We start from the raw sequence: 57671 nt of genomic DNA, 5'->3' as shown, positions 1-57671 counted from the left end.
GGCCTGACCCTGAATCCGTGGAACGCCGCCCTGAACGTGGGCGGGTCCAGTGGCGGGGCGGCCGCGGCGGTGGCCACCGGCATGGTGCCGCTGGCCCACGGCAACGATCTGGCGGGATCGGCCCGCCTGCCGGCCAGCGCCTGCGGCGTCTACGGCCTGCGCCCCACCACGGGCCGCGTTCCCGCCTACAACCCCACGGGCAAGGCGGAGCGGTCACTATGCCTGCAGCTGGGATCGACCCAGGGCGTACTGGCCCGCTCGGTCCGCGATATCCGCCTGGGACTGGAGACCATGGCAGCCCGCGATCCGCGTGACCCGGCCTGGGTCCCGGCACCGCTGGATTTTCCTGACCACACGCGCCCGGTCAGGGTCGCCCTGTTCACCGGCACGGCGGACCATGCCGCCGACGCCCCCGTCCTGGCCGCCCTGCGCCGCGCCGCCGATGCGTTGGCCAGCGCCGGCTATGAAGTGGTGGAGACGGCACCGCCCCGCTTCGAGGAGGCGGCGGCGCTGTGGATGACCCTGCTGTCCAACGACTGCCGCAGCCCCGGCGCGCGCGCCGCCTTCGCCCTGGGCGACGAGACGTTCCTGCGCTCCCTGGACCTGACGGCGGCCTGCGTCCCCGCCCTGTCGGCGGAGGAGATGCTGGCGAGCCTGGCCAGCCGCACGACCTTCCAGCGCGCCTGGCAGATGTTCTTCGAGGACCTCCCGCTGCTGCTGATGCCCACCGCCTGGTCGGTGCCCTTCCCCGTCGGCTACGATGTGCGCGGCGTGGAGGAGGCCCGCCGGCTGCTGACCGCGCACAGCCCTTGCACGGCGACGGCCTTCCTGGGCGTGCCCGCCCTGTCGGTGCCGGTGCACCGGGGAACGGACGGCCCCCTGGGCGTCCAGCTGGTGGCCGGCCGCTTCCGCGACGGCCTGGTGCTGGCCGCTGCAGCGGCGCTGGAGGAACGGCTTGGGCCGATCATCCCGATTGATCCCCAGCCGTCATCAACCGCCGCCGTTGACCCCCGCTAACACCCCGATCAGCATGCCGTCCCGCCCAACCGCCCGCACAAAGGGCAAGCCGCCCGCGAGACCAGAGGAAACGCCCGTGTCCAAGCCCCCCAAAACCAAAGGCGAGGAGAAGCGCGAGGAAAAGCGGGAAGCCATCATGGCCGCCGCCGTCACCGTCATCGCCCGCGAAGGCGTGCACGGGACCACCACGCGCAAGATCGCGGGCGAGGCCAACGTGAACCTGGGCACCCTGCACTATTATTTCGACGGCAAGGACGCCGTGCTGATGAACGTGCTGACCCACCTGGTGGCGAAGTCACGTGAGAGCCTGGCCGCCTATTTCTCCGCGCCCGAACGGCTGCACGACCGCATCGACCACCTGCTGACCTTCATCCGGGGAGAGGTGGAGCGCAGCCCCAACGAGCAGTTGGCCCTGTTCAACCTGACGCTTTACGCCGTGAGCACGCCGGGGTCCGAATGGCTGGCCAAGCGCAAGTATGAGGAATATCTGGACCTGTACCGGTCCGTCCTGGCCGACGCCAGCGATGTCCGCGACGGCAGCATCAAGTCGGACATCGACGGCCTGGCCAATTTCATCTTCACCGGCTTCGTCGGCATCCTTCTGCAATGGCTGGCGACCGCCAACAGCTTCCGCTCGCGCCAAGCGGTGCAGTCCCTGATCATCGCCGCGCAGCGCGCCTACCTCTAAGAACCGGAGAGCGTCATGGGCCAGCCCATCGAGTCCGCCTGCCGCCCCGAGTCCGCCTGCGCGGAACCGGTCGATGTCGCCATCATCGGGGCCGGTTTCGCCGGCCTGACCGCCGCCCGCGCCCTGGTCAGCGCCGGCCTGCGCGTCACGGTGCTGGAGGCGCGCGACCGCGTCGGCGGCCGCATCCATACCCGCCATGCCCAAGACGGCACCCCCATTGACGTTGGCGGACAATGGGTGGGGCCCGGCCAGGACAAGGTGCTGGCCCTGGCCGAGGAGCTGGGGGTGGAAACCTTCCCCTCCTTCGAGGAGGGGGAGAACCTCTGTCTGCACAACGGGCGCCTGATGCGCTTCACCGGTCTGCTGCCGCCCCATGAGCCGGCGGCCCTGGCGGAAGTGGAGGCGACGTTCCAGGCGCTGGACGCCCTGGCGCAAACGGTGGACGCCGAAACCCCGTGGACCAGCCCCAACGCCGCCGCCCTGGATAGCGAGAGCTTCGACGCCTGGATCATCCGCACGGCCACCAGCGACGAGGCCCGGTTCTGGATGCGCTTCCTGGCCCGGTCCGTCCTGGCGTCGGAGGCGCGGGAGCTGTCGCTGCTGCACGTCCTCTTCTATATCAAGGCCGCCGGCGGGCTGGCCGCCCTGATCAGCATGGGCGGCGGCGCGCAGGAACGGCGCTTCAGCCTGGGGGCGCAGCATCTGGCGGAACGGCTGGCGGACACGGTACGGCCGCACCTGCGTCTCGATACCCCGGTGGCCGCCCTGGCCCAGGACGGTGACGGCGTGACCATCACCACCGCCACGGGCGACACGGTCCGCGCCCGCCACGCCATCGTGACCCTGCCGCCGGCGCTGGCCGCCCGCCTGCGCTACAGCCCGCCGCTGCCCGGGACGCGGGACCATCTGGCCCAGCGCATGCCCATGGGCGCCTGCATCAAGGTGCAATGCCTCTATCCCACCCCCTTCTGGCGAGAGGAGGGTCTGTCGGGGATGGCGATCAGCGAGGACGGCCCGGTGAGCCTGATCTACGACAATTCCCCCGCCGCCGGCACGCCCGGCATTCTGGTCGCCTTCATCGAGGGGGATGAGGCCAAGGAATGGACCGCCCGCACGCCGGCCGAGCGCCAGTCCGCCATCACCCAGTCGCTGGTGCGCCTGTTCGGGCCCCGGGCGGCCGACATGCGGGAATATATCGAACTGTCCTGGCTGGAGGAGGAATACGCCCGGGGCGGCTATGCCGGCGTCATGGTGCCGGGGGCCTGGACCAGCCTGGGCGCGACCTTGCGCCAGCCCACCGGACGCATCCATTGGGCCGGTACGGAAACGGCCAGCCGCTGGCTCGGCTATATGGATGGCGCCATCCGGTCCGGCGAGCGGGCCGCCGCCGAAATCCTGGCGGCTCGCTGAGACGGGAGGACGACGGTGGATCAGACCAAGCTGGACCGCCTGCGGCAGCGCTACGGCGCCGCCTCGCCAGCCGACTTCTTCGACCCGCATTTCCGTGACGTGGCGGAGGCTGTGTTCCGGGGCGCTGAGGCGCCGCGTCAGCCCTTCGCCGACGCCGGCACCCTGCTGGACGCGCCCCTGCGTCCCGATCTGGCGGCACTGGACGATTTCGGCGGCCTGGACATCGCCTTGGTCGGCGTGCCCATGGATCTGGGCGTCACCAACCGGGCGGGGTCGCGCTTCGGCCCCCGCGCCGTCCGGGGCATGGACCGCATCGGGCCGTATGAGCATGTGCTGCGCCTGGTTCCCTCCGCCCAGGCCAGTATCGCCGACATCGGCGACGTGCCCTTCAGCAACTATCTGAGCCTGGTGGCCTGCCACCACGACATCCAGACCTTTTACGGCCGGCTGGCGGCGGCGGGGGTGGTGCCGCTGAGCGTGGGCGGCGACCATTCCGTCAGCTATTCCATCCTGAAGGCGCTGGGCCGGGATCGCCCCGTGGGCATGATCCATTTCGACGCCCATTGCGACACCAGCGGCAGCGATGACAGCGCCCGCTTCCACCACAGCGGCCCCTTCCGTTTGGCCGTCCTGGACGGGGTGCTGGACCCGGATCGCACCATCCAGATCGGCATCCGCGGCAGCGCGGAATTCTTCTGGGAATTCTCCTACGACGCCGGCATGACCGTGCTGCATGCCGAGGATGTGGCCGAGATGGGCGTCAAGGCGGTGATCGCCAAGGCGCGGGAGGTGGTCGGCGATGGGCCGGTCTACATCTCCTTCGACGTCGATTGCCTGGACCCGGTCTACGCCCCTGGCACCGGCACGCCCGAGGTGGGCGGCCTGACTTCGCGCGAGGCGCTGGCCATCCTGCGCGGCCTGGCCGGCCTGGACGTGGTCGGCGCCGACGTGGTGGAAATCGCCCCGCAATACGACCCCACCAGCAACACCGCCCAGATCGGCGCCCAAATCCTGTTCGAGCAGCTGTGCCTGGCCACCCTGGCCCTGGACCGGCGACGACAACGCGGCTGACGCCGCGACACCGTATTCGGCCTGACCTTTCCCATCGACCCGCCGGTCCACCCCGCCCATTCGCCGGCGGGATCGCCGCCCCCTACCCTCGCCGCGGAGGACACCCCATCATGTCCCGTAACGCCGACCTTCTCGCCCGCCGCACCAAAGCCGTGCCGCGCGGCGTGGCCCATGCCACCGCCATTTATGCAGACCGCGCCGACAATTCCCTGCTGTGGGATGTCGACGGCCGGCGCTATATCGACTTCGCGGGCGGCATCGCCGTGCTGAACACCGGCCACCGGCATCCCCGGGTCATGGCCGCCGCCGCCGCGCAGATGGAGCGGTTCACCCACAGCGCCTTCCAGGTGGCGGCCTACGAGCCTTACGTCGCCTTGGCGGAGCGCCTGAACGCGCTGGCCCCGTTCAGCGGCCCGGCCAAGACCGTGTTCTTCACCACGGGCGCCGAGGCGGTGGAGAACGCCGTCAAGATCGCCCGCGTCGCCACCGGGCGCAGCGGCGTCATCGCCTTCACCGGCGCCTTCCACGGCCGCACGCTCATGACCTCCGCCCTGACCGGCAAGGTCAATCCCTACAAGAAGGACGCAGGGCCGATGCCGCCGGAGGTGTGGCACCTGCCTTTCCCGATACCGCACCACGGCATCACCGTCGCCGACACCCTGAAGGCGCTGGATTTCCTGTTCCGGGCCGATGTGGAGCCGGAGCGCGTGGCCGCCTTCATCCTGGAACCGGTGCAAGGCGAAGGCGGCTTCAATCCGGCACCGCCGGAACTGCTGCGCGACCTGCGCCGCCTGTGCGACGCCCATGGCATCCTGCTGATCGCCGATGAGGTGCAGGCGGGCTTCGGTCGCACCGGGCGCATGTTCGGCATCGAGCATGCCGGCGTGGAGCCGGACCTAGTCACCATCGCCAAGTCGCTGGCCGGCGGCTTCCCCTTGTCCGGCGTCATCGGCCGGGCCGCCATTATGGACAAGGTGGCGCCCGGCGGCCTGGGCGGCACCTATGGCGGCAATCCCGTGGCCTGCTCCGCCGCCCTGGCCGTGCTGGACGTCATTGAGGAGGAAGGGCTGCTGGCGCGCGCCGATGCCATCGGTGGGCGTATCAAGGCCCGGCTGGAATCGGTGCGGGAGCGCAACGACATCCTGCCTATCGGCGCCATTCGGGGCCCCGGCGCCATGGTGGCCTTCGAGATTTTCAAGGAGCGCGGCGGCGTGGACCCGGACGCCGACGCCACCCGCCAGGTCACGGCGCGGGCGCTGGACCTGGGCCTGATCCTGCTGTCCTGCGGGGTTCACGGCAACGTGATCCGCATTCTGGCGCCCCTGACCATTCCCGATGCCGAGCTGGACGCCGGCCTGGACATCCTGGCCCGGGCCCTGGCGGTGACGCCATGAACGCCGACGCCGAAAAGCGGCGCCTGGCGCTGAAACGCCCCGACCTGTTGCGCGACGGGGCCTATATCGGCGGCCGTTGGCTGGCGCCGGAGGGCGACTTGGTGGCGGTCTCCAACCCCGCCACCGGCCGAACCCTGGGCCACGTGCGCCGATCGGGCCGGGAGGACGCCCGGGCGGCTGTCGACGCCGCGGCCGGGGCGTTTCCCGCCTGGCGCAAGCGCACGGCCAAGGAGCGGGCCGCCATCCTGCGCCGGTGGTTCGACCTGATGACGGCGCATGCCAATGACCTGGCCCGCCTGCTGACGGCAGAGCAAGGCAAGCCCCTGGCTGAGGCGAAGGGGGAAATCGCCTATGCCGCCAGCTTCCTGGAATGGTTCGGGGAAGAGGCCAAGCGCATCTATGGCGAGACCATTCCCGCCCACCGTGCCGACGCCCGCATCCTGGTGACCCGCCAGCCGGTGGGGGTGGTGGCTGCCATCACCCCGTGGAACTTCCCCACCGCCATGATCACCCGCAAGGTGGGCGCGGCGCTGGCGGCCGGCTGCACCGTGGTGCTGAAGCCATCTGAGCTGACGCCGCTGAGCGCGCTGGCCCTGGCCGTCCTGGCGGAGGAGGCCGGCGTGCCGGCGGGTGTCCTGAACATCCTGTGCGGCGACGCGCCGGCCATCGGCGACACCTGGCTGGCGGACGGCCGGGTACGCAAGCTGACCTTCACCGGCTCCACCGCCGTGGGCAAGCGGCTGACGGCGGCAGCGGCTGGCACCATGAAGCGCGTCTCCATGGAACTCGGGGGCAACGCGCCCTTCATCGTCTTCGATGATGCCGACCTGGACGCGGCCGTGGAAGGCGCCCTGTTGGCAAAATTCCGCAACACCGGCCAGACCTGCGTCTGCGCCAACCGCCTGCTGGTGCAGGACGGCATCCATGACGCCTTCGCGGAGCGGCTGGCGACCCGGACAGCGGCCTTGGTCGTGGGTGATGGCCTGGCCGGCCCCAGCGATCAAGGCCCCCTGATCAACGGTGGCGCCCTGGCCAAAGTCGAAAGCCATGTGGAAGACGCCTTGGCCCAGGGCGCCATTCTGATGACCGGCGGCCGGCGGGTGGACAGGACCGGCAACTTCTTTGCCCCCACGGTGCTGACGGGCCTAACCCCGGCCATGAAGATCGCGACGGAGGAAACCTTCGGCCCCGTCGCGGCCTTGCAGCGCTTCACCCATGAGGACGAGGCCATGGTCCTGGCCAACCAAACCGCCGCCGGCTTGGCCGCCTACGCCTATACCCGCGACCTCGCCCGCTTCTGGCGGGTATCCGAAGCGCTCGAATACGGTATGGTCGGCATCAACACGGGCAGCATCTCCACGGAGGTGGCCCCTTTCGGCGGCTTCAAGGAGTCCGGCCTGGGCCGTGAAGGGTCGCACCACGGCATCGAGGAGTATCTGGATCTCAAATACGTCTGTGTCGGCGCCATTTAGAATGTGCATCAGCACCGAAGTGGGCCCCCCGGTGTAAATCGGCGAGGCCCAGCGATCCTACGGACTTCAATAGAATCAAATGGATACCATGCCGATCGGCATCCAAGCTACACGCCGTTCAACAGGTATGTGGGCCACAACCCGGCGGGCGGCGCCATGATCGTGGCGCTTCTGGCCAGCCTGCTCCTGACCGTGGCCACCGGCATCGTTCTGGATACGGGTGGCGGCGTTCTGGGAGAGGACGCGATGGAGGACATCCACGGCGCGGCGGCCACGGTGACCCTCATCCTGGTGGCCCTGCACATCGGCGGCGTGGTCCTGTCCAGCAGACTGCACCGGGAAAACCTGGTCCGCGCCATGGTCACCGGGCGCAAGCGGGCCTGAGGCGCCACGGCCTGCGTGAAGCCCCTGCCTTAGGTGAACCAGATGGGGTTTGGGGGCCGATCAGCACATCAACTGCCTGATTATTCTAAAATCCGCAGGGCCATGTGATCACGCCGATTTTATACTTCAAGAGGCAGGCTCGGCGCCGCTGCGTCGTATAGGGAATGGTTTATATGTGATTGGGCGCAAGCGCGCGATCCGGCGCGGGCCGGCGGCCTCCATCACGTGCGCGGCAGGGCGGCCGTCGACCCCCGGGCGACGCAACGGCCGGACAGCACCACTTTGCGCGTCGGAGCGTCCGGGGTCCTCAGGCGCTGGAACAACAGGGTCATGGCCTCACGGCCTATGGTTTCGACCGGCTGCTCGATGACGGTCAGGCCCGGTTCAACCAACTCCGTCCAGGGTTCATTGTCAAATCCCGCGACGGCGATGTCCTGGGGGATGCGCAACCCCAAGGTGCGGGCCGCCTTCACCACGCCGGTGAGGAACAGCCCATTGCTGACCAGCAGGGCCTGAGGCCGGTCGGGTTGGCGCAGCCAGGCGGCGGCGGCGTTTTCGGCGGCCTCCGCCGACGGCGGTACGAAGCGCGCCTCCCCCGCCAAGCCCCGGGCCGCCATGGCTGCCAGATAGCCGTCGCGCCGTTCGACGCCGGTGGTGCTGGTGGCACCGAACAGGCCGCCGATGCGGGTGTACCCCCGGGACACCAGATGATCGACCAGGGTGGCGCTGGCCTCGCGATTGTCCAGCAACACGGTGTCAAATTGCCCGCCCGGACCGGCGCGGTCGATCAGCACCATGGGAAAATCCAGGGCATCGGCCTGTAACCGATCAAGGGTGGCGCGGGTCGGGGCGAAAATCAGCCCCGTCACCCGTTCTTCCTGCATCAGGGTCAGGTAAAGCGCCTCGCGCGCGGGGTCCTCATCGGTGTTGCACAGGATAACCCGCATGCCGGCGCGGTAGGCCGCGTCCTCCACCGCCCGGCCGACGGCGGTGAAGAAGGGGTTGCGGATGTCGGCGACGATCAAGCCGATGGTCTGGGTGCGTTGCGAGCGCAGCCGCCGCGCCGACAGGTTGGGCTTGTAACCGGTCGCGCGTACCGCCGCCTGCACCTGTTCCCGCACCTCAGCGCTGACCGGTCCCTCCCCCAAGGCGCGGGACACGGTGGAAACCGATACACCGGCAACCCGGGCGACGTCCTTGATGTTGACCGTCATGTTCGCAATCGTTTCCAGTTATTTTGCGCCAGTCTAAAGCCTTCCAGCGCGCGTTCAAAGGGAATACGGCGCATACGCCCAGACGCTCCCTGGGGATTCCCTTTGACAATTTTTGTGGAAACGTTACCACTAAGCGCAAGAATGAATTCGGGAGGTTCCGAGAATGCCCTTCGCCGTTGAGAGCGACCTGCTGCCCCGCGAGTTGATCCGCCTCGGCGCGCGTCCGGCTGGAAAGCGTGACGCCATTGGCGAGGCGGCACAGCTGCTGGTCGCCGCCGGGTGCGTCGATCCCGCCTATGAACAAAGCATGGTCCGGCGGGAAGAGGTGGCCAACACCTTCCTGGGCCAGGGCGTCGCCATTCCCCACGGCCTGGGGGAGGATCGCCACCTGGTCCGCCGCAACGGCCTGGCCATCCTGCAGGTCCCTGACGGCGTGGAGTGGAACGCCGGGCAACGCGCGCGCCTCGTGGTCGCCATTGCCGCCCAGTCCGACGCGCACATCACCATCCTGCGCCGCCTGACCCGCCTGATCCAGGACAGCGACCGGTTGGAGCGTCTGTTGGTGACGACCGATGCCGGCGAGATCGCGGCCGCCCTGGGCCGCGACACGGCCCTGGTCGGGCGCACGGACGAAAACGCGGCCGATGCGCCGGTGGGTGATCTCGCGCCCGGTTTCGACTGGACGGTGGATTATCCCAGCGGCCTGCACGCCCGGCCAGCCGCCCACTGGGTGGACACCGCCCGCCGCTTCGCTGCCCAGATCCGGGTCCGCCATGGCGACCAAGCGGCGGATGCCAAGAACCTGATCGCCCTCCTGCAACTGGGCCTGCGCGCCGATGACACGGTGGTGGTGTCCGCCGCCGGCGGTGATGCCGCAGGGGCGCTGGCGGCCATGCGGCAAGCCATCACCGGCCTGAGCGCCCAGGAAAAGATGGATGCGGCCCTGGCGGCCAGCCGCGCCCGCCAGACGCCCCGCACCGGCTGGACGCCCCCGGCGCCGCTGACCGCCATTGGCGGCGTGCCGGCGGCGCCAGGACTGGCCATCGGCCCGCTGCATGTGCTGAAGGCGGCGGACCCGGTGGTGCCGGACAATCCCGCCGCCCTGGCGGAGGGGGGCAGCCTATTGCAAGAGGCGTTGAGCCGCACGCGCCAACAACTCAAAGCGCTGGCCGATGACACCGCCCGCCGGCTGGGTGCGGCCGACGCCGGCATTTTCAAAGCCCAGGCGGAGTTGTTGAACGACACCGACCTGATCACCCTGGCCTGCCAGTTGATGGTGGACGGTCATGGCGTGGCCTGGGCCTGGAATCAGACGGTGGATCGCATGGCCAGCCGGTTGGCCGCGCTGGGCAATCCGGTCCTGGCCGCCCGCGCCGCCGATCTGCGCGACGTGGGGCGCCGTGTCCTGGGGCATATCGACCCCTCCTTGCGCGCCAACTCGCTGCTCGACCTGCCCGACACACCCTGCATCCTGGTGGCGCCGGACCTGTCCCCCTCGGACACCGCTGGCCTGGACCCGGCCCGTGTGGTGGGCTTGGCCACGGCTTCGGGCGGCCCCACCTCACACACCGCCATCCTGGCCCGCACACTGGGCCTACCGGCCCTGGTTGGGGGTGGTGCTGCCCTGCTGGAACTGGCGGATGGCACCAGCGCCATCCTGGATGGCCAGTCGGGACGACTGTACTTGGAGCCGAGCGACGCCGACCTGGCATCCGCCCGGCAATGGCTGGCGGTCAAGGCGGAGGCCCGTGCCCGTGAAGCGGAGGCCCGCGCCCTGCCCGCGCGCACCCGCGACGGCCACACCGTGTCCATCGGGGCGAACATCAACCTGCCCGACCAGGCGGCCTTCGCCCTGTCGCAGGGTGCGGAGGGCGTCGGCTTGATGCGCACTGAGTTCCTGTTTCTGGAAAGGGGCGAAAGCCCCAGCGAGGACGAACAGTTCGACATCTATCGCGCCATGGCGGTGGCCCTGGGCAACCGGCCGCTGATCGTCCGCGCCCTGGATATCGGCGGCGACAAGCAGGTGGCCCATCTGAACCTGCCGCATGAGGAAAACCCCTTCCTGGGGGTGCGCGGGGCCCGGCTGCTGCTGCGCCGCCCCGATCTGCTGGAGCCGCAGTTGCGCGCCCTGTACCGCGCGGCGCGCGCGGGCGCCAGCCTGTCCATCATGTTCCCCATGATCACCACGGCGGCCGAGATCGTCGCCCTGCGCACAGTCAGCGAGCGCATCCGGGCCGAGGTCGAGGCGCCGGCGGTGCCGCTGGGCATCATGATCGAGGTCCCCGCCGCGGCCCTTCAGGCCGAAAGCCTGGCCCGCCACGCCGACTTCTTCTCCATCGGCACCAACGATCTGACCCAGTACACCCTGGCCATCGATCGCCAGAACCCACAGTTGGCCGCGCAGGCGGATAGCCTGCATCCCGCCGTGCTGCGGCTGATTCAGGCCACCGTGGCGGGGGCGGCCAAGCATGACCGCTGGGTTGGCGTCTGCGGCGGCATCGCCGGAGACCCCTTCGGCGCCGCCCTGCTGACCGGCCTGGGCGTGCAGGAACTGTCGATGACCCCGCGGGAGGTGCCGGCCGTGAAGGCGCGCCTGCGCGACAGCGAGTTGACGGCGTTGCACGCGCTGGCGGCCCAGGCCTTGGCTTGCGAGGCCGCCGAGGACGTGCGGGCGCTGGAAGGAGGCATGGCATGAGCATTGATCTGCACACCGTCACCCTGAACCCGGCGATCGACGAGACCGTCACCCTCGACGACTTGCGGCCAGGCCATGTGCATCGAGCCGTGGCCGTACGCCACAATGCCGGTGGCAAGGGCGTGAACGTGGCCTCCTGCCTGGCCGACTGGGGCCTGCATGTGGCCGCCACCGGGCTGCTGGGCATCGACAACACCGCCCCGTTCGAGGCGCTGTTCGCCGCCAAGGGCATCCTCGACCGCTTCTTGCGCGTGCCCGGCGAGACCCGCACCAACATCAAGCTGCTGGATCGCCACGACGGTCGCACCACGGATATCAACCTGCCAGGCTTGGTGGCAACCCCGGAAACGGTGGAGCGGATCCAGGCCTATCTCGAGGAATCCGTCGGCCCCGGCACTTTGGTGGTGCTGGCCGGCAGCCTGCCCGATGGATTGCCCCCCGACACCTATGCCCGCATGGTGGCCGGCCTCGCCCATGCCGGCGCCCGCGTTGTCCTGGACAGCAGCGGGGAGCCGCTGGCACGGGCCCTGGCCGCCGACGTCCTGCCCCACTGCGTGAAGCCCAACCGACATGAGTTGGAAGGCTGGGCCGGCCGGCCCTTGGCTCCGCCCGACTTGCTGGCGGCGGCGCGGCACCTGCAAGGGCATGGCATCCCCCTGGTGGTCGTGTCCTTGGGCGCCGGCGGCGCCCTGCTCGTGGACGCCGGCACCGCCCTGCACGCCCAAGCCCCTGAGGTGCGGGGCAGCAGCACCGTGGGCGCCGGTGACGCCATGGTGGCCGGGCTGGCGGCCGGGCTGCATGCCGGCTTGGGATTGGAGGCAGTCGCCCGCCTGGCGACGGGGTTCGCCGTGGCCAAGTTGGGCCGCGCCGGCCCCAACCTACCAGGGGTGGAAATCGTCCGGGCCCTGGCCGACCACGTCACGATGACACCCGCCGATGATTGGGCATCAACCACCGCGACGCATGCGCCGCACTGAAGGATGAAGGGCGGGCGGGCCGAAGACCCGCCCCCGGGGAGGAACCATGTCCGCACTGTTGGCTGTAATCGGCGCCGGCGAAATGACCATCCACGCCCTGCTGGCGGCGGAGGCCCTGCGCAGGGCCGCCACCAACGGGGGCCATGCCATCGCCGTGGAGGTGCGCACCGGGCAGGGCGTCCTGAGCGCGTTGGAACCGGCGCAGATTCAGGACGCGCACGCCGTTCTCCTGGTGGGATCGGGCATCCTGGACGCAGACCGCTTCGGAGCGCTGCCCTACCACAGCACCAGCATCGAGGCCGTCCTGGCCGACCCCGCCGCTGCCTTGGGCCTGCTGGTCCTGGCTGAACCGGAATCGGCCAAGCCGCATCGGGTCAAGCGGGACCAGGCCGCCGCACCGTCGAAAGCCGAGGGTCCACGACACATCGTGGCCATCACCTCCTGCCCGACGGGCATCGCCCACACCTTCATGGCGGCCGAGGGCCTGCAGCAGGGTGCCAAGACACTGGGGCATATCATCCGCGTGGAGACGCAAGGATCGGTCGGGGCCCGCGACGGCCTGACGGATGACGAGATCGCCGCCGCCGACATCGTCATCATCGCTGCGGACCGCCAAGTGGATCTGGGCCGCTTCGCCGGCAAGCGGGTGTTCCAGTCAGCCACCAAACCCGCGATCTCCGATGGCGCCGGCCTTATCCAGCGGGCCCTGGCGGAAGCGACACCCCTGGCCGAGGCGGAGGACGGCGCGCCGGACGAGGGGCGCGCCGGAGGCCCTTCGCCGCAAGCCGTCGCCGGGGCGAAGGCCGGACGCGGCGGGCGCACGGGCCCCTATAAGCATCTCATGACCGGTGTTTCCTTCATGCTGCCGTTCGTGGTGGCGGGGGGCCTGTTGATCGCGCTGGCCTTCGCGTTGGGCGGCATCTACGCCTATGACGACGCCCACAAGGGCACGCTGGCCTACGCCCTGTTCCAGGTTGGGGCCAAAGGGGCGTTCGTGCTGATCGTGCCCGTGCTGGCGGGCTACATCGCCCATTCCATCGCCGACCGGCCGGGCATCGCGCCCGGCATGATCGGCGGCATGGTGGCGGCCAATCTTCAGGCGGGCTTTCTGGGGGGCATCCTGGCCGGGTTCATCGCCGGCTACGGCACCGCCTTCCTGAACCGCCATATCCGCTTGCCCCGGACCCTGGAGGGCCTGAAACCGGTGCTGATCCTGCCCTTGCTGGGCACCTTGCTGACGGGCCTGCTGATGATCTATGTCGTGGGCGGGCCGACGGCCGGCGCGCTGGCCGCCCTGACCACCTGGCTGAAGGGCATGCAGGGCAGCAGCGCCATCCTGCTGGGCGTCCTGATCGGCGGCATGATGGCCTTCGACATGGGCGGCCCCATCAATAAGGCGGCCTACGCCTTTTCCACGGGCCTGATCGCCAGCCAGGTCTACACCCCGATGGCGGCGGCCATGGTCGCCGGCATGACCCCGCCCTTGGGCCTGGCCTTGGCCGCCCAAGTGTTCGCCAACCGCTTCACGGCGGAGGAGCGGGAGACACGCGGCGCCGCGGCGGTGCTGGGTCTGGCCTTTGTGACCGAGGGGGCCATCCCCTTCGCCGCCCGCGATCCGCTGCGGGTCATCCCCGCCCTGGTGGCGGGATCCGCCGTGGCGGGCGCCATTTCCATGGCCATCGGCGCGGAACTGCGGGTGCCCCACGGTGGCGTGTTCGTGCTGCCCATCCCCAACGCCGTCAGTCATGTCGGCGGCTATATCGCGGCGCTGGCCATCGGTGCCGGGGTCACGGCCGTCGCCCTGCGCATCCTGAAGCATCCGGTCTGAAGACCCGAGCCACCAAACAACATGGCCGCCACAAGGCCGTACCCAGAAGAACCCAGGGAGGGATGATCATGCGTCACATCGCACCTTCGGTGCCCAATCCATTTTTGCGCCCCGTTGTGGAAACGTTTCCAGTAGCCGTCCTGGCCATGATGCTGTCCGGTGCCGCCCTGGCCGCCGAACCAGGCACGGGCGAGACCATCGACTGGCTGGCCAGCTACACGGGCGAGGCAGCGGCCAATCCCAGTGGCGGCATGCGCCAGGGAGCGGCCTACGCTGGCCAAATTCTGCTGGGCGCGGACGTGAACCTGACCAATGCCCTGGACTGGAGTGGGAGCACCTTGCATGTCGCCGCGGTGAACCGCCACGGCAGCAACCTGGCGGCCCAGTATCTGGGCAGCACCACCTCGCTGCAGGAGATTTATGGCGCGCAGAACACGCGCCTGGCCCGCTTCACGGTGGAACAGTCCCTGCTGGACGGCCGCCTGGTGGTGGAGGGTGGGCGCACGGTGGCTAACATCAGTTTCCTCGGGTCAGCGCTCTGCGCCAATTTCCAGATCAACTCCGCCTGCGGCAACCCCACCTTCGTCTTCAAAACCAGCAGCTTCACCTGGTGGCCGGTATCCAGCTGGGGTGCCCACGCCACCGCCTGGCTGACACCGACGGTCTATCTGCATGTCGGTGCCTACGAAGTGAACCCCAGCCACCAGTCCAGCACCGAGCATGGCTTTGATTGGGGCACGGCCACCGCCACAGGCGCCATCGCGCCGATGGCGCTGGGGTATCAGACGACGTTTGACAACGACCGCCTGCCCCGCAAATACGAAGTCGGCGGCTGGTACGATGGCGCCGATTATACCGACCCGCTCCGCGACGCGAGCGGACGTGCCGCCGTGGTCAGCGGCCAGCCCAACGCCACCCTGAACGGCCGATCGGGCGTGTTCTTCCGTTTCGAACAGATGGTGCTGCGCCCCGACGACACGTCGCAGCGGGGCTTGACCTTGTTCGGCGTGGCGATGACGGGCACGAGTGGCCGGCTGATCGAAGACCATTTCCTGGAATTGGGCTTGGTCCAACGCGGCACCTTCGCGGGGCGCGACGACGATACCATCGGCTTCGTCGTGAACCAGCAGAAGTACAGCCACGACGCCCTGGAGGCCCTGCGCCTGGCCCGCGCGGCGGCTGGCGGCAGCGGCACACCGGCGGACGACCAGATCATGATGGAGCTGAGCTACGGCGTGCAACTGGCCCGCGCCGTTCGCATCCAGCCCAACCTGCAATATGTCATCCATCCAGACCAGTTCAGCGACCCCGCCCGCCTGCGCGACGCCCCGGACGCTTTCGTCATCGGCTTGCGGTTCGACTTGGACCTCGCGGCGCTCCTGCGGGGACGCTAGCGCCCCGATAGAGCCCCTTGTCTGCGACAGCAGCGACTGGCCTGTGAACCGGCATCGAAGTGGGCCTCTTGGAAAAAGCGAGGCAACGCGCTGAAATAGCTTAAGAAAGTGATAAAGAGCAAGGTCCTGTCCGGCGCTGGTTGGGGCCCCGCCTTAAACACAATTTCTGCTGATTTGTGAGGCTGTTCAGTGCGAACAAGCTCGGGGGCTCCCTTTCGGCGCCGGTTCACACTATGGGGCCACTGCACCATCAGCCCCTGGGCCCGAACACCGAGGTCGCGCCGGATATACACCTGGGGCGACTTGGCGCTTTTCCGCCGGCAGTAAACGTGTGCGACCAAACTCGTGCCCCTGGGGCTCCATTCCCTTAAAGATAAGCACATCCAGCGTCCAGGACCGCTCGGCACGAAGACGATCATCCGACAATGGAGTGATCACGCATATTTTCGAAATAACGAACAGCTCCCAGCATCTTTAAACAATATTTTTAACGAAACGAAATTGTGTATTTTATCCACCGGGTATTATCCATGCTGATATATCCGCCTACCCTCTCAGCGAGACGCCCAGAGAGCGCCACTGGAGGAATTTCCCATGAACTATCCAAACCTGTTCTCGTCCTTCTCCATTCGGAACCTCCAGCTGAAAAACCGGCTGATGATGGCGCCGATGGAAAGCCATCTCGGTAACGCCGACGGTTCCGTGTCGCCGGAGCTGATTGCTTACTACCGGGAACGGGCACTGGGCGGGGTGGGCATGGTGGTGGTGGAATTCACCTGCGTAGATGGCCACGACGGCTTCAGCTCTCTGGCCCCTCAGTTGAGGCTGGATACGCCCTTCTTTCGCACGGGGCATGGCAAGCTGGCCGCTGCCATCCAGTCGGCGGGTGCGCGTGCCTGCGTTCAGCTCAGCCACGCCGGCCGGCAGTCGAGAGAGTCGGTAATCGGCCGCCAGCCCGTCGCGCCGTCGGCCGTGCCGCTCAAGTCCCCGTATCTCAACGCCACGCCCCGGGCCCTCGAGGCTCATGAGATGGAGCGCCTGATCCAGCGTTATGCCGCTGCGGCCGCCATGGCGGTTCAGGCCGGATACGACGCGGTCATGCTGCACGGCGCCCACGGTTATCTGCTGCAGCAGTTTCTGTCCCCGCTGGTGAACCAGCGGAACGACGAATGGGGCGGTGACTTCGAGCGCCGGCTGCGCTTCCCCCTTGAGGTCATCCGCGCCGTGCGGGCCGCCATCGGCGACAGGCCGTTGCTCTATCGCCTGTCGGTATCGGACTTCATCGAGGGCGGGCTCACCATCGAGGATGGCGAGCGCATCGCGCCCAGGCTCTGCGAGGCCGGCGTCGATGCCATCGACATCTCATGCGGGTCCCTGGACCGGGTTGATGTCATCGTCGAGCCCATGTCCGTGCCCGAGGGCTGGCGCTTGCCCATGGCGCGCCGCATCCGGGAGGCGACGGGCAAGCCGGTCATCTGCGCCGGCGTGATCCGCCGTCCGGAAGCGGCGGAGGCCGCCATCGCCCAAGGCGACACAGACGTCATCTCTCTAGGCCGCGCCCTGCTGGCCGATCCGCTCTGGCCGAAGAAGGCCCAGGCGGGGAAGGCGGACGACATCCGGCCCTGCACCTCCTGCAACTGGTGCATCAAGGAAACCGGCGGCAATCGGGGTGTGGGCTGCGCCGAGAACCCGCGGTGCGGCCATGAGACGGACCCGCTCATCGACCGTTTCGGGCAGGGACACCGGGCCGCCGTCGTGGGCGCCGGGCCCGGCGGGATCACGGCGGCCCTGTTGCTGGACCAGGCAGGATTCCAGGTGACGCTCTATGAAAAACGGGCGGCGCTGGGCGGCAACCTGGTCTCTTCGGCGACGCCGCCGGGCAAGGAAAAGCTGTTCTGGTATCGGGACTTCTTGCTGCGCCGCCTGGCGGCCAGCAGCGTCACCGTCCGCACCAGCGCTGTCGTCACGGCAGAGCAGCTACGGAATGACCAGCCGGCCGTGATCGTCCTCGCCAACGGATCCCGGCAGGCGCCCCTGCCCCTGGAAGGCAGCAAAGGGCTTTCCACGGGCCCCGCGTTCGAGGTGCTGCTGGGTGAAGGACATCTGCCGCAATCCTCCGCCGATCGCCCCATCGTGATCTATGGCGGCGGTGAAACCGGCACCGAGACAGCCGAGCATCTGGCCAAGCTGGGCCAGCATGTCCTGCTGGTCTCACGATCCGGCGCCCAGTTCCTGGCCCGCAATGCCGAGCCCTTGTACCGCATGCATCTGCTGAAGCGGCTGCATGCCAATACCGCCATCCGCATTCTCGACCACACGCGACTGACGGCCGTCGAGGACGACCATGTCATGCTGAAGACCGGGGACGCGGAGCCCCGGCCGCAGCCCGCCAGCGCGGTGCTGCTGGCTCATGGCCTGGTGCCTGACACGGCCTTGGCGGACGCGTTGGCGGATGTTCCCGTGCCGGTCATCCGCATCGGCGACGCCAGGACGGTGGCCCGGATTGGCGAGGCCGTGCGCGACGCCTACCGCGGTGTCCAGGATTTGCGGCTGAGCTTCCTGCAAACCGAGGCTATTCGGTGCTGATCCGCGCGGCTTTCAGATCCACACCCGGATCCGCCAGCCGTTCCGGGTCCATGAGGGCTTGCCCGGCGATCAGGGTCTTGCCAGCCATGAAGTCCTTGGGCGCAGAAAGGCAATCAACGGCGATCAGGCGACCATCACGCAAATAGGCCACGGAAAAGGGCGGGCGGGACGCGTCCCCCCGCACCACCGCCTGGTCGTATCCCAGGCAGAGCCCAGCCGTCTGCATCTTCACGGCGTACTGATCCGACCAGAACCAGGGCAGCGCCGTATAAGGCTGCGGCACACCAAGGATGGTCGCCGCCGCCGTCTTCGCCTGGTCGATCGCGTTCTGCACGGATTCCAGGCGCAGGGGAACCGCGGCGTGCGCGCTGGGATGCAAGGCGCAGTCACCAATGGCCAGAATACGGGGGTCGTTGGTACGGCAATGGGCGTCAACCTCCACGCCGTTGGGACAAGACAGGCCGGCCGTGGCCAAGACCTCGACATTAGGGATGATGCCCACGCCCATCACCACCAGGTCGGCGGGGAGGATTTCGCCGGACGCCAGTTCCACGCCCACGACCCGTTCCGTCCCCGTCAGCCGCCTGACGGCCGCGCCCAGGCGCACGTCCACCCCCTCCCGGCGGTGCAGGTCCAGGAAGAATTGGGACACCACGGGCGAGGTCACGCGGGCCAACAGGCGTTCCTGGGCCTCCAGCACCGTCACCGGCAGGCCCATGCTGCGCAGCACCGCAGCGGCTTCCAGGCCGATATAGCCGCCGCCGATCACCACCACCCGGCGCGGCTGGGCGAGGTCCCGTTTCAGGGCATCGATATCGGCGATGGTGCGGATGGTATGGACCCCGGCGAGATCAGCCCCCGGACACGGCAAACGGCGAGGCCGCCCACCGGTGGCCCAGACCAGCCATTCATAAGAAAGGATCGCGCCATCGGCCAAGGTGACGTTGGAAGCCTCACGATTGACAGCCACGATGGCCTGCCCCAGACGCAAGGTCACCTGGCGCTCCGCCCAGAATTCCGGCCTGCGGAGCAGTAGCTGGGCCGCATCGCGCTTGTTGCCGAGATAGTCCTTGGACAGGGGCGGCCGTTCATAGGGAAGAAAGCCTTCATCCCCCACCAGCGTGACGGGCCCGCCATAGCCCCCCTGCCTCAGGGATTGGGCCAGTTGCGCCGCCGCCTGGCCCGCCCCGGCGACCACCACGCCAGCGGTTTCCTTCACAAAACTCTCGCTCATGTCCTCCCCCTGACCCTCGGGTCCCTTTGGACGGCATCATAGAAAGGGCGTGCGCGGGTGGCAGCCCAGGGGGGCAAGCCACCATGGGTGTGATGTCTGCATACCGTCGCCAACGGGACCACCGCACATGGGCTAATAAGAGGGTCGCGCCCGGCCAGGACCGGGACAACATCCAGACGGGAAAGCCCGGATGCGGCAATCAGGAGAGGCGACGGAATGACCGACGGTGCAGATACCCCCTTCCGTATTGATGGCAAGGTGGCGGTGGTGACGGGGGCGGCGCGCGGCATCGGCCGATCCGTCGCGCAGATTTTCGCCAAGGCCGGCGCCGCCGTTGTGGCGGCGGACATCCTGGCCGACGCCGCGCGCGAGACCGCCGACCTGGTGACGGCCGCCGGCGGGCGCGCCATCGCCGCGGCCGTCGACATTTCCGACGAGGCCTCGGTCCAGGCCCTCTATGACCAGGCGACCGAGGCATTCGGCGGCGTCGACATCCTGATCCACTCCGCCGCCATCTTCCCCAAGTACCCGCTGCTGGACATGACGGTGGAACAGTGGGACCGCATCCACGCCGTGAACATGCGCGGCTCCTTCCTCACCGTGCGGGAGGGCCTGCGACGCATGATCGCCGCCAAACGCGGCGGCGCCATCGTCAACGTCTCCTCCGTCAGCGGGGAACGGGCGGTTGTCTTCCACAACGCCGCCTATAACGCCAGCAAGGCCGGCCTGACCAACCTGACGCGGACCAGCGCGCTGGAGGCCGGGCCCCACGGCATCCGGGTCAACGCCGTGCTGCCGGGCGGCACCGCCACGGAGGGCGCGCGCGAGGCGACAGCCGACATGCGCGCCCGCGGCCTGGAGGTCGGTGGCCCCATTACGCAGCCCGGCCGCGTGCCCCTGGGCATGATGGGTCAGCCCGAGGATATCGCCCACGCTTGCCTGTTCCTGGCCAGTCCTGCCGCCCGGGCCATCACCGGCCAGGCGCTGGCGGTCGATGGCGGATTCCTGGTCAGCTGAAGGCGCACGAAAAGGCCCCGGGCGCACAGGCTCGGGGCCTTCGTGGATGCTGAGGGTCAGTGCTGGCTGAGCGGAATGCGGACCAGCAGGCCATCCAATGCCGGCCCCATCTTGATCTGGCAAGACAGCCGCGAGGTCGGCTGCGGCTCCACCGCAAACTCCAACATGGCGGCCTCGTCCCCTTGGGGGGAACCGGCCGCCGCCGCCCAATCCGGATCGACATAGACATGGCAGGTAGCGCAGGCGCAGGCCCCGCCACAGTCCGCCTCGATGCCCGGCACGCCGTGGGCGACGGCCACCTTCATCACCGACTGCCCTTCTTCAGCCTCCAGATCGTGGCGGTGGCCGTCAGGGTCGATAAAGGTGATCTTGGGCATGGGGGCCGTCCTTCAAAGCATGATGTCGTGGAATTGCCGGCCGGCGGCGACACCGGCGCCGGCCAACGCTCCATCCATGCCACATCCGCCCAGCGGCACCAGCCCCGCCCCCCTGACATCAAGAATACGATCCCCTGCCCCGCTGCCTTGATCGCGCCCGCAGGTTCCGCCCTTACTGCGTTCCGACGGCCGCGTGGTCTATCGCGGGCACGATACCGAGGAAAGAGCCCACAATGATGCGGCGCATGGATTTCAACGTCCCGGTTGATGATGAGAGATGGATCGCCATGACCGTCTTCGCGCCGGTCGACCTCCCGCCCAGTGGACGGGTTTTCTTCCTGTCTCCTGGCGGCGGCTATGCCCGTGGCTATTACGACATGGCCTTCCCCGGTCACCACGGATACAGCCAGGCGGAACACCACACGTCTCAAGGTCATGTGGTGATCGCCTATGATCACCTGGGGGTAGGCGAAAGCTGCACCGACGGCTTGGCCGAGATGACGATCGAGGATATCGCCGACGCCAATGCGAAGGCCGTGCTGTCGGTTATGGAGCAGGTACGCCGGGGAACGCTGTCGGACTTCCTGCCCGCTCTGCCCGACGCCCTTTTCATTGGGGCCGGGCAATCCATGGGCGGCGGTGTCAGCATTCTGATGCAGGGCCGGCACGCCTGTTTCGATGCCATTGCCGTCCTGGGGTACAGCGCCATCCATACCGTACTGCCCCAAAGGACCACGGCAGAGGTCCAGCAGGGCATCGACACTTATCAATATGACCGCCAGACCAAGGGCGCCGACCTTTCCGTTGCGGAGTCAGCCGCGGGCGTGGCCGATTTCCGCTATCCATTCCATTGGGAGGACGTGCCACCCGATATCCTGGCGGCGGACATGGCTGGCGGTTATCCCATTCGACGGACGGCCCCACCCTTCGGCAGCCTGACCATTCCCAACTGCGTCGTCGCCATGATGTCCCCTGGCTTCGTCGCTGACGAAGCGGAGGCCACGCGCGTCCCGGTCTTCCTTGGCTTTGGGGAGCGTGACACCAGCGTGCGCCCCCACCAGGAACCTGCCGCCTTCCCCAACAGCCAAGACATCACCCTCAGCATCACGCCAACGATGGCGCACATGCACAACTTCGCCTCCACCCGTCATTTGCTTTGGAACAGGCTGAGCGCGTGGGCCATGGGCTTGGTGGCCGGCTCTCAATCTCAGGAGTGAACCCACATGCCCGTGTATCCCATGAACATGGACGTTCCGGCGCACGTGCCGCCCGAACTGGTATTCGATTACGACGTCTACGCCCCGGGCCCGCCGGAATCGGATTTCTTCGAGGAGCTGTACAAGCTGAAGGGCAAGGCGCCGCCCATCTTCTGGACGCGCAACAACGGCGGCCACTGGTATGTGGCCGACGCCAAGCTGGTGAACCAGGTCCTGCGCGACAGCGACAGCTTCTCCAGCCGCATGCTGGTGGTGCCCCGCGCCAACAACCCGGCCGGTGAAGGCTTCACCCCCATCCATCAGGACCCGCCCGACCATACGAAATACCGGCACCACCTGTCGGTGGCCCTGTCGCGCAAGGGCGTGGCGGAACTGGCACCGGGCGTGCGGCAGCTGGCGATCGAGCTGATCGAGGGGCTGAAGCCCAAGGGCGGCTGCGACTTCATGACGGATTTCGCCTTCCAGCTGCCCATCATCGTCTTCCTGCGTCTGGTCGACCTGCCGGAGGAGCACCGCCTGGGCCTGCTGGAGGAAGTGGCGAAGATCATCCGCCCCGGCAGCAACAAGGCGGAGGTCATCCGCGGCCTGGCCGCCTATTTGGCGCCCATCGTCCATGCGCGCCGCGAGAATCCCGCCGATGACCTTATCAGCTGGCTGTCGCTGCAAGAGATCGACGGCGCCCGCATGGCGGAGGACAAGCTGCTCAGCATGTGCACCCTGCTGCTGATCGGCGGCCTGGATTCCGTGGCCAACACCCTGGGTTTCTTCGCCCGCTTCCTGGCGGAAAATCCGGATCATCGCCGCCAGATCATCGACAACCCCACGGCGATCAGCAGCGTGGTGGAGGAGTTGCTGCGGCGCTTCCCCACCGTCACCGCCGGGACCGGCCGCCTATGCGTGGCGGACCAGCAGGTGGGGCCGGCCCTGGTGAAGGCCGGGGACCAGGTGATCGCGCCACCGGCCATGATGAATTTCGACGATACGACATATCCTGACCCGCTGAAGGTCGATTTTTCCCGCCGCATCAACAGCGTCGGCACCTTCGGCCAGGGGCCGCACCGCTGCGTCGGCGCCAACTTGGCACGGTCGGAACTGACCATTTTCCTGGAGGAGTGGCTGACCCGCATCCCCGACTTCCGCCTGGCAGCCGGTGCCCCGACCTTCCAGCCGGGCATCAACATTTCCTACACGCGCCTGATGCTGGACTGGTCAGGAGCATAAGTACCAATCGTTTGACTTCCAAGGATGTAAGGGAATGAAAGTGCTGGTCGCGGTCAAGCGGGTCGTTGACTACAACGTGAAGGTTCGCGTGAAGGCGGACGGCACGGGTGTGGAGACGGCCAACGTCAAGATGTCGATGAACCCGTTCGACGAGATCGCGGTTGAGGAGGCGGTCCGCCTGAAAGAGGCGGGCAAGGCCACCGAGATCGTGGTGGTGAGCGTGGGGCCGACGCAGGCGCAGGAGACGCTGCGCACGGCTTTGGCCATGGGGGCGGATCGCGCCATCCTGGTGCAGAATGACGCGGAGACGCAGTCGCTGGGCGTGGCCAAGGCGCTGAAGGCGCTGGCGGAAAAGGAACAGCCGGGCCTGGTCATCCTGGGCAAGCAGGCCATCGACGACGACGCCAACCAGACCGGCCAGATGCTGGCGGCCCTGCTGGGCTGGGCCCAGGGCACCTTCGCCAGCAAGGTCGTGCCGGCTGAAGGTACCATTGCTGTCACTCGCGAGATCGACGGCGGGCTGGAGACGGTGGAGCTGAAGCTGCCGGCGGTGGTGACCACCGACCTGCGCCTGAACGAGCCGCGCTACGCCTCGCTGCCCAACATCATGAAGGCCAAGAAGAAGCCCTTGGAGACGGTGGACGCCGCCAGCTTGGGCGTAGACCTGACGCCGCGCCTGAAGACGCTGAAGGTGGCGGAACCGCCGAAGCGCGCCGGCGGTGTGAAGGTGGGCTCCGTCCAGGAGCTGGTGGCCAAGCTGAAGACCGAAGCGCGGGTGATCTGACCATGACGACTCTTGTTATCGCTGAGCCTTCTGCGGAAGGCGTGAAGGTCCCGACGCTGACCACCCTGGGGGCGGCCGCCAAGCTGGGCGGCGATGTGCATGTGCTGGTGCTGGGGCAGGGTGTGGGCGCCGTGGCCGAGGCGACCGCCCAGGTCGCCGGTGTGGCCAAGGTGCTGACGGCGGACGCTGCCGAGCTGGCGCACGGCCTGGCGGAGAACGTGGCCCCGCTGGTGGTGGGGTTGGTGAAGGCCGGCGGCTACAGCCACGTGCTGGCGCCCAGCACCACCTTCGGCAAGAACGTGGCGCCGCGCGTCGCGGTCCTGCTGGATGTGGCGCAGATCAGCGACATCACCGGTGTGGAAAGCCCCGACACCTTCACCCGGCCCATCTACGCCGGCAACGCCATCGCCACCGTGCAGTCCAGCGACCCGGTGAAGGTGGCGACGGTGCGCGGCACGGCGTTCGAGGCGGTGGCCGCCACCGGCGGCAGCGCCAGTATCGAGGCGACCGCTGGCGCCGCCGACGCCGGTCTGTCCAAGTTCGTGAGCCAGGAAGTGTCCAAGTCCGAACGGCCGGAGCTGACGTCGGCCCGCGTGATCGTCTCGGGCGGCCGGGGCATGCAGTCGGGCGACAACTTCCCCCTGCTGGAGGCCCTGGCCGACAAGCTGGGGGCGGCCGTGGGCGCATCCCGCGCTGCGGTGGACGCCGGCTTCGTGCCCAACGACTACCAGGTCGGGCAGACGGGCAAGATCGTGGCGCCGGAGCTCTATATCGCCGTGGGCATCTCGGGCGCCATCCAGCACCTGGCCGGCATGAAGGACAGCAAGGTCATCGTCGCCATCAACAAGGACGAGGAGGCGCCGATCTTCCAGATCGCCGACTACGGCCTGGTCGCCGACCTGTTCAAGGCCGTGCCGGAATTGACCGCCGAGGTCTGATACATATCATCAACCGGAACGGCCGGATCCCGTTGGGGGCCGGCCGTTTTTCTTGGGCTCGCTACAGCATCACCTGCCCGCCATCGGCATTGAGGGTCTGCCCCGTGACGTAGCGGCTGTCGTCGCTGGCCAGGAACACCGCCACCGGCCCGATGTCGGCCTGGGGATCGCCGAAACGGCCCAGGGCGATCTCCCTGCGGTACATCTCCGCCTGCTCGGGATGGTCGGCCAGGTATTGGATGGCGACGGGGCTCAACGCCGCCGGGCAGATGACGTTCACGCGGATGCCGTACCGTCCCCATTCCCGCGCGGCGACGCGGCTGACGCCCCGCACCCCTTCCTTGGTGGCGGCATAGATGCCGAAGCCGGCGCCACCGTAAATGCCCTCCCGCGACCCCAGATTGATGATGGAGCCACCCCGTTCCTTGAGGTGAGGGAAGGCCGCCTGCATGTGCCGGATGGTTCCCAGCAGGCCGGACTCCAGCGTCAGGGCGATGGTTTCGTCGTCGATATCCTCAAGCAACGTCCCAGGCTTGGAGCTTTGGGCGTTGTTGACCAGGACATCCAGGCGGCCGAAGCGGTCCAAAGCCACCTTCACCGCCGCTTCAGCATCGGCACGCCGCCGCACGTCGCCGGCGCAGATGGCGACACCGGCCGTTCCCAGCGGGGACAGGTCACGCGCCGCCGCCTCCAGCTTCGCCACATCCCTACCGGTGATGACCAGGGCGGCACCAGCGGCGGCCAAGGCCTGGGCGATACCAAGGCCGACCCCCTGCCCGCCCCCCGTTACCAAAGCGACTTTCCCTGCCAGTTTCTGCGGCGCCATGGCGCTTTCTCCCTCTGGTGAAACGCTTGTCATCGTGATGGCTGCCGTCCGCGCAGAAAGCTCAGGCCCAGGGCCAGCAGGGCCAGGGCGGACAGGGCGGCCCAAGCCGGGCGGTAGCTACCGGTCCAGTCGAACAGGGCACCGACCAGCAGCGGATAGGCGAAGTTGATGGGTGTCATGGCGGCTCGGGTGGCGCCCAGCGCCCTGCCGTAATGGCCAAGCCCGAAGCACTGAGCCGTCAGCGCCCCCCAGACCGGCAGCAAGGCGCCCAGGGACAGGCCGTAAACCAGCGCAGCGACGTACAGGGGACGCCCGTCCCTGGCCAGAGCGAACAGCACCATGGCCACCGCCCCCGCCAGCAATCCCAGGCGCAGGGCCCAGCGCAAATCCACCCGGTCGGCCAGGACACCGAACACCAGCTTGCCCGCCATCGCGGTCATGCCCACGGTGGACACAAGGCTGGCCGCCGTCAGGGCGTCCAGTCCCAACGCCCGCCCATAGGACACCAGGGACGCCATGATCGCCCCGTTGAGCGCCATCAGGGTGCCAACGCCCAGCGTGATGACCCAGAAATCGGCGGAGCGCAGGAACATCCCCCAGCTTGGCGGGGGGCCGGCCGGGGCCGACACCTGCCCCGCCACCGCCGCCCGCCGCTCCCACGCGGGGATGCCGCCAGCAGGTCGCCGGGCCAGCCACCAGACGGCCGGCGCCAGCAGCAAGGTGATGCCGGCGAACACGAGAAAGCCGCCCCGCCACCCCAGCCAGCCCTGCAGGTAGGCCGCCCACGGCGGGAAAAAGATGGCGGCGGCGGAGCCGCCCAGCGCCACAATGCCCATGACCAGCCCCCGCCGCCGCTCAAACCAATGGGCGATCAGCAGGTTGATGACCAGCATGCCCAGCAGGACATCCGCCGCCGAGATGAGGGTGGCGTAGAGGGCTACCACCTGCCACATGGCCGTGGCGCCGGCCACCAGGGCCAGCCCCGCCGCCGTCCCCAGCACGCCGCCCATGGCCAGCCAATGGAGGGGTATCCGTGCCGCCAGCCATCCCACCGGCGCGGAGGCCAGGCCACTGACCACCAGCACGGCGGTCAGGGCCAGGTTCACCGCGGCGCGGCTGGCCCCGAAGGTCGCCACCAAGTCCGGAGCGAAGACCCCATAGGCGTAGAACACCGGCCCGGCGCTGATCAGCAGCATCAGGAAGCCCAGCACGACGACGACGGGTCCGCGCCATCGCGCGGGCACGACCTCTCCGCCCCGCATCAGAAGTGCACCGTCAGCGTGCCGCCCATGGTCCTCGGCGTTCCGGGGATATAGGAGAGGAAGCCGGTGGTCTGGTACCCTGACGCCCCCATGGCCTTGTACTGAACGTCGAACAGGTTGCGGACATAGAACCCCAGGTCCAGCGGGTGCCCGGCCACCTCTTTCCAGTCCAGCCGTAGGTCCGTCAGGCCGTAGGGCTTGGTGACCGCGTAATTCTCCCCGGAATCGGACCAGGCCATGCGGCTCTGCCGATAATACGACAGCTGCGCCGCAGCCGTTCCCAGCCGATCGCTCAGCGGCAGCTCATAACGGACCGTGGCGCCATATTGGAACCGGGGCGTGCCGGCGAACGCGTAGCTGGAAGCGTCAATGGTGCGGCTGCCCGATCCGTCCGGTTTGGCGGCCACCGTGTAGGCGAAGCTGGAATAGGCGGCGTCGATGTAGCTGAGGAACGCCGACAGATCCAACCCGCGCGCCGGCTTGGCCGACAGCTCCAGCTCCCCGCCGTCGATGGTGGCGGAGGCGGCGTTCTTCACATAAGCCTGCGGCACCGTCTCCCCGGGGAACTGGGCGTAGATGGTGCGCTGGATGTTGGAATAGTCCTGGTGGTAGCCCGCGGCGTTGGCCCGCATGGCCACACCACCCAAGGTGAAGTCCTGCTTCACGCCGACTTCGTAGTTCACCACGATTTCCGGGGCGAAGGGCCCGAAGCTGCCCAGGCTGCCGTTGGCGCCCAGCTTGCCGCGCAGATTGTAGCCGCCGGAGCGGTAGCCGCGCGACACGGTGGCATAAAGCAAGGTCTCTTCCGCCGGCTTGTAATTCAGGCCGGCGGTCCAGGTCGGCACGTTCTTCTCGTAAGTGGGCAGCGGCACCTTGCAGGTGTTGGCGAGCGTGCCGCCATCGTTGCAGGCCACCGGCGGCGGGTTGCCGCGGAAATCGATGGCCGCCGTGCCAGCCGACAGGCCGGAATAATAGGTTTGGCCCGTAAAGTCGCGCCGGTCCCAGCTGTAGCGGCCGCCGGCGGTCAGCGTCAGTTCATCGGTGAGCTTGAGGTCGCCCTGGGCGAACAGCGATGTGCTGCTGTTGACGGCATAGCCGCCACCGACCTGGGACAGGCCATAGGCACCGATAACCGTCTGCTGGAAGTCGCTGCCTTCCTCACGGAAATAGTAGCCGCCGACGACATAGGTCAGCCGGTCGCCGAAGCCCTTGCCCTGCATCTGCAGCTCTTCGGACACCTGATGTTCCCGGGCGATGTTCAGCGCGTTAAAAAAAGGCAGGCCGTTGCGCGCCTTCAGGTCGGAACCGTCGAACTCCACCCCGATGTCGGCGCTGATCTGCCGGTAGCCGAGCACGTTCTTGAAGGTCAGGTCGCCGACATCGACGGTGGTGATGTTGGTGGCGGCGAAGGTGTCGAGCCTGGTGTCGTCGGGCTGCAGGTCGCCGGAGGTCTCATAGAATCCGCGTGCCGCCTGCACCGCGTTGGCGCGCGCCACGGCCGCCGGGTCCATCCCGGCCAGGGCCGACGCGTTGGGCCCGAAGCCCTGGCTGATCAGGGGCACACCGGTGCCGGTGGTGTGGACGCCGGACAGGGTCGTATAGCTTTCCACCGCACCGGCGCGCAGCAGGCCACCCAGACGATAGGACGTGTTGGTTTCCGTGCCCAGCTGCTGACCGGTATCGACGTTGGTGGTGTAGCCGTCATGGTGATCCACCTTGACCGCCGCCCGCAGCGCGAAGGCGTCCGTTACGGGGACGTTGACGATGGCCGTCGTCTCGCGGCTGCCGTAGTCGCCCAGGCCGATGCTGGCCATCCCCTCGAACTGGTCGGTCGGGCGCTTCGACATGACCAGCAAGGCGCCGCCGCTGGTGTTGCGGCCGAACAGCGTGCCCTGGGGGCCTTTGAGAACTTGCACATTGTCCAGATCCAGCATGGCCTGGTTCAGGCCGTACACCCGGGCCTGATAGACCTCATCGACATAGGCGCCAACCGACGGGTCCTGAGTGATGAGCGCCTCCTGCTGCCGCTGGCCACGCACCTGGAAGGCGGGCACAGCGCCACCGTAGGGGCCGGGCTGCACCTGGAAGGCCGGCGCCTGGAAGCGCAAATCCTCCAGCTTCGCCACGCCGCGCTCGGCCAACTGCTCACCGGACAGGGCGGTCACCGCCACCGGCACGTCCTGCAGCTTTTCCTCACGGCGCCGGGCGGTGACGATCACCTCGGTGATGGTGTCCTGGCCGGTGGGCGGAACCGGCGTTTCCGCCTGTCCGAATGTCGCCCAGACGATGGCGGCCGTCGACACGCAGACGACCGCGCTCACGCGCGTCTTTCGCAAACCTTCCTCCCTTGATGTCTTTTGTTTATGTCCGGCCGGGTTGCGCCCGGCTCAGCCGAAGCGCCAGCGCCGCGCCGGTTCGAATCCGGGCTTGGCGGCGATATGTTGGATGTCGAACCAGATCGGCAACCGGTACCGCACGTAGAAGGCGTGCGTCAGGGTCTGCTCGAGGTCGAGATCGTCCAGGACGCGGATCTCGACCCCGCCCTCCTGTTCCTGCCAATGCCGGCAAGCCGCGAGGCAGGCGTCAATGTCCGCCGCCGTATCCAGATGGAAACCCAGATGATCGTCACCGGGGGCCGAACTGGGGGTGTCGGACTCGCAGATGAACAGGAACTGGCTCGCTTCCTCATCCGTCGTCAGGATGAGGTGGGGTGTCTCCAGGCCGGGAAAAGCCCCCTGGCGGAAGCCGAAGATGGTGGTGAAGAAACGCACCACGTCGGCCCCATGGGCCGCCACGAAGCCACGCTGGACGGTCAATTCCATGTGATTGAACCGAAGCACGGCGCAGCCCTCCCTCCCCAAGCGGCGACGCCTCATTGGACGTCGCGTCATTGACGCTAGGGGATTGGAGATGCTGGCACAATCACCCCTACATCAGTATCGCATGAACGATACTGACGGCTTCGGCCCGCTCATCGCATAGCCGATTTAAGGGGGTGGATCACGCCGACAGTCGGTGGGCCGGGGGCTCCTGGTGCTGGTGCTGGCGGGAGGCGAAGACCAGATGTCCTTCCTCCACCACCTGGGCCGCCAGGGAATGCGGCACCTGCAACGCGCTGCGGAAGTCGTCAACGCCCGCCACCGTGACCTGGCTCCTGATCCCCAGCCCGGACAGGACGTTCTCGGCGAAGGTGCCATCCCACAGCCGGCGGGAGGCGTCATTGTCCAGGACGATGAAAAAGTCCCAGTCGAAGGAACCGGGTTCGTCGGAACTGGAGGCCGTCATGTAAATCCGACGGGGGGCCAATTTATCCACCAGCGCCCAGATCGCCTGGGTGACGCTGGCCAGCCGTGTGTTGTCGTGTTCAACCCTGTTCATGTGCCCATCCCCTGGCTCTCGAAAGGCCAAATATCCTCGACGACCGTCGGCATGCGGTAGCGACGATCACAAAAAGTGGAATCCGGCAGAAATCATCCATCCCCTCCCAAGAGAGAGGCGGCATACAGTTCCAAGCAGAGGACCCGTTATAGTGAGAAAGGGGCCCTATTTTCCTCCCTACGCTTCCCGTCCCGTCGATTTCATCGCACAAGGGTCGTCTCAGCGTCGTGGGGCACATTCTTCGGCACCCCAACCGTATACCCAATATTGCAATGGGCATTGTCGATCCAATAGGTGCATAATCAACATCCAAGGGGGGGATTTTTAACAGGGGCTGGGTATGGCCGATTTCGTGACCGTGGGTATCGACGGGACCAACCTGTCCAGCATCGGGGCCTTCCAGGATTTGTTCGCGCTGGTGCGGGTGCGGGTGGAAGAACTGTTTCGCACCCGTGACCAATCGCCCCTGATGCCCAAGGTGCGGCTGCTCAAGCCTGGCGGCGGCACCCTCCTATTGGCCGATGGCCGCCGCCTCGCCACCGATGGCGCGCTGGAATTCGGCCAAGGCCATGATCTGGTGCACATGTCGAGCTTCGCCTTCGAGGGCCTGGAAGCGCTGGAAAACCGTCTGAGCGAAGCGGCGTCGGTCTGCGCCTGGCTGCGCTGGCAATATAACAGCGGCGCCTTGATTTCCGCGGGCGGCACGGCCCTGACCCTGCTGGCCGCCGCCGGCCTGCTGGGATCGGTGGCGGTGCCGGTGCCCCGCCCCCTTGTCTCGTTCTTCCGGCAGCGCTATCCGCGCGTGCAGATCGATGAGCGCAACCCCATCGTCGAACAGGGACGCTTCATCCTGGGCCGGGGCCTGGGCATGGAGGTGGCCATGGTCGGCCGCGCCGTGGAACGGGTGACGTCGCGGCCGACGGGCCGGTGGCTGGGCCCGATCATCGGGCTGGATGAGATGGCGGCGGACTTCGACAGCACCGACCCCCTGGTGGTGCAGGCGCAGATCTGGCTGGAGCAGCGCTTCGCCGAAGACGTCAAGATCACCGACCTGGCCAAGGCCCTGTCGGTCAGCCACCAGACCCTGATCCGCCATTTCGAGCGGCAGTTGAACACCACGCCCCGCCACTATGTCCAACAACAGCGGGTGGCCGCCGCCAAGCACCTGCTGCGCCGGACCAATCGCACCATCGCGGAAATCGCCAACATGGTGGGCTATAACGATCTGCGCTCATTCCGCGCCGTTTTCGAACAGCATACAGGCATGAGTGCCAGCCGTTACCGCGCCGCGGGCGGGAAGGAACAGCCCCGGAACATGATTGCCCAGGGCTGACCGTCACCCGCCGGGCCGTCCGGCCGCGTGGTGGGCCGCCAGCCAGGCGAAGACGAACGAGGCGGCGATGCTGGCGCCGGCGCCGGGATAAACCCGTCCCATGACCGATGCCGTCGAATTGCCGGTGGCATAGAGCCCCTCGACGACGGACCCGTCCGGGCGCAGCACCCGCGCATGCTCGTCCGTCACGATGCCGCCGGCGGTTCCCACATCGCCCGGAACCATCTTGAAGGCCAGGAAGGGCGCCTTCTCGATCGCGCCCAGGTTGGGGTTGGGCTTGGTGCGGGGATCGCCGAACCAATTGTCGTAGGCCCGCTCGCCGCGATGGAAGTCCAGGTCCTTGCCCGTTCGGGCAAAGCCGTTGAAGCGGTCCACCGTCTGCCGCAGGGCGGCAGGATTCAGCCCGATGGCCGTGGCCAGGCTTTCGATGGTGGAGGCCGACTTCATATAGCCGCTGGATTTCCAGTCGTCCGGCGTCTGTCCTGGCGGCTGCACGCCCCAGGCGTAGCGCTGGCGGTGGCGGCTGTCCATGATCACCCAGGCGGGTACACCGGCTTTGTACAGGGCTTGGCCGTTGGCCATGTAGGACTGGCTTTCGTTCATGATGCGCCGGCCGTTCTGGTCCACCACGATGACGTGGGGCTTGGATAGGTCGGTCACATGCATGAAGACGGCGCCGTTGGGTGGCAGGGTGCCGGGCACCCACCAGGCCTGGTCCATCAGGTCCAGGGCGGCGCCATGGGCCTGGGCGATCTCGATCATCTCGCCCGTGTCGCCGGGGTTGGCGTTGGTCCAGTCGGTGGAGGCCGGCGACGGCCCGTACTTCTCACGCATGGCCCTGTTGCGGGAAAAGCCGCCAGCATTGATCAGCACGCCGTCCCGGGCGCGGATGCGGCGGCGCTGTCCATCCTGCGCCACCACCACGCCGGTGATACGGCCTTCCTCTTCCACCAGATCGACGATGCCGCAGTTGGTGCGGATGGGCACGCCCTTGGCTTCCGACAGCATCAGCATGCGCCCCTGCAACGCGCCACCATAGCTCAGGATGGGCTTACCCGTCTTGGCCATGCGCCGCAGCCGCATCAGCAGCTTCACCCCTTCCCACATGCCTTTGAGCGTGCGCGTGGCCAGGGTGATGTTGCGCGTCTGGTCCACCGGCAGTGGCACAACCATGGGACCCATGCGCAGATTGTCGAACAGTGGGCCCATGTCGCGAGCGTCCAGCATGGGCGCGGCCAGGGACCGGCTGCGGGCGCAGCCGCCGTCCAGCTCGTCATAATAATCGGACCAGCCCTCGGCGCGGATGAATTGCATCCCCTGGCTTTCCAGGAAGGTGACCATCGGCGGCCCGGCCTTCAGGAACGCCTCCTTCCGGGCAGGCGTCGAGCCGGGGCCGGCGTCGTGGCCCACCGCCGCGTTGAGGTAGCGACGCCCGGCCTCCTCACTGTCCTGGACGCCGAAACGGGCCTGCAGCGGGTGGTTGGGAATCCACAGCACGCCGCCGGACATGGCGGTGGACCCGCCGATCTTGTCGGTTTTCTCCAGGATCAGCGGCTGCTTGCCGATGGACTTCAGGTACAGGCCGGCGGCCATGGATCCGCCCCCGGAGCCGACGATCACGAAGTCGGCCGTTTCGTCCCACTGGCTCATCAGTTCTTGTCCCACAGATAGTGATGCAGGGTTTCATGGAAGTTGCTGATGGCGCGTTCCTGCACCGGGCTGGGCCGCGCGCCCTTGAAGCCGCGGGATTTCATGCCCTTCTGCACCTCGCCCATGTTCTGGAAGTCCTGCTCCAGAATGAGGCCCCAATCGACCTTGGCCCAGTCGGCCCCGTGCTCCACCGCCACGTCGGGATTGGCGCCCTCGGCGAAGCGCTCGATGACGTTGATCTCGAAGATGCAGCTGTCGGGGTCGTCGCCGTTGGGCCGCGCCCGGTAGAACAGCACGTTGGTCGGCTGCTGCAGGAAGACCAGGTTGGGGAAGATGTGCCAGTCGGTGCCGGCGGCGATCAGCGTTTCCACCGGCACGTCGGGGAAGGGCCGGTTGTTCTTCGCCGCCTCCTCCCGATGGAATTGGGCAAAGGCGCCATAGATGGTGTAGGGGTCGGCGTCTTCCGGCAGTTCCACCAGGCGGGCGGCGGCGGCCAGCATCTCTTTCGTCGTGGTGGCCTGCAGGGTGTCCCAGATTTCCTTGTTGAACAGGTAGAGGCCCCGGCGCATGTCGCCCTTCGCCTCGCCCAGGCGCGGACTGGGCAGGCCGTACAGCCGGTTGGGGGCATAGCCGAACATGCCGTGCTTGCCCTTGGCGGCGCTGTAGGTCATGTCGTCCAGATAGGCCAGCAGCTGGCGGTGCGTCGTCTGGACGTGATAGCCCTCGTTGAAGGCCTCCAACGCCACCTTCCAATTGCAGGGCATGACGATGCTCTTGCGCCAGACGTAGCGCATCTTGTCGAACTGGTAGGGATCCAGAATGGCCTTGGCAGGCTCCAGGAATTCCTCCAGGGGCTCGCACTCCGGGTCCATGTTAATGAAGACCCAGCCCCCCCAGGTACCGACCTTCACCGCCTCCAGCGTGACGTCGGCATCCTGCAGGCAGTCACCCCAATCCTGACGGTCGACGATGTCCGCCGGCTTGCCGTCCAGCGTCCATTTCCAGCCGTGGTACTTGCAGTGCAGGCGGGCGGTATGGCCGCAGCCGGCCGTCAGGCGCCGCCCCCGGTGGGGACAGACGTTGAAGTAGGCGGCGATGGCGCCGGACTTCTGCCGGACGACGGTGATGGACTCATCCGCGATGTCGTAGGTGTAGTAGTCGCCCGGTTGGGCGATCTCCTCCTCGCGGCAGGCCATCTGCCACACCCGGGGCCACAGCCGTTCCTTTTCCAGCCGGACGTATTCCGGCGCGATGTAGCTGGCAGCCGGAACGAAATCCGGCCGCACCTCAGGCCGGTCCGTTTCCAGTTTCGGCGCGTCGATCCTGTCGGTCATCGCCCTCTCCCTCCCTGATGTTCTGTCTTGTGCCGAATGCTGGCCCATCACGCCGGCGCTTGCGCGAAGCGCCGGTCGAAGACCGTTTCGGCGATGCGGTTCAGCAGGATTTCGATGGTGCCGCCGGCGATCATCCAACCGCGGGTGCGGCGCAGGCAGTATTCGACCAGTCCGTCCTCGCTGAAGCCGGCACCGCCCATGATCTGCATGGCCTCATTCGCGCACTCGAAACCGGCGCGGTTGCAGGCGACCTTGGCGATGGCCGTTTCCTCGGCCGAGGGCAGGCCGGCGTCGGCATTGGCGGCGGCGCGGTAGAGCAGCAGCTGGGCCGCGTCCAGCTTCACCTTCATCTCCGCGAACTTCCATTGAAGTCCCTGGAAGTCGCACAGCAGGCGGCCGAATTGCTTGCGGGTCTTGGCGTGCTCCAGCGCGACCGTGTAGGCGTAGCGTCCCAGGGCCAAGCTGCGCGCCGTGTTGCCGATGCGCTCCACATTGAAGCCGGCGATCTGCTTCTTGAAGCCGCCAGGCCCCAGCAGGACCTTTTCCTTGGGCACATAGACATTGTCGAAGAACAGCGGGTTCCATTCCTCGCCCGACAGGAAGCGGACCGGCTTGCCGAAGGTGAAGCCCTCCTGCCCGCGCTCGATCAGGACGGAACCGATGTTGCCCGTGCCCGGACCGTAGCGGACATAGACCAGGAACACCGTGGCGTGCAGGCCATGGGTGGTGAAGATCTTCTGGCCGGTCACGCGGAAACCGTCGCCGTCCGGCACGGCCATGGTGGTCAGCTCGGTGACGGCGGAACCCGCGTCCGGTTCGGTCATGGCCACGGCGATCAGCCCATCGCCGGTCAGCAGCGGCTGCAGATAGTCCTTCTGCTGCTGCTCATTGGCGAATTGGGCGAAGGTGCGGATGGCGCCGAAATTGCCGGCCTGGATCACGTCGGCCGACCGGGGACAGACGGCGGCGATCTGCTCTATGGCAATCACCGCGTCCATGAGGGAGCCGCCGACGCCGCCCTTTTCCTCCGGCACGGTGATGCCCAGCAGGCCCTGCTCCGCCATTAGGCGGGCTACATCCCAGGGATAGTCATCGGCATGGGCGCGGGCCAGGGCGCCGGCGGCCAGATGGCGCCGGGCGAACGCGGCCACGGAATCGCGGAACATCGACTGTTCATCGGTCAGATTGAAATGCATTGCTCTTTCCATCACCTGGCAATCGGCCCAGCCGCGGAGCGGCGGGTGTCATGGGCCCTCGCGGCCCGAAGCGTCGGGGAAGCACGGGCCCGTCATCGTCATGGACAGGGGTAGTCGACTTTCCCAAGGGCGGCGAACAACGCCGACACGAACGCGCAAGTGTACGTATCCGCGATGACTCCACCCCGGCCGGGCCCCTTTCTTGACAGGCGGGGCCCCGCAACCGCTGGTGAAGACAGCCGGCCCTGCGCCCGACACCGCCCAGCCCGTGTCGCCGGGGCCGGCCCTTCTTCCTCACAAGCGGTGACACGGGGCCTAGGCCATGACACGCATCAACGAAGCGATCTCAATCCGCGTCGACGGGGACATTGGCGTCATCCTGGCGAACCATCCCCCGGTGAACGCCCTCAGCCACGTCGTGCGCGAAGGTCTGGTCCACGCGGTGGAGGCCCTGTGTGCTGACGCCGCCGTCAAGGCCATCGTGCTGGCCTGCGAGGGCCGTACCTTCTTCGCCGGCGCCGACATCACGGAGTTCGGCAAGCCGAAGCGGGAGCCCTCCCTCCAGCAGGCCATCAAGGCGCTGGAAACGGCCCCCAAGCCCGTCGTAGCGGCCATTCATGGAACGGCGCTGGGCGGCGGGTTCGAGGTGGCGCTGGGCTGTCACTTCCGCGTTATGGTGCCCACCGCCAAGGTCGGCCTGCCGGAAATCACGCTGGGCCTGTTCGCCGGTGCCGGCGGCACCCAACGCCTGCCGCGCCTGATCGGGCCGGAGAAGGCGCTGGACTATGTGCTGTCCGGCAAGCCCGTCAATGCCGCCGAGGCGGTGGCGGCCGGCATCGTCGACGCTGTCATCGACGATACGCCGCTCGACGCCGGCCTGCGCCACGCCCGCACCATCATCGACCAGAACCAACCCGCCATCCCCGTCCGGAACCGGACGGCGAAGCTGGCGGCCGCCCAAGCGGATCCTGGCGCCTTCGACGCCCGAGCCCAAGCGCTCGCGCCCAAGACCTTCGGCCCGCTGGCCGCCGCGGCCAACATCGCCTCGGTCCGCCGCTCCTTCACCCTGCCCCTGGATGAAGCGCTGGCGGAGGATGCGAAGGCCAATGCGGAGCTGATGGCCGGCCCGCAATCCCGCGCCCTCCGCCACCTGTTCTTCGCCGAGCGGGAGGCAGCCAAGCTTCCCAACCTGCCCGCCGACACCCGGCCGCGTGAGATAGCGCGGGTCGCCGTGGTCGGCGCCGGCACCATGGGCGGCGGCATCGCCATGAGCTTCGCCGCCGCCGGCCTGCCCGTGGTGCTGATCGACGCCACGCGGGAGGCCCTAGACCGGGGGATGGACCGAATCCGCGCAAATTACGCCAGCTCGGTCAAGCGCGGCTCGCTCAGTGACGCGCGCCGGAATGAGCAGTTGGCCCTGATCCAGGGCACGACCGACCGGAAGGCCGCGGCCGACGTCGACCTGGTGGTCGAAGCGGTATTCGAGAACATGGATGTGAAGGTGGAGATCTTCCGCGACCTGGGCGCCATCACCCGGCCGGGCACCATCCTGTCCTCCAACACCTCCGCCCTGGATGTGGACGCCATCGCCGCATCCTGCGGCCGGCCGCAGGACTTCATTGGTTTGCATTTCTTCGCCCCGGCCAACGTCATGAAGCTGCTGGAGGTCGTCAAGGCCGCCGCCAGCAGCCCGGAAACCATCGCCACGGCCATGGCGGTGGGCCGGCGCATCGGCAAGGTCCCGGTGCTGTCCGGCAACTGCGACGGCTTCATCGGCAACCGCATCCTGGCCAAGCGGTCGGCAGCGGTGGAGCGCTTGCTGCAGCAGGGCGCCCTGCCGCAGGACATCGACCGGGCCATGCGCGGCTTCGGCTTCCCCATGGGACCGCTGGAGATCAACGACATGTCCGGCCTGGACGTGGGCTGGTCCATCCGCAAGCGGCGCGGCACGCCCTTCCCCATCGCCGATGCGATCTGTGAACGGGGCTGGTTCGGTCAGAAGACCGGCCGGGGCTATTACCTCTATGAGGCGGGCGGCCGCACCCCCCTGCCCAACCCGGAGGTGGAGGCGCTGATCCTCGACACCTCGGCGCGCCTGGGCATCCAGCGCCGCCCGCTGAGCGACGAGGAGATTGTGGAGCGCGCGCTTTATCCGCTGATCAACGAAGCCGCCCGGGTCGTGGTGGAAGGCATCGCGCTGCGGCCGTCGGACGTGGACGTCACCTTCGCCAATGGGTTCGGCTGGCCCCGCTGGCGCGGCGGCCCGCTGTTCCACGCCGACCTGGTGGGCCTGCCCAAAGTGGTGGAGCGGCTGACGGCCTTCCGCGCCGACACGGACGACCCGTCGCTGGAACCCGCCCCCCTGCTGCGCGAGCTGGCGGCGGCGGGAACGACCTTCGCCGAGTGGCAAAAAGCCCGCACCTGAGGAACCGAGAGACTGGTGCCGTCCAACCGAGGCGGTGCCCCTAGGAGAACGAGAGAGATGGTTGACTACAGCAAGTACGAGTTCCTGAAGGTCGAGATCGATGGCAACGGCGTCGCCACCGTCACCATGAATGACCCTGAAAAGCTGAATGCCGTCGGGCCGGAGAACCACAAGGAACTGGAATATATCTGGGTGGACCTGGCCCAGGATGAAAGCATCAAGGCCATCGTCCTGACCGGGGCCGGCCGCGCCTTCTCCGCCGGCGGGGATGTCAAGAAGATGGCCGCCCGCGCCGGCACTGAATTTGGGCTGAAGTACGCCCTGCGGGTGCCGCAGAATACGCTGCGCATCTTCGAACACATGCTGTTGACGCCCCAGCCGGTGATCGCTGCGGTCAATGGCGATGCCATTGGCCTGGGCCTGACCTTGGCGCTGTTCTGCGACATGAGCCTGGTGGCCGACGACGCCCGCCTGGGCGATACCCACGTCAAGGTCGGCCTGGTGGCCGGCGATGGCGGCGCCGTCGTGTGGCCCCTGCTGGTCGGCCCGCAACGCGCCAAGGAATTCCTGATGCGCGGCAAGGTGCTGAAGGGTGCGGAGGCCGCCGCCCTGGGCCTGATCAACTACGCCCACCCCCGGGAAACAGTCCTGGAGGAGGCGTTGAAGGTGGCGACGGAAATCGCCGCCAACCCCGTCTGGGCGGTGCGCTGGTCCAAGGCCGCGGTGAACAAGCAGCTGAAGGCCCAGTTGAACCAGGTCCTGGAGCTGTCGATCGCGTACGAATCCCTGACCATGCTGACGCATGACTACAAGGAGGCGGCGACGGCCTTCGCGGAGAAGCGCAAGCCCACCTTCGAAGGGTATTGAGCCATGGCCGCCTCCTACCGCGGTGCCGACACCATCACCAAGGTTGCCGTGGTCGGCGCCGGCCTGATCGGAGCGGGATGGGTGGCGGCGTTCCTGGCCCGAGGGTATGCGGTTGCGGTTGCCGATCCCACCCCCGACGCCCCGGCCAAGGTACGGGCCCATATCGCTGCCGCCTGGCCGGCCCTACGCGAACGGGGTTTGGCCGCCGGTGCCGACCCCACGGCCGTGACCTTCCATACGGACCTGGCAGCGGCGCTGGACGGGGCCGATTTCGTCCAGGAGAGTGCGCCGGAACGGCCAGAGGTGAAGGCAGCGCTGTATGCCGATTTAGGCCGCCTGGCCCCGCCGGACGTCATCATCGCCAGCAGCACCTCCGGCATGCCGGTCAGCCAGTTGCAGGAAGGGTGCCTCCACCCGCAGCGCTGCGTCCTGGGCCACCCCTTCAACCCCGTCCACCTGATGCCCTTGGTGGAGGTGGGCGGCGGCGGCCGGACCGACCCCGTGGCGGTGGAAACCGTGACGGCGCTCTACGCCTCCATGCGCAAGCAGCCCGTGCATGTCCGGCGGGAGATCGTGGGCCACATCGCCAATCGCCTGACCAGCGCCATGTTCCGCGAGGCGGTGGCCCTGGTGGCGGGGGGCTATGCCACGGTGGAGGACGTGGATCGGGCCATCCGCTTCGGCCCCGCCCTGAAATGGGCCGTCCAGGGGCAGTTCACCACCTTCCACACCAGCGGCGGCGAGGCGGGGCTTGCCGGCTTCCTCAGCCATTTCTCGCCCGGCATCCTGGCGCGTTGGAAGACCATGAAGGACCCCGACCTGGCAAATCCGAAACTGCAGGCCCTGCTGGTGAGGCAAGTGACCGAGGCCAACGGCGGACAGCCGGTGGCCGACATCGCGCGGCACCAGGATCAAATGGTCCTGCGGCTGCTGCAAACCCTATCGGATGGTCTCGCCAATCAGGAAGAGCCGCCGTCCAACCTGGATTGATGCCCCATGATCTTCATTCTCGTCTCCGGAGCCTGGCACGGAGCCTGGTGTTGGGAATTGGTGGCGCCACAGCTGGCCGCAGCAGGCCATACGGTCTTTACGCCGGATCTCCCCGGCATGGGTGCGGACCGCAGATCGCTGGCGAGCCTGTCGTTCGCGGACTGGACCCACGACCTTGCCGCCCTGGTGCGCCAGCAGCCGGAGCCTTGTGTTCTGGCAGGGCACAGCCGGGCGGGGATCGTCATCAGCCAGGTCGCCGAAATGGCCCCGGAAGCCCTGCGAACCACGATTTACATCGCCGCGATCCTGGCACCCGACGGCCACAAGATGGCGGATGTGCTCGGCCCCCCTGACCCGCAGCTCCGGGCGGGCATCACCCTATGTCCCAGCGGCGTGTCGACCACCTTCGACACCAGACTGTTGCGCCCCTTCTTCTACAATACGACGCCTCCGCATCTCGCGGCCCGGGCGGCGTCGCTGCTTACCCCTGAGCCACTGTTCGCCGGTGCGGCCGAAATGCGGCTGAGCGAAGGGAGGTTCGGGTGCGTCCCCCGCGCGTATGTCGAGTGCCGGCAGGATCAGGTCGTGCCGGTTGTCAAGCAACGGGCCATGTATGACGCCTTGCCCTGCTGGCGGGTGGAAAGCCTTGATACGGACCACTCGCCCTTTTATTCGGCGCCAAGCGCGCTTTCAGCGACCCTGCTGAACCTGGCCGCCGACGCGCCCGTGTGAAGACGGGCCTACCGCCCTCACAAATGGCACCTGGCGGTGCTCAGCCGATGGCCGGCAGTCCGCCAGCCTCGGCGATCACATCCAGATGGTGGTCCGCGTCCCCCAGCAGGGCGTCGATGGCGGTCAGCCGCTTGAAGGCGTGGCCGATCTTGTATTCCAGGGTCAGGCCGATGGCACCGTGCAGCTGCACCGCCTGCTGGCCCACGAAACGGGCCGCCTGGCCGACCTTGGCCTTGGCCGCGGCGATATTCAATCGCCGTTCCTCCGCCGGCATGTCCATGGACAGGGCCGCCAGGATGGCCATGCTGCGGGCCAGTTCCACCTGCATCATCATGTCCACGGCCCGGTGCTGCAGCGCCTGGAAGCTGCCGATGGCCACGCCGAACTGGCTGCGGGTCTTCAGGTAATCCACCGTGGTGTTCAGGGCGTCGGTCATGATGCCCACCGCTTCGGCCACCAGCGCCGCGGTCACCTCCTCGAACAGCCGGGTCAGCGTGGCGCTGCCGGAGCCGACGCCGCCCAACACCGCGTTGGCCGGCGCCCATACCCCGTCCAGACGCAGGTCCGCCACGCGGCAGCCGTCATAGCCGGACCGGCCTTGAACAACGACCCCATCCGCCTGGGGATCGACCAGGAACAGCGTGACCCCGCCCGGCGTAGCCGCGCTCACGATCAGTTCGTCGGCGCTGTCGCCAGCGATGACAGCCGTCTTGGCCCCCGTCAGCCGCCAGCCCTTGTCGTCAGCGATAGCCCGGGTCCGCAGCTGGTCCACCGTATGGCGGGGACCGTCCGGTTCGCTGTGTGCCAGGGCCATCAGGTACTGGCCGGCGATGATGCCCTCCATGCGGGCGGCCTTCTGCGCCGGGCTGCCGGCCAGGCGCAAGGCCCCGCCGGCCAGCAGGATCGCGCCGGCATAGGGTTCGACCACCAGCCCCCGTCCCAGCGCCTCCATCACCAGCAGGGTTTCCACGCCACCGCCGCCGAAGCCGCCGTCGTCCTCGGCGAAGGGTAGGCCCAACAGGCCCAGGTCGGCCATCTGGCCCCATATGGCCCTGCTGTAGCCACGCTCCTCGGCCATCGCCTTCAGCCGGCTGTGGAAGTCGTACCGGTCGGCCACGAAGCGGCTGACGGTTTCGGACAGCAGGCGCTGTTCTTCGGTAAGATCGAAATCCATGGCAGTCCTCACAGGCCCAGCATCGTCTTGGCAATGATGTTTTTTTGAATCTCGTTCGAGCCGCCGAAGATCGAGACCTTGCGCATGGTGAAGTAGAACAGGGGCGCGGCGGCCCGCCAGCCGTCCGTCCCGTCGCCGTCGCCATGGTGATCGGGCACGCCCAGGCCGGCGGGCCCGGCCAGTTCCAGGGTCAGCTCCGTCATGCGCTGCTGCAGCTCCGTGCCCTTGATCTTCAGGATCGATGCGGCCCCGGCGGCGCCCCCACCGGCGGTGTCGGCCGCCACGACCCGCAGCTGGGTCAGCTCCAGCGCCCGCAATTCCACCGCCACCTCGGCCAACTTGCGGTCAAGACGCGCCTGTTCCGCCGCCGTCAGCATGCCCCGTGCCGCCAGGTCCGCCCGCAGGTGGCGCAACTGGGCCAGGCGCTCCTTGGACAGACCAATGCGCGCGATGCCGCTGCGCTCATGGCCCAGCAAGTGCTTGGCATAATCCCAGCCGCGCCCCTCTTCACCGATGCGGTTCGCCACCGGCACGCGGACATTGTCGAAGAACACCTCGTTGAGGTCGCTGATGCCGTCGATGGACGGAATGGGGCGGACGATGATGCCCGGGCTTCTCATCTCCAGCAGCAGGAAGGTGATGCCCTGCTGCTTCTTGCCGGTGTTGTCGGTGCGGACCAGGGCGAACATCCAGTCGGCGTGCTGGGCCTGCGTCGTCCAGATCTTCTGGCCGTTGAGCACGTAGTCGTCGCCATCACGCACAGCGCTGGTCTTCAAGGCGGCCAGGTCGGATCCGGCGCCGGGCTCGGAAAAGCCCTGGCACCACCAATCATCGATATTGGCGATGCGCGGCAGGAAGCGGCGCTTCTGTTCCTCCGTCCCGAACTTGGCGATAACCGGCCCTATCATGTTGACGTTGAAGGGCGACCCCTCAGGCGCGTGGGCCAGGGCCATTTCTTCCTGGAAAATATAGCGCTGGGTGGGCGTCCATGGCTGTCCGCCCCATTCCACCGGCCAAGCGGGCACCGCCCAGCCCCTAGCGTTCAGGATGCGTTGCCAGCGCACGATGTCCTCTTTGGCGAGATGGCGGCGCTCCACCATCTTGCGGCGCAGGTCATCGGGCAGCGCCTTGGCCAGGAAGATGCGCACGTCGGCCCGGAAGGCCCGGTCCTCATCGGTGAAATCGAGATTCATGGCGTCCCTCAAAGGGTGGTCCCCTTCCCCATTCCCAGAGCGGGCGGCCAGGGTCAACCACGGCCCCTGGCGGGCGCTCCAAGCAGCGCATGGCCGATATCGTCAGCGGTCCAACGCCAATAGAACGCGGCCCACGCCGCATCCGGCCGTGGACAAAGCGGTGGAAAGCGCATCCAAGGGGTATGTGGCCGCGACGGGCGTGTGCGCCTCCGGCCGGCAGGCGAGCCTCGCCAGCCGGGAATACAGTGCCGCCACGGTGGCGGGCGCCTCGGTAGCCTCGGCGGGACGCAAGCTGAAGCCGCGCACGATCAAGCCCCGCCCGGTCAGCAAGCCGGACGGAAGAACACAGTCCTCGCCCGACAGATGGCCGAAAATGACGACTTGACCGTCCGGCGACACGCAGCTGGCAAGGCGTGCGGTGGCGGGGCCGGCAACACAGTCGAACGCAAGGGGAACGGGACGATCCCGCAGGGCGCGTGCCACCTCGGTGGGAAGATCCGGCCCGTCGGCCAGCCATATCTCCGCATCCGGGCGATGCGCCGGCGGCGACCGCGCCACGTTCACCACGCCGACGCCACGCTGGCTCGCCAGCAGCCGGACCCAGCGGGCCACCGCCGAATTGGCGCCGTTCTGAATGACCCAATCACCGGCACCCAACCGGGCCTGGTCCAGCAGACGCCATGCTGTGGCGGGATTGATGCGCAACATGGCGGCCTGGTCGTCAGGCACATCGGAAGGGATCACGATCAGTCGGTCGGCAGACATGAGGCGATGGCTGCACCAATTGCCGCGATCCAGCGGCAGCACGCGGTCCCCTTCGGCAATGCCTTGGACGCCAGGCCCCAAGGCCATAACGCGCCCTACACCCTCCGCCCCCAGTATCAGCGGATAGGACATCGGGAAGGCATAGGATCGCGTGATCACCTGCCGGTCGGCGGGGTTGATGGGGGCCAAGAGCATGGCCACCAGCACCTGGCCCAGCCCCGGCGGCCCGGGGTCGGGCAGGTGTCTCACCTCAGGGAGCTGGCCGGCCGCCGCGATGATGGCGGCCTTCATGCGCGACGCCCGGCCGGCCGTTCGTCAGGCATGGGCCAATTGACGGGGAGTCGCGGCCTCCTGCCAGACGGGCGGCTGTTCCACCCGTATGTTGACGGCGACCGGCGCCTGCTTGGCGCGGGGCGGGAACGCGGCCCGCCGCTCGTCCCGGATCAGGCGGATGATTTCGATCTTGCGCGCCTCGATCACCTCGTTGGGCGCCAGGACGCTGAGAACCAGCCGGTCCATGCCCCGGCGCGGCAGCAGCATGGCCGCCAGCACGCCGATGCCCGGCGCGTGCGCATCGGGTTCCGCCAGCCAGCCGATGGTGCGCAGGCGCGCCAGTTCCTGGGCGCGTTCCGCGATGCGGACCCGCCGTTCGACATCAGACTCTTCCGCGTTCAGCCGATGCAGGGCGGAGCGCACCTGCCCTTCCTGGTAGGTCGCCAGCAGCAGTTTGCCTTGCGGGCTGTGCAGCAGGGAGGTGACGTTGCCGGCATGCTCCTGCACGGCCTCCGCCTGGGGACCCTCGACCACATGGAGGTGCTGGACCACATAGTTGTTGGCGGTGGACAGGACCACCGTCTCCCCCACCGCCTCGGCCACGCGGTCGACGATGTTCAGGATCGTTCCACCCCGGAACAGCTTGGGGTCCACCCAGCTGCCCAGGAACGCCACGCGGGCGGTAGGCGTATAGGTGCGCCGGTACCGGTTGTAATGCAGATAGCCCAGCTGGGTCAGGCAACGCAGTAGCTCCGACGTGCTGGATTGCGGATAGGCCAGCGAGCGGGACAGGTCCATGACCGTCGCCGTGCGGTGCTTGCTGTCGAAGTATTCCAGGATTTCCAGTGCCCGGTGCGCCGATTTGACGGTGCGCATGTCCTTGCTGCTCATGGCGTCCTCTGTCCTCCGCGATGACCCCTTTTTGGATGGGCCTGACAGCAAAGCTAGGGCATCACCCATCCGATGTGCAAGCGGTTTTTCGTATTGTGTTCGGTTTTCCGAACAGCTACATCGGTGACGCAACTTGTTGGCCCGGTCGCGGTTGTTGCACCACTGGAACTCGCAGCGCAAAATTGCGGCTGGTTCGAGGTCGGCTCGCCCACTCACAAGGAGTTGGCCATGGCAACCGTGGCACGGCAGATCCAGTCCCCGCCCCCGGGGATCGCAACGCAGGGAATAAAGGCGGGACCGCTGTGACCGATCAGTTCGTCGCCAAACGCGTGGGCGCCAAGGCCCGCCTGGTTGAAAGCAGTTCCACCGTTGAGATTGGCAAGGGGAACGGCGGGCCGCGCGCCATGTCGCGCGTGCTCGACCTGTTCGACCTTCTCGCCCGGCGGCGGCAGGGGATGACGCTGTCTGAACTGAGTCAGGCGCTGGACGTGCCCAAGAGCACCTTCGTCAGTTCGCTGCGGGCGCTGGTGGCCGACGGTTTCCTCATCATGGAAGGCGGGCTGTATCAGCTAGGCCCCGGGGCCTACCGCCTGGCAGGCACCATCCTCTCGTCCTGGTCGCTGCCGGACCTGGTCCGGCACTATGTGCGGGAATTGGCATCGACGACCGGCGAGTCCGTGGGCTTCGCCATCGCCGACTGGGATATCGGCCAAGCCATTTACACCGACGCCGTGAACAGCCCGCAGCCAGTGCATTACGCCATGCGGGTGGGCCTGCGGGCGCCCCTCTATGCCAGCGCCGCCGGCCGGGTCCTGCTGGCCCATGCCCCCGCCAACCAGCGTCAGGCTTATTTCGCGCGGGCGCACCTGAGACCGTTGACCCCCGCGACCCGCACCTCGCCCGAGCAGGTCGAGGAAAGCCTGGATGAAATCCGCCGCCTGGGCTACTGCGCCAGCTTCGGGGAGATGCTGCCCGACACGGCCGCCATCGCCGTCCCGGTCCATGACGCCAACGATGCCGTCCTGGGCGCCCTGATAGTGGCGGCCCCTATCGAACGACTGCGCAATTCCTTCCCCGCCCTGCTGGCGCACACCGTGCGTGTCGGCCGCCAGGCGTCCGGCCTGGCGACGGATGATGACTTGAAAGGCCCATGAAAGAAGCGGGCCGCCCCTTCTCAGGGACGGCCCAGGTGGCAGGCCTCCCAGCCCGCAGAGAGGTCAAGCGACAGGGGCGGCGATCAGGGGGTTAGCCCCATAAAACGCATGCCGTTCTCGTACATGATCTTGGCGGTATCGGCGTCGGACACGCCCTTGCAGGCTTCCTCCGCGAAGATGCGCGGCTCTTCCACGCCCTCGGCGTGGGGGTAGTCCGATCCCATCAGGATCCAATCGGCGTTGCCCACCTGGTCGATGATCGCCTTGATGTTGTCCTCGGGATAGGCCACCACGGACACGTTCCGCGCGAAGATGCGGCTGGGCCGCTCCTTCAACTGGCCACCGGGCCAGTAGCCGTTCTTAGCCATGCCGCGGCACTTGTCCATTTTCTGCAGCATCGCCGGCACCCATTCGGCGCCGTTCTCGGCCGATAGCAGCTTCACGTTGGGGAAGCGCTCGAAAAAGTTCCAGAAGATGAAGCTGGACAGCGTTTCCACCACCGGCCGCTCGGAATAGCCGTGCATCCACACGAAAGCCGTCTGCCGGATGCGCGACTGCTGCACCGGCTCGCCCCAGACGGCCATGTGGTCCTTCATGTAGATGGCTTCGGAAACGTGGAAGACCACCCGCAGGCCCGCCTCATTCACGATGGCCCAGAACGGGTCGTGGTCCGGATGTGCCGGCGCCTTGCCGTTGTAAGGCCCCATGGGCATCAGGATCAGGCGGGCGCCGTGCTTGATGCACCAGCGGACCTGGTCGCAAGCCTTCTCCAGGTCCATCAGCGTCACGATGGGGGCGGCGAACAGCCGGTCCTTGTAATTGAACTTCCACTGGTCGTAGAGCCAATGGTTATAAGCGTTCAGCACCTCGTAGGCCGCGGCCGGCTGATCCAGGTAGCTGATGGCCGTGATCATGTTGCCCACGAACAGGATGCTGCCGCGCACGTCCCACCGGTCCATCAGGGCCAGCCGGGCCTCGGGCTCCATCATGTCGGGCGTCTTGGGGACGTGCAGGTCGATCTCCGCCTTGCCTTCCTTCATCGCCCGCAGCCACTCATGCAGCTTGCCCGGCGCCGGAACGCGGCCGTCCTCGAACAGGTGGTCGGCGCTGATCTCCACCTTGCGCGGGCCGACATACATGGCGAAGTCGCCGGACGGCCCCTTGCGGAAGGTGATGCCCCAGTCCGCCTTCACCTTTTCCGGAAGGTAAGCGCTCCACGCTTCGTCCGTTTCCCAGAAATGGGCGTCGGCGTCGAAGATCGGTCCGGTGTAGAGCGGCTTGGAAGCCGCCGGTTTCACTTGCGCTTGCGTGGCCATGATTGTCCTCTCCCCACTGATCGGCCGCCCCGGTTGGAAAGCGACGCTACGTTGTCCCGTGGAATTCGACCCTGGCTTAACAGAGGAAATGGGACGCGGCAGTGGCGATGCGGACCGGCCGCCGATTGATCGCCCATCCGATGTTGGGGGGCGCCCCCCAACATCGCGGGCAGGAGGTCAGTCGACCAGGCGGTTGACCTTGCGGTCGCGGTCCAGCGCCGGATCCAGGTAGCGCCCCACCTTGTAGTCGCCCATGATGGTCGTGCGCATGGCCTGGCGCCGGCAGTGCAAAGGCACGCCCCGGGCGGAATGGATGACCCGCCAATTGTCCCAGACCACCATGTCGTCCTGCCCCCAGGGGTGGAAGTAGGCGTAGCGCTCATCACACAGATGGTTGGCCAGTTCCTCCAGCAGGGCGTCGCTCTCGGCCTTGTCCATCCCCAGGACGTAGCGGGAATGCATGGGCGACAGTTTCAACACTTTCCGCCCCGTTTCCTGCTGGGTGATGACCAAGGGATGGACGCAGGGTGGGAAATCGTACCGCACGGCGGTGCCGCCACCGCTGGCCGCGCGCGGAAGCGCCGAGATGTCCTTGGGAAAGCCGAACTGGCCGGAGGTGAAGTCCGGGTTGAACTCGTACACCACCTCCAGCCCCTCGATGCGCCGCTTCAGCTCCGGCGACAGGCGGTCATAGGCGGCGATGGCGTCGATGAATCCAGTTTCCCCCATTTCCGCCGCCGGGCGGGTCATGCGCAGGACGGCGCCCCGCACGATGGTCGGCATGAAGCTCTGGTCCCAGTGCCAGCCCAGCCAGCCGGCGCGCGGAACGCCGTCCACGACGTAGTGGCGGTTGAAGCGCGCCTTGGTGTCCTCCGGGTCGTAGGCCAAGGTCATGAGATAGGGGTTGTCGGGGTTGTTCATGTCGGCGGTGGCCGCCGGCTCCATCTGGCCGAACACGCGGCTCAGCCGCATGTGGATCTCGTCGCTGGCCCCCGCCCCCCGGAACAGCAGCACGCCGGCCCGGATCCAGGCGTCGAGGATGGCGGCCTCCTCCGCCAGCGTCAGCGGACGCGTCAAGTCCACGCCGCGCACCTCAAGGCCCAGATTGGGAGAAAGGGGGATTTCTTCGATGGCCATGGCCCATATCCTCCACATAGCTTTTTATTGTCGATACCCAAGAGGTATCAGCCCGGCGATGCCTGAATAATCCCCTATTACTCAAAGGGAAGATTTCGCATGATCAAATAATCATGACGCAAATCGTTGAATTGATGGTCTTCACGACAATCGTGGACGTCGGCTCGATGAGCCGGGCGGCGACCCGGTTGCGTCTTTCCCCGGCCATGGTCACCATGCATCTGGCCCGGCTGGAAGCGAACCTGAACGCCAAGCTGCTGAACCGCAGCACCCGGCGCCTGGAGTTGACCGACCAAGGGCGCCTGTTCCTGAGCCATGCCCGCGGCATCCTGGAAGCGGTGACCGCCGCCGAGGCCGCCATGCGCGAGGCGGACGGACGCCCGACCGGCAGGGTGCGCATCGATGCGCCAGCGTCCTTGGGGCGTCGCCTGATCCTGCCGCTGATCCCGGCATGCCGCCAGGCCTATCCCGGCATCGTGATCGACCTCAGCCTGGGCGACCGGGGGACCCTGTACCGCCCTGACGGCTTCGACATCATATTGCGGGTGGGCACCGTCCCCGACATGGCGCGCACGACGATCAAGCTGGGAACCGGGCAGCTGCAGCTGGTGGCATCCCCCGGCTACCTGGCCCGCCGGGGGTGCCCACGGACGCCGGAGGAGCTGAACGACCATGACTGCATCCTCTATTCCAGCGTGGAATCACCCGGCGGCAACCGCTGGCGCCTGACGCGCGGCGGCGCGTCGACCTGGCTGCGGCCCAAGCCCGCCCTGACGTTCAATGACGGCGCCGCCATGACCGAGGCCGCCATCGCAGGCGCAGGCATCGCCCAGATCCTGAACATCCTGGTGGCGGAGCCGGTGGCGGACGGCCACCTGGTGGTTCTGCTGCCGGATTGGCCGCCCGCCCCCAGCCCTGTGACCCTGACCCTGGGTCGGGACGGAGAGGTGCCGGCAGCCGTGAAGGCGGTTTTCGACTTCCTGACCGACCATCTTCGATGGGATTCCCTGACAATGCCCCCGGCATCGACATCGGCAGATATCGCATCCTCGTAGAGATGCCCCGGCCGGCCGGCATTCGTCTCCTGACCGTAAGGCCCGCGTCTAGGATCAGGCCGGCCCCTCGCCGAGCCGGCCGCATGGGCGGCAGCGCGTGCAGGACCCCATGAATTCGCCGCCCGCCGGTAACCCGGCATTCCGGTCCCGGGGCGGCAGCGGGAGAGAAACATGACCCAGGATTATGATCTGGTGATCCGCGGCGGCACGATCGTCGACGGCACCGGTGCCGCCCCCTACACCGGAGACATCGCCATCACCGGCGCGCGTATCGCCGCCGTCGGCAGCGTCCCGGGCACGGGGCGCGAGGAAATCAACGCCGCGGGCCTGATCGTGACCCCCGGTTTCGTCGACGTGCACACCCACTACGATGGCCAGATTACTTGGGAGAACCGGCTGGCCCCCTCGTCCGACCATGGCATCACCACCGTGATCATGGGCAACTGCGGCGTGGGCTTCGCCCCAGCTCGGGCCAGCGATCGCCAGCTGACCATCAAGCTGATGGAAGGGGTGGAAGATATTCCTGAAGTGGTCATGGCCGATGGCGTTCCCTGGAACTGGGAAAGCTTCCCGGACTATCTCGACGCCTTGGACCAGCGCCAATCGGACATCGACTTCGCCGCCCAGATCCCCCATAGCCCGCTGCGGGTCTATGTGATGGGCGAACGGGGCGCCAACCTGGAACCGCCGACCGACACCGACCTGGCGGAGATGCGGCGCCTGACGGCGGAAGCGATCGCCGCCGGTGCCATCGGCGTCAGCACCTCGCGCCAGCTGGCCCACCGCTTCCGCGACGGCCGGCCGGCGCCGTCCACCCAGACCGAGGTGGATGAGTTGCGGGCCTTGGCGGGTGGTCTGGCCGACACCGGCACGGGCGTGTTCCAGCTGATCCCCAACACCAGCCGCGACGCGACGGAGGAATTCACCGTCATCCGCACCCTGGCGGAAGTGTCGGGCCGGCCGGTGAACTTCAGCCTGCTGACCGGGGAAACGATCAAGGGCGGCTGGCGTGGTTACATGGACGGCCTGGTGCAGGCCCGCAAGGATGGCCTGCCCATCAGCGGCCAGTACTATCCCCGTCCCATCGGCATGCTGTTCGGCCTGGACCTGAGCTACCACCCCTTCTCCCTGAACCCCAGCTACAAAGCCATCGAGCACCTGCCGCTGGATGAGAAGGTGGCGGCCATGCGCGACCCCGAAATGCGCGCCCGGCTATTGGCGGAGGAGCCGCAGGACCCCAACCCCTTCTTCCTCTGGGTGGTGCAACAGACCCACCTGCTGTTCCCCCTGGGCGATCCGCCGAACTACAACCCGGCGGCCGAGGACAGCATCAAGGCCCGCGCCGCCACCCTCGGTGTGGATGAGCGGGAACTGATGTATGATGAGCTGCTGCGCAACAACGGCCGCACCATCATCTACTGCCCCATGGGCAATACCGAGGGCGGGCGCTTCGACGCCGCCGCCAACCTGTTCGGCCAGCCCGGCACCGTCCTGGGCCTAGGCGATGGCGGGGCCCACTACGGCATGATCTGCGACGCCGCCTACCCCACCTTCCTGCTAACGCAGTACGTGCGCGACCAGAAGCGCCTGCCCCTGGAACAGGCCATCAGCATGCTGTCGCGCGAGACGGCGGCCTCGGTCTGCCTGAACGACCGGGGAATCCTGAAGCCCGGCTTCAAGGCGGACATCAACGTCATCGACCTGGATCGCCTGCACCTCTACGCGCCCCGGGTGAAGCGCGACCTGCCGGCGGCCGGACGGCGGCTGAGCCAGAAGGCCGACGGCTACGAGGCGACCATCGTCTCCGGCACCGTGACCTATCGCAACGGCCGCGCCACGGGCGCGTTGCCCGGCCGTCTGGTGCGCGGCGCCAGAAGCGCGCCCGCCGCCTGAGGCGGAGCGCCTTGAGAGACTCAACAAGGCAAAAGGGAAACGGACATGCCGTTGGACGAAAAGAGTGAACGCGGGCTGGCGGTGATCGGTGACATGATGGGGCCAACCTTCAGCGACGCGCTGCGGACGGCCGCCACGTCGGGCAAGTTCGGCTCGGCCATTTCGCAGATGGCCCTGCACCATGCCTTCGCCGATGCCTGGGGACGCGAGGGACTGGAGCGGAAGCAGAAGAGCCTGGTGGTCATCGGTGTGTTGATCGCCCAGCGCCAAACAGCGGAACTGAAGAACCATGTGAAGATCGGGGTGGCCAACGGCCTGACAGTGGCGGAACTGGAAGGCGTGCTGATCCAGGCCCTGCCCTACGTCGGCTTCCCCGCCGTCGCCTCGGCCACCACCGCGGTCATCGAGGCCCTGCGCGAGGTGGGGCTGGACCCCAACGTCAAGACCTCGGAGGAGCGCGGGTTGCTCTGACCTGCCACAGGCCCGTACCAAAAAAATGGCGCCGCGCTGAACCATCAGCGCGGCGCTTCAGTTTTACCTGTTCTCAGTCGAACAGGGCGGGATCAGCCAAGCGGTCGGCGATGAACCGGCAGAACCGGGCAGCGTCGGCGCCGTTGATGACGCGGTGGTCGTAGCTCAGCGACAGGGGCAGGACCTGGCGCCAGACCACGCCGCCATCGGGTGCCGGGGTGGCCACCGGACGGACGCGGGTCACGCCCAGGATGGCCACCTCGGGCACGTTGACGATGGGGGTGAAGCCGGTCCCCCCAATATGCCCCAGTGAGGTCAGGCTCATGCAGCCGCCCGACATCTCGGCCATGGGCAAGCCCTTGGTGCGGGCCTTTTCCGACAGGGCGGCGATCTCGGTGGCGATGGTGTCCAGGCTCTTGGTGTCGCAATCCCGCACCACCGGCACCAACAGGCCCCCGGGTGTGTCCACGGCTACGCCGATATGCACGTACTGTTTCAGGACCAGCGTCTTGTTGGCCAGGTCCAGCGAGGCGTTGAACTGGGGAAAGGCCTTCAGGCCGGCGGCCATGGCCTTCACCAGCAGGGGCACGATGGTGATCTTCGGGCCACCGGCGGCGTTGCGGTCTCGCCGGCGCTGCTCCAACTCGGTGATGTCCGCCTCATCCTGGTGGGTGACATGGGGGATGGCCACCCAGTTGCGGCCCAGGAAGGCCCCAACCAAGGCCTGGATCCGGGACAGTTTGCGGGTTTCCACAGGGCCGAAGGCGGCGAAGTCCGTTTCCGGCCAAGGGGCCAGCCCCTCCAGCAATGCGCTCATGATCGCGGGCCCCTATTCGATGACGGCCAGCAGGGTTCCGACCTCGTAAGTCTCCCCCACCTGGGCCTTGATGCGCAACGTGCCGGTGGCGGGGCTTTCCACCTCCTGCGTCGACTTCTCGCTTTCCATCGCGTAGAGCGGCTGCCCTTCCACGGCCTGTCCGCCGTCGGGCACCAGCCACTCGCTCAGCAGCCCTTCGTTCATGGAAAAGCCGATCTTGGGCAGCAACACTTCCGTAGCCATCAATATCCTCTTATGTCGCGGGCGTTGTGTTTGCAGGAGTTGGGTTGCGGGGCGGCGGCGTCAGGCGGTCGCGAGCAGCGACCGGACGGCGGCCTCGATGTCGGTGGCGCGGGGCGCGAACGCCGTCTCCAACGGTTTGGAGAAGGGCACCGGACAGAAGGCGCCACCCAACCGCTTCACCGGCGCCTTCAGCCGGCTGAACAGTTCCTCATGGATGACGGCGCTGATCTCCGCCCCCACGCCGAACGGCGTCACCGCCTCATGCACCACCAGGGCCCTGCCGGTGCGGGCCACGGACTCCAACACGGTGCGCCGGTCCCAGGGCGCCACGGAGCGCAGGTCGATCAACTCGGCCGAGATACCGCCGGCCTTGAGGACGGCCACGGCGGCCTGCGCCTCCTGCACCATGCGGGCATAGGCGATAACGGTCACGTCCTGGCCTGGAGACAGCACGCTGGCCTTACCCAGCGGCACACGGGCGCCCGGCTGCGGGGCGGCGCTGGGTGTCCAGTAGGTCGGCAGGTTCTCGATGAACAGGACCGGATCGGGATCCTCAATGGCGCTGCGCATCAGGCCGTAGGCGTCCGCGGCATTGGACGGGGCCACCACCTTGATGCCGGCGGTATGGGCGAACCAGGCCTCCAGGTAATCGCAATGCTGGCCGCCGGTACCGAAGCCCGCCCCGGTCATGGTGCGGATGACGATGGGCACATGGGTTTGGCCGCCCGACATGAACCGCAGCTTGGCCGCGTGGTTGACGATCATGTCCATGGCCACCGTGGTGAAGTTCATCAGCATGATCTCCGCCACCGGCTTGAAGCCAGCCAGGCTGGCGCCAATGGCGGCGCCGATGATGGCCTGCTCGGAGATGGGCGTGGACCGCACGCGATGCGGACCGAAGCGGGTGGACAGGCCCTTGGTCACGCCGACGATGCCGCCCTCTTCCGGGTCGGCAACTTCCTCGCCCAGAACCAGGACGCTGTCATCCTCCGCCATGGCGTCGGTCAGGGCCTTGTTGATGGCCTGCAGGATGGTGATCTGGCTGGTATCGGACATCAGGCGGCCTCCCCGACAACGGCTTCTGGGGCGAAAACGTCACGGGCCAGCTCTTCCACCGTGGGATAGTCGCTGGCCAGGGCATGGGCCACGGCCTCATCCAGCTCGGCCTCGATGGCCGCCTCGACCTCGGCCAACTCGGCCTCGGTCGCGATGCCCTCGGCGATCAGGTGGGCGCGGAACCGGGGAACGGGGTCGGCGGCCACGGCAGCCTCCTTCCGCGCCTTGTCCATGTAGGCATCGGCATCGCCTAGGACGTGGCCGTGGAAGCGGTAGGTCATCGCCTCGATCAGCGTGGGACCACCACCCGCCCGAGCCCGGTCGACGGCGTCCTTGGCGGCGGCATACATGGCGAAGGGGTCGTTGCCGTCGACACGGGCGCCCGGCATGGCATAGCCCACCGCGCGATCGGCGATCTGCCGGGCGGACGTCGCCTTTTCGTAGGCCGTGTGCTCACCCCACTCATTGTTCTGGCAGACGAACACCACCGGCAGTTTCCACACCGCCGCCAGGTTCAGCGATTCATGGAAGGCGCCGATGTTGGAGGCGCCGTCGCCGAAATAGGCCACGGTGACGCGGCCGTCGCCCTTGATCTGCGAGGCCCAGGCCAGGCCGTTGGCGATGGGCATGGAACTGCCGACGATGCCGGTGGTGACCATCACTCCGGACTTGGGATGGGTGATGTGCATGGGGCCGCCCTTGCCCTTGCAGGTACCCGTCACCCGGCCCGCCAATTCCGCCCACAGGTCCTTCAGGGGCACACCCTTGGCCAGCATGTCATGGATGCCGCGATAGATCGTGCAGATGTAGTCGTCGTTGGTCAGTAGCACCGAGAGGGCGCTGGGGATGACTTCCTGCCCGCGCGGCGAGTAGTAGGGCAGCACCAGCTTGCCGGCGCGGATGACCTTGCGGGCCCGCTCGTCGTTGGCCTTGATCAACGCCATGCGCCGATAGATGTCGCGCTGGGTGGCCGCATCGGGCGTCACGCCCGTGATGGTAGGGGCCGTCATGGGATAGGGCCTCCCCTCCTGGTTTCAGGGTCTCTCGTCAGGGCGGCGGACGCGCCTGCCCCTGCGTTTCTGGCTGTCTCATGTTTCCCGGCGCCGGGCACTCACGGCCTGCGGCGAGCCCCTGGGATATCGCCCATGTGTAGGCTTGGCCGTCGCGGCCGGAAACGGTGGACCCGCCGAAGCCGCTTCCCCCAATAGCGAGGCGAGGTCTCGAGACCCCAAAAGAGATCAGCGAAAGCCGACCCAACGATGATCCAGTCCCTGGGCGATCTCGTTCGCCGCAATGCCCGCTTCTTCCCGGAGGACGCCGCGACCGTGTTCCAGGGGCGGCGCACCACCAACATCGATCTGCTTCACCAGGCCGAGGCACTGGGCGCGTCCCTGCTGGCCGCCGGATGCCAACGGCAGGACCGGGTGGCGCTGCTGGGCATGAACAGCGACCGCTATTGGGAAGCCATGGCCGGCTGCTGGCTGTCCGGGCTGATCGTGGCTACGGTTAACTTTCGCCTGGCGACACCGGAAATCCAGCACATCCTGAACGACACGCAGCCGCATGTGCTGCTGTTCGAGGCCGCCTACGCCCCCGCCATCGCCAGCATCCGCCAACAGCTGTCGGTCCGACACTATGTCTGCCTGGATGGCGACGTGGGTGACTGGGCCATTCCCTATGGGGCCTTCATCGCAGGCTGCCGCGCCCCGCTGGCCAACCAGCAGGTTCATACCGATGAAATCGCCACCTTGCTCTACACCAGCGGCACGACGGGGCGGCCCAAGGGGGTCATGCGGTCCCACCTGGCCGAGCTGACGCTGGGCGAGCAGATGGCCATGATGTTCGACTTCCGCACCGGCGGGCGCAGCCTGGTGGTGATGCCCCTGTTCCACGCGGGCGCCCAGTCGTCCAGCTACGCCCAGATGTGGCGCTGCGGCACGCTGTTCATCCAGCGCGGGTTTGAACCGGAGGCGGTGCTGGACATCGTCGCGGCCGACCACATCACCAACCTGCACTTCGTGCCCCAGATGCTGCAGGCCATGCTGGACGCGGCGGAGGCCCGCGACGCCGCCGGCCGCACGGTCGACACCAGCAGCGTGGAAACCATCGCCTACGCCGCGGCCCCGATGTCCCCGGCCCTGCTGCGGCGAGCCCTGGCCCGCTTCGGCCCGGTGTTCGTGAACGGCTGGGGCATGAGTGAGGGCAACGGCACGTCGCTGCCCAAGCATAAACATGCGCTGGAGGGGACCGACGCGGCCCTGCTGTCGTCCATCGGCCAGCCCAATGCCAAGGCGGAGATGCGCATCGTCGCCACTGATGACACCGGCCTGGACCGCGATTGCGCCCCAGGGGAAACAGGGGAGCTGTGGCTAAGGTCCGCCTCGGTCATGACCGGTTACTGGAACAACAGCGCCGCCACCATCGAGGCGCTGCGCGACGGCTGGCTGCGTACCGGTGACCTGGGCTACGCCGACGCCGCCGGCAACATCTTCCTGGTCGACCGCAAGAAGGACATGATCATTTCCGGCGGGGAGAACATCTACAGCCAGGAAGTCGAGCGCGCGGTGGCCGAGCATCCGGACGTCGCGTCGGTGGCCGTCATTGGCGTGCCCGATCCCAAGTGGGGGGAGACGGTCATGGCCATCATCGTGCCCAAGGCGGGCACCGCCCCCACGGCCGACGCCATCATCACCCACAGCCAGACCCTGATCGCCAGCTACAAGAAACCCCGACACGTCGTCTTCGTGCCGGCGCTGCCGCTGCTGCCCAGCGGCAAGGTCGACAAGATCAGCCTGCGCCGGCAGTACGCGACGGCCCCTCTCTAAGGAGTTTTCCCCATGACCAAGCGCACCGTCATCGTCACCGGCGGCTTCGGCGCCCTGGGCCGCGTCGTGGCCGCCGCCTTCGCGGCCCAGGGCGACCGGGTGGCCCGGGTGGACCACGCCCCCGCCGCCACTGATGCCACGCCCGACGGCGGCCTGGATCTGGGGGGCGTGGACCTGACCGACACCGATGCCGCCGGCCACGTCGTCACCCGCGTGGTCGAGGCCTGGAGCGGCGTGGACGTCCTGGTCAACGTCGCCGGCGGTTTCAAATGGGAAAGGCTGGGAACCGGGCAGGTCGACACCTGGACGCGGCTCTACGCCATGAACGCCGTGACCGCGACCACCATGACCAAGGCGGCCCTGCCCAGCCTGCTGCGACGTGCCGGCGCGCGCATCATCAACATCGGCGCCAAGGGCGCGGTGCACGCCGATGGCGGCATGGGCGCCTATGCCGCCGCCAAATCCGCCGTCCACCGCCTGACGGAAAGTCTGGCGGC

49 protein-coding genes (2 of these 49 cut by a window edge) are annotated in these 57671 nt (G+C 67.7%); 28 read left to right on the top strand and 21 right to left on the bottom strand.

Going from position 1 to position 57671, the window contains the following annotated elements:
• From Y958_RS15010 to Y958_RS14980, 7 genes are all read left to right on the top strand, one after another.
• A protein-coding gene (locus Y958_RS15010) for an amidase (protein ID WP_088872874.1) crosses the window boundary here: on the top strand, positions 1 to 1017 show its 3' portion. 423 nt of this gene lie to the left of the window's left edge; 1017 of the gene's 1440 nt are visible here — the last part of the coding sequence; its start codon lies off the left edge, out of view; it ends in the stop codon at positions 1015 to 1017.
• Positions 1018 to 1093: 76 nt separating this feature from the next.
• Complete coding sequence (locus tag Y958_RS15005) at positions 1094 to 1705, top strand: TetR/AcrR family transcriptional regulator (RefSeq protein ID WP_244909525.1); 612 nt, start codon at positions 1094 to 1096, stop codon at positions 1703 to 1705.
• Positions 1706 to 1720: 15 nt separating this feature from the next.
• Positions 1721 to 3115 carry a flavin monoamine oxidase family protein gene (locus Y958_RS15000; protein WP_088872872.1) on the top strand — a complete coding sequence of 465 codons (1395 nt, stop codon included), beginning with the start codon at positions 1721 to 1723 and terminating at the stop codon, positions 3113 to 3115.
• 15 nt (positions 3116 to 3130) lie between these two features.
• Entirely contained in the window at positions 3131 to 4186 is a 1056-nt protein-coding gene (locus Y958_RS14995) for an agmatinase (protein ID WP_088872871.1), read from the top strand.
• Between the two features lie 110 nt (positions 4187 to 4296).
• Entirely contained in the window at positions 4297 to 5580 is a 1284-nt protein-coding gene (gene gabT / locus Y958_RS14990) for a 4-aminobutyrate--2-oxoglutarate transaminase (RefSeq protein ID WP_088872870.1), read from the top strand.
• Entirely contained in the window at positions 5577 to 7052 is a 1476-nt protein-coding gene (locus tag Y958_RS14985) for an NAD-dependent succinate-semialdehyde dehydrogenase (RefSeq protein ID WP_088872869.1), read from the top strand. Before gabT ends, Y958_RS14985 begins: the two co-directional genes overlap by 4 nt.
• A gap of 3 nt (positions 7053 to 7055) precedes the next feature.
• Complete coding sequence (locus Y958_RS14980) at positions 7056 to 7436, top strand: cytochrome b/b6 domain-containing protein (protein WP_338039497.1); 381 nt, start codon at positions 7056 to 7058, stop codon at positions 7434 to 7436.
• Positions 7437 to 7657: 221 nt separating this feature from the next.
• On the opposite strand, the gene Y958_RS14975 is transcribed toward Y958_RS14980, so the two are convergent.
• Complete coding sequence (locus Y958_RS14975) at positions 7658 to 8650, bottom strand: LacI family DNA-binding transcriptional regulator (RefSeq protein WP_088872868.1); 993 nt, start codon at positions 8648 to 8650, stop codon at positions 7658 to 7660.
• A gap of 163 nt (positions 8651 to 8813) precedes the next feature.
• Between Y958_RS14975 and ptsP the strand changes: the two genes are divergently transcribed.
• The 5 genes from ptsP to Y958_RS14950 all read left to right on the top strand — a co-directional run bounded on the left by ptsP (position 8814) and on the right by Y958_RS14950 (position 18130).
• Positions 8814 to 11345 carry a phosphoenolpyruvate--protein phosphotransferase gene (gene ptsP / locus Y958_RS14970; protein ID WP_088872867.1) on the top strand — a complete coding sequence of 844 codons (2532 nt, stop codon included), beginning with the start codon at positions 8814 to 8816 and terminating at the stop codon, positions 11343 to 11345.
• Positions 11342 to 12322: a 1-phosphofructokinase gene (gene pfkB / locus Y958_RS14965; RefSeq protein ID WP_088872866.1), complete on the top strand. Its 981-nt coding sequence runs from the start codon at positions 11342 to 11344 to the stop codon at positions 12320 to 12322. Before ptsP ends, pfkB begins: the two co-directional genes overlap by 4 nt.
• Positions 12323 to 12368: 46 nt before the next feature.
• Complete coding sequence (locus Y958_RS14960) at positions 12369 to 14150, top strand: fructose-specific PTS transporter subunit EIIC (RefSeq protein ID WP_088872865.1); 1782 nt, start codon at positions 12369 to 12371, stop codon at positions 14148 to 14150.
• Between the two features lie 68 nt (positions 14151 to 14218).
• A complete protein-coding gene (locus Y958_RS14955; RefSeq protein ID WP_088874006.1) occupies positions 14219 to 15544 on the top strand; it encodes a carbohydrate porin in 1326 nt (441 codons plus the stop codon).
• A gap of 594 nt (positions 15545 to 16138) precedes the next feature.
• The gene (locus Y958_RS14950; protein WP_088872864.1) at positions 16139 to 18130 is read left to right on the top strand and encodes an oxidoreductase; all 1992 of its coding nucleotides are present in this window, start codon (positions 16139 to 16141) and stop codon (positions 18128 to 18130) included.
• Here Y958_RS14950 and Y958_RS14945 read toward each other — a convergent pair.
• A complete protein-coding gene (locus Y958_RS14945) occupies positions 18117 to 19364 on the bottom strand; it encodes an NAD(P)/FAD-dependent oxidoreductase (protein WP_088872863.1) in 1248 nt (415 codons plus the stop codon). The two genes, Y958_RS14950 and Y958_RS14945, sit on opposite strands and share 14 nt — an antisense overlap.
• A 216-nt stretch (positions 19365 to 19580) precedes the next feature.
• Between Y958_RS14945 and Y958_RS14940 the strand changes: the two genes are divergently transcribed.
• Complete coding sequence (locus Y958_RS14940; RefSeq protein ID WP_088872862.1) at positions 19581 to 20381, top strand: SDR family NAD(P)-dependent oxidoreductase; 801 nt, start codon at positions 19581 to 19583, stop codon at positions 20379 to 20381.
• A gap of 56 nt (positions 20382 to 20437) precedes the next feature.
• On the opposite strand, the gene Y958_RS14935 is transcribed toward Y958_RS14940, so the two are convergent.
• Positions 20438 to 20758: a 2Fe-2S iron-sulfur cluster-binding protein gene (locus Y958_RS14935; RefSeq protein ID WP_044560200.1), complete on the bottom strand. Its 321-nt coding sequence runs from the start codon at positions 20756 to 20758 to the stop codon at positions 20438 to 20440.
• A 245-nt stretch (positions 20759 to 21003) separates the two neighbouring features.
• Here Y958_RS14935 and Y958_RS14930 point away from each other — a divergent pair, with 245 nt between their 5' ends.
• Genes Y958_RS14930 through Y958_RS14915 form a run of 4 tightly spaced genes read left to right on the top strand, consistent with a single transcriptional unit; the run spans position 21004 to position 24918 of the window.
• A complete protein-coding gene (locus tag Y958_RS14930; RefSeq protein ID WP_145727922.1) occupies positions 21004 to 21975 on the top strand; it encodes an alpha/beta fold hydrolase in 972 nt (323 codons plus the stop codon).
• 6 nt (positions 21976 to 21981) lie between these two features.
• Positions 21982 to 23196: a cytochrome P450 gene (locus Y958_RS14925; protein WP_088872860.1), complete on the top strand. Its 1215-nt coding sequence runs from the start codon at positions 21982 to 21984 to the stop codon at positions 23194 to 23196.
• 34 nt (positions 23197 to 23230) lie between these two features.
• Positions 23231 to 23980, top strand: a complete 750-nt coding sequence (locus Y958_RS14920; protein WP_088872859.1) for an electron transfer flavoprotein subunit beta/FixA family protein — start codon at positions 23231 to 23233, stop codon at positions 23978 to 23980.
• 2 nt (positions 23981 to 23982) lie between these two features.
• Positions 23983 to 24918 (top strand): electron transfer flavoprotein subunit alpha/FixB family protein, encoded by a 936-nt coding sequence (locus Y958_RS14915; RefSeq protein WP_088872858.1) that lies wholly within the window; start codon positions 23983 to 23985, stop codon positions 24916 to 24918.
• A 61-nt stretch (positions 24919 to 24979) separates the two neighbouring features.
• Here the strand turns inward: Y958_RS14915 and Y958_RS14910 are convergent, their stop codons facing one another.
• The 5 genes from Y958_RS14910 to Y958_RS14890 form a co-directional block, all read right to left on the bottom strand.
• A complete protein-coding gene (locus tag Y958_RS14910; protein ID WP_088872857.1) occupies positions 24980 to 25744 on the bottom strand; it encodes an SDR family NAD(P)-dependent oxidoreductase in 765 nt (254 codons plus the stop codon).
• 29 nt (positions 25745 to 25773) lie between these two features.
• Positions 25774 to 26988 (bottom strand): MFS transporter, encoded by a 1215-nt coding sequence (locus Y958_RS14905; RefSeq protein WP_186291412.1) that lies wholly within the window; start codon positions 26986 to 26988, stop codon positions 25774 to 25776.
• 17 nt (positions 26989 to 27005) lie between these two features.
• Complete coding sequence (locus tag Y958_RS14900; protein WP_186291411.1) at positions 27006 to 29327, bottom strand: TonB-dependent receptor; 2322 nt, start codon at positions 29325 to 29327, stop codon at positions 27006 to 27008.
• A 66-nt stretch (positions 29328 to 29393) separates the two neighbouring features.
• Entirely contained in the window at positions 29394 to 29846 is a 453-nt protein-coding gene (locus tag Y958_RS14895; protein WP_145727923.1) for a hypothetical protein, read from the bottom strand.
• 160 nt (positions 29847 to 30006) lie between these two features.
• Positions 30007 to 30384, bottom strand: coding sequence for a hypothetical protein (locus Y958_RS14890; RefSeq protein WP_044564044.1), 378 nt, complete (start codon positions 30382 to 30384; stop codon positions 30007 to 30009).
• A gap of 340 nt (positions 30385 to 30724) precedes the next feature.
• On the opposite strand from Y958_RS14890, the gene Y958_RS14885 reads away from it, so the two are divergent.
• Positions 30725 to 31717 (top strand): helix-turn-helix domain-containing protein, encoded by a 993-nt coding sequence (locus Y958_RS14885; RefSeq protein WP_088872854.1) that lies wholly within the window; start codon positions 30725 to 30727, stop codon positions 31715 to 31717.
• Positions 31718 to 31720: 3 nt separating this feature from the next.
• Here Y958_RS14885 and Y958_RS14880 read toward each other — a convergent pair whose 3' ends face one another.
• The 3 genes from Y958_RS14880 to Y958_RS14870 are packed head-to-tail and all read right to left on the bottom strand — an operon-like array spanning position 31721 to position 35897.
• Positions 31721 to 33367, bottom strand: a complete 1647-nt coding sequence (locus tag Y958_RS14880) for an FAD-binding protein (protein WP_088872853.1) — start codon at positions 33365 to 33367, stop codon at positions 31721 to 31723.
• Positions 33367 to 34701 carry an aromatic ring-hydroxylating oxygenase subunit alpha gene (locus Y958_RS14875; protein WP_088872852.1) on the bottom strand — a complete coding sequence of 445 codons (1335 nt, stop codon included), beginning with the start codon at positions 34699 to 34701 and terminating at the stop codon, positions 33367 to 33369. Before Y958_RS14875 ends, Y958_RS14880 begins: the two co-directional genes overlap by 1 nt.
• A 47-nt stretch (positions 34702 to 34748) precedes the next feature.
• Positions 34749 to 35897 carry an acyl-CoA dehydrogenase family protein gene (locus tag Y958_RS14870; RefSeq protein ID WP_088872851.1) on the bottom strand — a complete coding sequence of 383 codons (1149 nt, stop codon included), beginning with the start codon at positions 35895 to 35897 and terminating at the stop codon, positions 34749 to 34751.
• 322 nt (positions 35898 to 36219) lie between these two features.
• On the opposite strand from Y958_RS14870, the gene Y958_RS14865 reads away from it, so the two are divergent.
• The 4 genes from Y958_RS14865 to Y958_RS14850 are packed head-to-tail and all read left to right on the top strand — an operon-like array spanning position 36220 to position 40911.
• Complete coding sequence (locus Y958_RS14865; RefSeq protein ID WP_088872850.1) at positions 36220 to 38322, top strand: 3-hydroxyacyl-CoA dehydrogenase NAD-binding domain-containing protein; 2103 nt, start codon at positions 36220 to 36222, stop codon at positions 38320 to 38322.
• Between the two features lie 57 nt (positions 38323 to 38379).
• The gene (locus Y958_RS14860; RefSeq protein ID WP_088872849.1) at positions 38380 to 39189 is read left to right on the top strand and encodes an enoyl-CoA hydratase/isomerase family protein; all 810 of its coding nucleotides are present in this window, start codon (positions 38380 to 38382) and stop codon (positions 39187 to 39189) included.
• 3 nt (positions 39190 to 39192) lie between these two features.
• On the top strand, positions 39193 to 40179 hold the full coding sequence (locus Y958_RS14855; RefSeq protein ID WP_088872848.1) for a 3-hydroxyacyl-CoA dehydrogenase NAD-binding domain-containing protein: 987 nt from the start codon (positions 39193 to 39195) through the stop codon (positions 40177 to 40179).
• 6 nt (positions 40180 to 40185) lie between these two features.
• On the top strand, positions 40186 to 40911 hold the full coding sequence (locus Y958_RS14850) for an alpha/beta fold hydrolase (RefSeq protein WP_088872847.1): 726 nt from the start codon (positions 40186 to 40188) through the stop codon (positions 40909 to 40911).
• 40 nt (positions 40912 to 40951) lie between these two features.
• Here Y958_RS14850 and Y958_RS14845 read toward each other — a convergent pair whose 3' ends face one another.
• The 4 genes from Y958_RS14845 to Y958_RS14830 all read right to left on the bottom strand — a co-directional run bounded on the left by Y958_RS14845 (position 40952) and on the right by Y958_RS14830 (position 45207).
• Positions 40952 to 42085 (bottom strand): acyl-CoA dehydrogenase family protein, encoded by a 1134-nt coding sequence (locus Y958_RS14845; protein ID WP_088872846.1) that lies wholly within the window; start codon positions 42083 to 42085, stop codon positions 40952 to 40954.
• Between the two features lie 8 nt (positions 42086 to 42093).
• A complete protein-coding gene (locus Y958_RS14840) occupies positions 42094 to 43278 on the bottom strand; it encodes an acyl-CoA dehydrogenase family protein (RefSeq protein ID WP_088872845.1) in 1185 nt (394 codons plus the stop codon).
• A gap of 102 nt (positions 43279 to 43380) precedes the next feature.
• Positions 43381 to 44334, bottom strand: a complete 954-nt coding sequence (locus Y958_RS14835; protein ID WP_088872844.1) for an MDR family NADPH-dependent oxidoreductase — start codon at positions 44332 to 44334, stop codon at positions 43381 to 43383.
• A 24-nt stretch (positions 44335 to 44358) separates the two neighbouring features.
• Positions 44359 to 45207 (bottom strand): IclR family transcriptional regulator, encoded by an 849-nt coding sequence (locus Y958_RS14830; protein WP_088872843.1) that lies wholly within the window; start codon positions 45205 to 45207, stop codon positions 44359 to 44361.
• A gap of 302 nt (positions 45208 to 45509) precedes the next feature.
• Here Y958_RS14830 and Y958_RS14825 point away from each other — a divergent pair, with 302 nt between their 5' ends.
• Positions 45510 to 46361 (top strand): IclR family transcriptional regulator, encoded by an 852-nt coding sequence (locus tag Y958_RS14825; RefSeq protein WP_211098661.1) that lies wholly within the window; start codon positions 45510 to 45512, stop codon positions 46359 to 46361.
• A gap of 83 nt (positions 46362 to 46444) precedes the next feature.
• On the opposite strand, the gene Y958_RS14820 is transcribed toward Y958_RS14825, so the two are convergent.
• Both Y958_RS14820 and Y958_RS14815 read right to left on the bottom strand, forming a co-directional pair.
• Positions 46445 to 47677: an amidohydrolase family protein gene (locus Y958_RS14820; protein WP_088872842.1), complete on the bottom strand. Its 1233-nt coding sequence runs from the start codon at positions 47675 to 47677 to the stop codon at positions 46445 to 46447.
• 177 nt (positions 47678 to 47854) lie between these two features.
• Positions 47855 to 48814 carry a TauD/TfdA dioxygenase family protein gene (locus Y958_RS14815; RefSeq protein WP_211098660.1) on the bottom strand — a complete coding sequence of 320 codons (960 nt, stop codon included), beginning with the start codon at positions 48812 to 48814 and terminating at the stop codon, positions 47855 to 47857.
• Positions 48815 to 48927: 113 nt separating this feature from the next.
• Here Y958_RS14815 and Y958_RS14810 point away from each other — a divergent pair, with 113 nt between their 5' ends.
• From Y958_RS14810 to Y958_RS14800, 3 genes are all read left to right on the top strand, one after another.
• Entirely contained in the window at positions 48928 to 49869 is a 942-nt protein-coding gene (locus Y958_RS14810) for a LysR family transcriptional regulator (RefSeq protein WP_088872840.1), read from the top strand.
• A gap of 171 nt (positions 49870 to 50040) precedes the next feature.
• Positions 50041 to 51762, top strand: coding sequence for an N-acyl-D-amino-acid deacylase family protein (locus tag Y958_RS14805; RefSeq protein ID WP_088872839.1), 1722 nt, complete (start codon positions 50041 to 50043; stop codon positions 51760 to 51762).
• Between the two features lie 45 nt (positions 51763 to 51807).
• Positions 51808 to 52233 carry a carboxymuconolactone decarboxylase family protein gene (locus Y958_RS14800; RefSeq protein ID WP_042703717.1) on the top strand — a complete coding sequence of 142 codons (426 nt, stop codon included), beginning with the start codon at positions 51808 to 51810 and terminating at the stop codon, positions 52231 to 52233.
• A 73-nt stretch (positions 52234 to 52306) separates the two neighbouring features.
• On the opposite strand, the gene Y958_RS14795 is transcribed toward Y958_RS14800, so the two are convergent.
• The 4 genes from Y958_RS14795 to Y958_RS14780 are packed head-to-tail and all read right to left on the bottom strand — an operon-like array spanning position 52307 to position 55359.
• Positions 52307 to 53050, bottom strand: a complete 744-nt coding sequence (locus tag Y958_RS14795; protein ID WP_088872838.1) for a 2-oxo acid dehydrogenase subunit E2 — start codon at positions 53048 to 53050, stop codon at positions 52307 to 52309.
• 12 nt (positions 53051 to 53062) lie between these two features.
• Positions 53063 to 53293, bottom strand: a complete 231-nt coding sequence (locus Y958_RS14790; RefSeq protein WP_044564029.1) for a biotin/lipoyl-containing protein — start codon at positions 53291 to 53293, stop codon at positions 53063 to 53065.
• 60 nt (positions 53294 to 53353) lie between these two features.
• A complete protein-coding gene (locus tag Y958_RS14785) occupies positions 53354 to 54349 on the bottom strand; it encodes an alpha-ketoacid dehydrogenase subunit beta (RefSeq protein WP_088872837.1) in 996 nt (331 codons plus the stop codon).
• Positions 54349 to 55359 carry a thiamine pyrophosphate-dependent dehydrogenase E1 component subunit alpha gene (locus tag Y958_RS14780; protein ID WP_088872836.1) on the bottom strand — a complete coding sequence of 337 codons (1011 nt, stop codon included), beginning with the start codon at positions 55357 to 55359 and terminating at the stop codon, positions 54349 to 54351. Before Y958_RS14780 ends, Y958_RS14785 begins: the two co-directional genes overlap by 1 nt.
• 249 nt (positions 55360 to 55608) lie before the next feature.
• Between Y958_RS14780 and Y958_RS14775 the strand changes: the two genes are divergently transcribed.
• Together Y958_RS14775 and Y958_RS14770 are read left to right on the top strand one after the other, a co-directional pair.
• A complete protein-coding gene (locus Y958_RS14775; protein ID WP_088872835.1) occupies positions 55609 to 57174 on the top strand; it encodes a class I adenylate-forming enzyme family protein in 1566 nt (521 codons plus the stop codon).
• A 12-nt stretch (positions 57175 to 57186) separates the two neighbouring features.
• Positions 57187 to 57671, top strand: partial view of an SDR family oxidoreductase gene (locus tag Y958_RS14770; RefSeq protein ID WP_088872834.1) — the 5' portion only. The gene runs 202 nt beyond the window's last position; the window shows 485 of its 687 coding nt (coding positions 1-485); the start codon lies at positions 57187 to 57189; its stop codon lies beyond the right edge, outside the window.

Source organism: Nitrospirillum viridazoti CBAmc, assembly GCF_000730165.1.
Classification (GTDB): domain Bacteria; phylum Pseudomonadota; class Alphaproteobacteria; order Azospirillales; family Azospirillaceae; genus Nitrospirillum; species Nitrospirillum viridazoti.
The sequence above is the reverse complement of the archived record's forward strand: the minus strand, read 5'-3'. Positions and strand labels throughout refer to the sequence as shown.

Coding starts and splice junctions, on each gene's coding strand:
- Y958_RS15000 (WP_088872872.1), top strand. CDS start 1,721: ATGGGCCAGCCCATCGAGTCCGCCTGCCGCCCCGAGTCCGCCTGCGCG.
- gabT (WP_088872870.1), top strand. CDS start 4,297: ATGTCCCGTAACGCCGACCTTCTCGCCCGCCGCACCAAAGCCGTGCCG.
- Y958_RS14985 (WP_088872869.1), top strand. CDS start 5,577: ATGAACGCCGACGCCGAAAAGCGGCGCCTGGCGCTGAAACGCCCCGAC.
- Y958_RS14975 (WP_088872868.1), bottom strand. CDS start 8,650: ATGACGGTCAACATCAAGGACGTCGCCCGGGTTGCCGGTGTATCGGTT.
- ptsP (WP_088872867.1), top strand. CDS start 8,814: ATGCCCTTCGCCGTTGAGAGCGACCTGCTGCCCCGCGAGTTGATCCGC.
- pfkB (WP_088872866.1), top strand. CDS start 11,342: ATGAGCATTGATCTGCACACCGTCACCCTGAACCCGGCGATCGACGAG.
- Y958_RS14960 (WP_088872865.1), top strand. CDS start 12,369: ATGTCCGCACTGTTGGCTGTAATCGGCGCCGGCGAAATGACCATCCAC.
- Y958_RS14955 (WP_088874006.1), top strand. CDS start 14,219: ATGCGTCACATCGCACCTTCGGTGCCCAATCCATTTTTGCGCCCCGTT.
- Y958_RS14950 (WP_088872864.1), top strand. CDS start 16,139: ATGAACTATCCAAACCTGTTCTCGTCCTTCTCCATTCGGAACCTCCAG.
- Y958_RS14945 (WP_088872863.1), bottom strand. CDS start 19,364: ATGAGCGAGAGTTTTGTGAAGGAAACCGCTGGCGTGGTGGTCGCCGGG.
- Y958_RS14940 (WP_088872862.1), top strand. CDS start 19,581: ATGACCGACGGTGCAGATACCCCCTTCCGTATTGATGGCAAGGTGGCG.
- Y958_RS14935 (WP_044560200.1), bottom strand. CDS start 20,758: ATGCCCAAGATCACCTTTATCGACCCTGACGGCCACCGCCACGATCTG.
- Y958_RS14930 (WP_145727922.1), top strand. CDS start 21,004: ATGGATTTCAACGTCCCGGTTGATGATGAGAGATGGATCGCCATGACC.
- Y958_RS14925 (WP_088872860.1), top strand. CDS start 21,982: ATGCCCGTGTATCCCATGAACATGGACGTTCCGGCGCACGTGCCGCCC.
- Y958_RS14920 (WP_088872859.1), top strand. CDS start 23,231: ATGAAAGTGCTGGTCGCGGTCAAGCGGGTCGTTGACTACAACGTGAAG.
- Y958_RS14915 (WP_088872858.1), top strand. CDS start 23,983: ATGACGACTCTTGTTATCGCTGAGCCTTCTGCGGAAGGCGTGAAGGTC.
- Y958_RS14910 (WP_088872857.1), bottom strand. CDS start 25,744: ATGGCGCCGCAGAAACTGGCAGGGAAAGTCGCTTTGGTAACGGGGGGC.
- Y958_RS14890 (WP_044564044.1), bottom strand. CDS start 30,384: ATGAACAGGGTTGAACACGACAACACACGGCTGGCCAGCGTCACCCAG.
- Y958_RS14885 (WP_088872854.1), top strand. CDS start 30,725: ATGGCCGATTTCGTGACCGTGGGTATCGACGGGACCAACCTGTCCAGC.
- Y958_RS14880 (WP_088872853.1), bottom strand. CDS start 33,367: ATGAGCCAGTGGGACGAAACGGCCGACTTCGTGATCGTCGGCTCCGGG.
- Y958_RS14875 (WP_088872852.1), bottom strand. CDS start 34,701: ATGACCGACAGGATCGACGCGCCGAAACTGGAAACGGACCGGCCTGAG.
- Y958_RS14870 (WP_088872851.1), bottom strand. CDS start 35,897: ATGCATTTCAATCTGACCGATGAACAGTCGATGTTCCGCGATTCCGTG.
- Y958_RS14865 (WP_088872850.1), top strand. CDS start 36,220: ATGACACGCATCAACGAAGCGATCTCAATCCGCGTCGACGGGGACATT.
- Y958_RS14860 (WP_088872849.1), top strand. CDS start 38,380: ATGGTTGACTACAGCAAGTACGAGTTCCTGAAGGTCGAGATCGATGGC.
- Y958_RS14855 (WP_088872848.1), top strand. CDS start 39,193: ATGGCCGCCTCCTACCGCGGTGCCGACACCATCACCAAGGTTGCCGTG.
- Y958_RS14850 (WP_088872847.1), top strand. CDS start 40,186: ATGATCTTCATTCTCGTCTCCGGAGCCTGGCACGGAGCCTGGTGTTGG.
- Y958_RS14845 (WP_088872846.1), bottom strand. CDS start 42,085: ATGGATTTCGATCTTACCGAAGAACAGCGCCTGCTGTCCGAAACCGTC.
- Y958_RS14840 (WP_088872845.1), bottom strand. CDS start 43,278: ATGAATCTCGATTTCACCGATGAGGACCGGGCCTTCCGGGCCGACGTG.
- Y958_RS14835 (WP_088872844.1), bottom strand. CDS start 44,334: ATGAAGGCCGCCATCATCGCGGCGGCCGGCCAGCTCCCTGAGGTGAGA.
- Y958_RS14830 (WP_088872843.1), bottom strand. CDS start 45,207: ATGAGCAGCAAGGACATGCGCACCGTCAAATCGGCGCACCGGGCACTG.
- Y958_RS14820 (WP_088872842.1), bottom strand. CDS start 47,677: ATGGCCACGCAAGCGCAAGTGAAACCGGCGGCTTCCAAGCCGCTCTAC.
- Y958_RS14815 (WP_211098660.1), bottom strand. CDS start 48,814: ATGGCCATCGAAGAAATCCCCCTTTCTCCCAATCTGGGCCTTGAGGTG.
- Y958_RS14810 (WP_088872840.1), top strand. CDS start 48,928: ATGACGCAAATCGTTGAATTGATGGTCTTCACGACAATCGTGGACGTC.
- Y958_RS14805 (WP_088872839.1), top strand. CDS start 50,041: ATGACCCAGGATTATGATCTGGTGATCCGCGGCGGCACGATCGTCGAC.
- Y958_RS14800 (WP_042703717.1), top strand. CDS start 51,808: ATGCCGTTGGACGAAAAGAGTGAACGCGGGCTGGCGGTGATCGGTGAC.
- Y958_RS14795 (WP_088872838.1), bottom strand. CDS start 53,050: ATGAGCGCATTGCTGGAGGGGCTGGCCCCTTGGCCGGAAACGGACTTC.
- Y958_RS14790 (WP_044564029.1), bottom strand. CDS start 53,293: ATGGCTACGGAAGTGTTGCTGCCCAAGATCGGCTTTTCCATGAACGAA.
- Y958_RS14785 (WP_088872837.1), bottom strand. CDS start 54,349: ATGTCCGATACCAGCCAGATCACCATCCTGCAGGCCATCAACAAGGCC.
- Y958_RS14780 (WP_088872836.1), bottom strand. CDS start 55,359: ATGACGGCCCCTACCATCACGGGCGTGACGCCCGATGCGGCCACCCAG.
- Y958_RS14775 (WP_088872835.1), top strand. CDS start 55,609: ATGATCCAGTCCCTGGGCGATCTCGTTCGCCGCAATGCCCGCTTCTTC.